Source organism: Flavobacterium bomense (genome assembly GCF_003970355.1).
The window spans coordinates 57,672-104,533 of sequence record NZ_RYDJ01000014.1; the positions used below are offsets into that span (position 1 = coordinate 57,672).

At 34.7% G+C, this 46,862-nt stretch carries 30 protein-coding genes (1 of these 30 only partly in view); 5 read left to right on the forward strand and 25 right to left on the reverse strand.

The window, feature by feature from the left end:
• The 12 genes from EKL98_RS11955 to EKL98_RS12010 all read right to left on the reverse strand — a co-directional run.
• Window positions 1-252 carry the beginning of a trehalase family glycosidase gene (locus EKL98_RS11955; protein WP_126562615.1) on the reverse strand. 1,614 nt of this gene lie to the left of the window's left edge, so 252 of the gene's 1,866 nt are visible here — the first part of the coding sequence; its start codon is at window positions 250-252; the stop codon falls past the left edge of the window.
• Window positions 249-1,463, reverse strand: a complete 1,215-nt coding sequence (locus EKL98_RS11960; protein WP_126562617.1) for an MFS transporter — start codon at window positions 1,461-1,463, stop codon at window positions 249-251. The genes EKL98_RS11955 and EKL98_RS11960 overlap by 4 nt, the downstream gene beginning before the upstream one ends.
• A gap of 39 nt (window positions 1,464-1,502) precedes the next feature.
• Complete coding sequence (locus EKL98_RS11965) at window positions 1,503-2,441, reverse strand: carbohydrate kinase family protein (RefSeq protein WP_126562619.1); 939 nt, start codon at window positions 2,439-2,441, stop codon at window positions 1,503-1,505.
• Complete coding sequence (locus tag EKL98_RS11970; protein WP_233584048.1) at window positions 2,442-3,638, reverse strand: glucosidase family protein; 1,197 nt, start codon at window positions 3,636-3,638, stop codon at window positions 2,442-2,444.
• Window positions 3,622-4,923 (reverse strand): MFS transporter, encoded by a 1,302-nt coding sequence (locus EKL98_RS11975; protein WP_126458464.1) that lies wholly within the window; start codon window positions 4,921-4,923, stop codon window positions 3,622-3,624. The genes EKL98_RS11970 and EKL98_RS11975 overlap by 17 nt, the downstream gene beginning before the upstream one ends.
• Before the next feature lie 133 nt (window positions 4,924-5,056).
• On the reverse strand, window positions 5,057-5,971 hold the full coding sequence (locus EKL98_RS11980) for a hypothetical protein (RefSeq protein ID WP_126562620.1): 915 nt from the start codon (window positions 5,969-5,971) through the stop codon (window positions 5,057-5,059).
• Window positions 5,972-5,985: 14 nt separating this feature from the next.
• Window positions 5,986-7,344, reverse strand: a complete 1,359-nt coding sequence (locus tag EKL98_RS11985; protein WP_126562622.1) for a vanadium-dependent haloperoxidase — start codon at window positions 7,342-7,344, stop codon at window positions 5,986-5,988.
• A gap of 33 nt (window positions 7,345-7,377) precedes the next feature.
• Window positions 7,378-10,635 carry a VCBS repeat-containing protein gene (locus EKL98_RS11990; RefSeq protein ID WP_126562624.1) on the reverse strand — a complete coding sequence of 1,086 codons (3,258 nt, stop codon included), beginning with the start codon at window positions 10,633-10,635 and terminating at the stop codon, window positions 7,378-7,380.
• The gene (locus EKL98_RS11995; protein WP_126562626.1) at window positions 10,628-13,930 is read right to left on the reverse strand and encodes a VCBS repeat-containing protein; all 3,303 of its coding nucleotides are present in this window, start codon (window positions 13,928-13,930) and stop codon (window positions 10,628-10,630) included. Before EKL98_RS11995 ends, EKL98_RS11990 begins: the two co-directional genes overlap by 8 nt.
• A 206-nt stretch (window positions 13,931-14,136) precedes the next feature.
• Window positions 14,137-15,684 (reverse strand): RagB/SusD family nutrient uptake outer membrane protein, encoded by a 1,548-nt coding sequence (locus EKL98_RS12000; protein WP_126458449.1) that lies wholly within the window; start codon window positions 15,682-15,684, stop codon window positions 14,137-14,139.
• A gap of 11 nt (window positions 15,685-15,695) precedes the next feature.
• A complete protein-coding gene (locus EKL98_RS12005) occupies window positions 15,696-18,662 on the reverse strand; it encodes a SusC/RagA family TonB-linked outer membrane protein (protein ID WP_126562628.1) in 2,967 nt (988 codons plus the stop codon).
• Between the two features lie 724 nt (window positions 18,663-19,386).
• Window positions 19,387-21,396, reverse strand: a complete 2,010-nt coding sequence (locus tag EKL98_RS12010; protein ID WP_233589430.1) for a glycosyl hydrolase family 95 catalytic domain-containing protein — start codon at window positions 21,394-21,396, stop codon at window positions 19,387-19,389.
• A gap of 320 nt (window positions 21,397-21,716) precedes the next feature.
• On the opposite strand from EKL98_RS12010, the gene EKL98_RS12015 reads away from it, so the two are divergent.
• The 4 genes from EKL98_RS12015 (at window position 21,717) to EKL98_RS12030 (ending at window position 27,153) form a co-directional block, all read left to right on the forward strand.
• The gene (locus tag EKL98_RS12015) at window positions 21,717-23,306 is read left to right on the forward strand and encodes a glycoside hydrolase family 32 protein (RefSeq protein ID WP_126562630.1); all 1,590 of its coding nucleotides are present in this window, start codon (window positions 21,717-21,719) and stop codon (window positions 23,304-23,306) included.
• 49 nt (window positions 23,307-23,355) lie between these two features.
• The gene (locus tag EKL98_RS12020) at window positions 23,356-24,684 is read left to right on the forward strand and encodes a sugar porter family MFS transporter (protein ID WP_126454209.1); all 1,329 of its coding nucleotides are present in this window, start codon (window positions 23,356-23,358) and stop codon (window positions 24,682-24,684) included.
• Window positions 24,685-24,686: 2 nt separating this feature from the next.
• On the forward strand, window positions 24,687-25,574 hold the full coding sequence (locus EKL98_RS12025) for a carbohydrate kinase family protein (RefSeq protein ID WP_126562632.1): 888 nt from the start codon (window positions 24,687-24,689) through the stop codon (window positions 25,572-25,574).
• 550 nt (window positions 25,575-26,124) lie between these two features.
• A complete protein-coding gene (locus tag EKL98_RS12030) occupies window positions 26,125-27,153 on the forward strand; it encodes a LacI family DNA-binding transcriptional regulator (RefSeq protein ID WP_126458431.1) in 1,029 nt (342 codons plus the stop codon).
• A 19-nt stretch (window positions 27,154-27,172) separates the two neighbouring features.
• Here EKL98_RS12030 and queG read toward each other — a convergent pair whose 3' ends face one another.
• The 10 genes from queG to EKL98_RS12080 all read right to left on the reverse strand — a co-directional run bounded on the left by queG (window position 27,173) and on the right by EKL98_RS12080 (window position 40,941).
• Window positions 27,173-28,093, reverse strand: a complete 921-nt coding sequence (gene queG / locus EKL98_RS12035) for a tRNA epoxyqueuosine(34) reductase QueG (protein ID WP_126562634.1) — start codon at window positions 28,091-28,093, stop codon at window positions 27,173-27,175.
• A gap of 141 nt (window positions 28,094-28,234) precedes the next feature.
• The gene (gene ruvB, locus EKL98_RS12040; protein WP_126454217.1) at window positions 28,235-29,257 is read right to left on the reverse strand and encodes a Holliday junction branch migration DNA helicase RuvB; all 1,023 of its coding nucleotides are present in this window, start codon (window positions 29,255-29,257) and stop codon (window positions 28,235-28,237) included.
• Window positions 29,258-29,523: 266 nt separating this feature from the next.
• Window positions 29,524-31,320: a cytochrome c oxidase subunit I gene (locus tag EKL98_RS12045; RefSeq protein WP_126562636.1), complete on the reverse strand. Its 1,797-nt coding sequence runs from the start codon at window positions 31,318-31,320 to the stop codon at window positions 29,524-29,526.
• A gap of 30 nt (window positions 31,321-31,350) precedes the next feature.
• Window positions 31,351-32,487: a cytochrome c oxidase subunit II gene (locus EKL98_RS12050; RefSeq protein ID WP_126562638.1), complete on the reverse strand. Its 1,137-nt coding sequence runs from the start codon at window positions 32,485-32,487 to the stop codon at window positions 31,351-31,353.
• 19 nt (window positions 32,488-32,506) lie between these two features.
• Entirely contained in the window at window positions 32,507-33,979 is a 1,473-nt protein-coding gene (locus tag EKL98_RS12055) for a quinol:cytochrome C oxidoreductase (RefSeq protein WP_126562640.1), read from the reverse strand.
• Window positions 33,980-34,006: 27 nt separating this feature from the next.
• Window positions 34,007-34,552 carry a c-type cytochrome gene (locus tag EKL98_RS12060; RefSeq protein WP_126458417.1) on the reverse strand — a complete coding sequence of 182 codons (546 nt, stop codon included), beginning with the start codon at window positions 34,550-34,552 and terminating at the stop codon, window positions 34,007-34,009.
• A gap of 8 nt (window positions 34,553-34,560) precedes the next feature.
• Window positions 34,561-35,085 carry a DUF3341 domain-containing protein gene (locus EKL98_RS12065; RefSeq protein WP_126458413.1) on the reverse strand — a complete coding sequence of 175 codons (525 nt, stop codon included), beginning with the start codon at window positions 35,083-35,085 and terminating at the stop codon, window positions 34,561-34,563.
• The gene (gene nrfD, locus EKL98_RS12070) at window positions 35,078-36,481 is read right to left on the reverse strand and encodes an NrfD/PsrC family molybdoenzyme membrane anchor subunit (RefSeq protein ID WP_126458410.1); all 1,404 of its coding nucleotides are present in this window, start codon (window positions 36,479-36,481) and stop codon (window positions 35,078-35,080) included. The genes EKL98_RS12065 and nrfD overlap by 8 nt, the downstream gene beginning before the upstream one ends.
• 39 nt (window positions 36,482-36,520) lie before the next feature.
• Complete coding sequence (locus EKL98_RS12075; RefSeq protein WP_126562642.1) at window positions 36,521-39,577, reverse strand: TAT-variant-translocated molybdopterin oxidoreductase; 3,057 nt, start codon at window positions 39,575-39,577, stop codon at window positions 36,521-36,523.
• A 29-nt stretch (window positions 39,578-39,606) separates the two neighbouring features.
• Window positions 39,607-40,941: a c-type cytochrome gene (locus EKL98_RS12080; protein WP_126553150.1), complete on the reverse strand. Its 1,335-nt coding sequence runs from the start codon at window positions 40,939-40,941 to the stop codon at window positions 39,607-39,609.
• Between the two features lie 215 nt (window positions 40,942-41,156).
• Between EKL98_RS12080 and EKL98_RS12085 the strand changes: the two genes are divergently transcribed.
• Window positions 41,157-41,546: an SPOR domain-containing protein gene (locus EKL98_RS12085; protein WP_126562644.1), complete on the forward strand. Its 390-nt coding sequence runs from the start codon at window positions 41,157-41,159 to the stop codon at window positions 41,544-41,546.
• 364 nt (window positions 41,547-41,910) lie between these two features.
• On the opposite strand, the gene infB is transcribed toward EKL98_RS12085, so the two are convergent.
• The 3 genes from infB to rimP all read right to left on the reverse strand — a co-directional run bounded on the left by infB (window position 41,911) and on the right by rimP (window position 46,652).
• On the reverse strand, window positions 41,911-44,808 hold the full coding sequence (gene infB, locus EKL98_RS12090) for a translation initiation factor IF-2 (RefSeq protein ID WP_126562646.1): 2,898 nt from the start codon (window positions 44,806-44,808) through the stop codon (window positions 41,911-41,913).
• 112 nt (window positions 44,809-44,920) lie between these two features.
• Window positions 44,921-46,174 carry a transcription termination factor NusA gene (gene nusA, locus EKL98_RS12095; protein ID WP_126453830.1) on the reverse strand — a complete coding sequence of 418 codons (1,254 nt, stop codon included), beginning with the start codon at window positions 46,172-46,174 and terminating at the stop codon, window positions 44,921-44,923.
• Between the two features lie 13 nt (window positions 46,175-46,187).
• The gene (gene rimP / locus EKL98_RS12100; RefSeq protein ID WP_126459084.1) at window positions 46,188-46,652 is read right to left on the reverse strand and encodes a ribosome assembly cofactor RimP; all 465 of its coding nucleotides are present in this window, start codon (window positions 46,650-46,652) and stop codon (window positions 46,188-46,190) included.
• Between the last annotated feature and the right edge of the window lie 210 nt (window positions 46,653-46,862).

Sequence of the window (46,862 nt, forward strand, 5' to 3'; positions counted from 1 at the left end):
TGGATTCTCTTGAATGCGACTCAAATCGACTTCACCCAATACTGAATTCGCTTCCTTAAGCTGCGCTAATTCCTGTAATAAATTGGACAAATGATACGTACCTATAATAGCCACTTCCTGTTTGGTGTTTTCGTCTACCAAAACAAATTTTTTAGGCCCATTGTCGTCTTTCGTGATTTTTTTATCCTGATCTGTATCCTCTTGAAGCAATAGTTCTTGGAATACTTTGTCTATATTGAGTATGAATTTCATTGTTTAGCGGTAAGTTTTTTTAAAATAAAGAAAGAAACAAGCAGTAATGACATTGGAATTAAAGTGTAATAAAAGGCGTTTTCAGGCCCTTCATTTTTAAATAAGTAACCAATAACTCTAGAGCCCAAAGTGCCACCAAGTGCAGAGAAAACCACAATTAAACCAGTCATAGAACTGTGTAATTTTTTTGGCAAGGCACTTAAAACTACTGAATTTAAAAGCGGATAAATCGGTGCAATAAAAAGTCCTACTAACGGAAATGCAAATCCTATCAAAGGAATATCGCTTAATGAATTGATTTCTTTGACATTCAATCCAACTGTTTTAGGAAGTACAAAAATCACAATGAGCATAGCTGCTATAATACAAAAACTGAGTACCCAAATCCAATTGACTCTTTTAGTAATCACCCCAGCAACAAGTCGGCCTACAGCCAATGAAATAGCCAAAATACTCGCCATCATGATACTGATATTCTCCGGAAGATGCAACACCTTATTATTGAAAGTAGGCAACCAAGACATAATTCCCTGCTCAATCATTACAAATAGGAATGCGCTGATTACAAAAACGATGGTTAACAGTTTCGCAAATAATTTGAACATTTGTTTGAAGTCATCAGCTAGATCAACGCCCGGAATTTCAATTTTATTTTCGAATTTAGTAAAAAATAAAAAACCAAAAGACAATAACGAAATACCGGCCAATAACCAATACACGTTCAACCAAGCATCTGGATTCGCATCTGAATTAAAAGCCGGAAACAAGAAATACGCTAATGCAATTCCTATCATAAACACGCCTTCAATGCTACTCATCAAACTATTGTGTTCGTGTTGATTGGTTGTTATGGTTCCAATAAGTGAATACACCGATACTTTTATCAATGCAAAAGAAACGCCCACGGTAGCAAAAAGCAATTTGGCCGTTCCAAAAGAATTTCCATAATACATACTGACGCAAGCTGCTGAAACCAAAGCCAAACCAATAAGCATAGCTTTCTTATATCCAATTCTGGGTAAAAACGAAGCGATTAAAAACGAAACTATAGCAATGGGCAAATCCTTGTATGCTTCCAAAACACTGGCTTGAAATTCATCTACACCATAATTTTTTTGCGCCTTTAATATCACAATTCCCACGCTGTTCAGCAGAATTGCAAATACAAAGTAGTTGAGATACATGGCTAATTTTATAGTGCTTTTTTTCATGTTTTACCTATTATAACAATTAATTTTTATTCGAAGACATTACAAATCGGAAATTAAATATTCCTGAATATCTATTCCTTCTGGCAATCTGCCTACATTCTGAAGTTTCAATACTGCCAGTTTCTGTGCAATAGTTATTGTTTCTTCAAAGTTTTTATTCAACAATTGTGCATATAAAAAACCCGTCCAGAAAGCGTCTCCTGCTCCTGTGGTGTCTTTAATATCTTCTACCGGCAATGCTTTTTGATGAAACCTTCCATAGTCAACATTAGACAATACTACGCCATCTTTCCCTTTTGTCAAACAAATCGTTGAAGCGCCCAAGCTATGAAAATAATCAAAAATAAAATTTTCGGTTTTTTCTTCCGTAAAAAGACGGTAACAGTCATCTTCGCTTAATTTTACCAAAGGATTTGTTGACAAATAATCCTTTAAAACCTCACTTGCCTCTTCCCGATCAGGCCAAATTCTCTCCGAAAAATTAATATCAATACTCGTTTGTAATCCTAATGCTTTCGCTCGTTTGGCACTTTCCACAATAGTGGTCCGAGCTGGATTTTTGCTTAAAGCAAAACAAGTCGTATGGAAAATTTTAGCACTTTCCAGTAAATCATTCGGTATTTGACTTTGCTCAATCTGACAATCTGCTTCTCTGTACGGAATAAAATCCGGCGTACTTGTCGATTTTGAAACAAATATTACAGACGTCGGATGACTTTCTGATATTCTAATTTGTGACGTAATGACATGATTTGCTTTTAACTTTCGAACAATATATTCGCCTAAACCATCTTCTCCACAGGTGGCCACTAATACTGATTTCAGACCCAAACGCGCAGCATTTACGGCCAAATTTGTTGGCGAACCGCCCAGAAAACGATGGTAATCTTTGGTTCTATTTATAGACGTATTCATTTCATGACCAATAAAATCAATCAAAACTTCGCCTGCACATAATATGTCTATTGACTTTTTCACTTAAACTAAAAATTTAAAATTTGTATGTACACTTTGGTGCAACAGCACCGTTGCTGCGCCACTCCAAGCGCAAAAAGGAACGCCGTTTGGCTCTTTGGTTTCGCTATTAAAATTTTCGTAGAAACTAAAATTTTCAATAGCGTTGGCTTCATTTATAGCCGTTAAAAGCGCCTCTGCTTCCTTATTATTTCCTTTCGAAAGCAAAGCCAGACCATAAAAGCCATTGACCATGGACCAACTTCCACCGTTATGAAACTCATTAGGGTAATTTCTGAACTCGTATTTGCAATTGTTTTTAAGCAAATTCCAGTCTAAATCAGTTTCTTGTATTGGTGGCCAAAAAGCAGGTAACAACTGCAATTTCATTTCGTTTTTGAGTGCAATTGAATATTCTAAAATTGAATTTTGAAAATCTTCGGAACCAATGTTTAAGTACAAAGCCAGCGAATTTGCAAAAGCATCAAACTGTGTTTTGTAACCAGCCGGTGAAAAAGAACACGGCATGTATTTTTGGAAGTTCAATTCATTATATGCACGTTCGTGGTATTTTTCACCAACTGAATTTGGAGTGAAATTAATTTCTAGTTGCGCTGTTATTGTTTCAATCTTTACGGTAATATCCTCGTCATGTGCAAAATGATTGTAACTTTTTAAGGCCCAAATTCGGAGTAATTGATCGTACAAAACATAGCCGTCCGTAATATATTCATCCGCCCAATTTCCTGATAATGGCACATACAAAAGGCCTTTATTGTTAAATTCCCAGGATTCCAGGAGCGCAAAACACTTTTCAATTTCAGTATCGTATTTTGCTACAAAAGTAATGTCCTTTGTATAATACGCATATTGGCAGATCCCAATTACAAACCAAGTCACGGCGTCGACTCTTCCTGCCAATCCGCCATAACTAACCTCAGCTTGCTCGCCAATTGTCATCACGTTAGACGGAATAGTGCCATTTTGATGTTGATTACTAGCTAATGTTTCTAATGTGTTACGGAATGTTTCGATCAATTTTTTATCTCCCGAGGCCAAAGCCGCCAATCCACAAATCACTCCATCTCGGGCCCAGACCCTTTTATAGTTGGAAATATTTTGAGCACTGGCTAGAAATCCTTCAGAAGAAGACACTTTCTCAAGCAACTCCATTGCTTTTGTATAATTCAAATCACTGTTCATATTATTGTCTTGAAACATTTTTACTTTTAATCAAAAGAGTACAAAAAGCACCGATTAGCATCAGAACACCAGCAAAAGTAATGGCTTGGCGAGCATCATTATCTAAGAAATTCTTTAAAATATAACCAAAAGAGAGATTTTGGATAATCATTGGAATAACAATCATCATATTAATAATACCCATGTACACTCCATAGCGCTCTTTTGGAATAACAGCAACGACCATCAAATATGGTATTCCCATCATACTGGCCCAAGCAATTCCGTAACCAATAATTACTGCAAAAAATATGTATTGATTTTGCACCATTGGAAACCATAAAAAAGAAACGGCTCCAAATAAAAGACAGACAAAATGAATCATTTTTGCACCGTATTTTTTAGCTAATATTGCCAAATAAAAGGCAATTGAAAAAGTAACTATAAATCCAAAAGCACCAATTAATCCGTTCCATTCTACCGCTTTTTCATAGCCCATTGCATTCCTCGGTGTTACATTCCATACGGACAAAGCAATACTTTTCGAATTATTTTGCCAATAGCACATCATGGCATACCATTGAAACAAATACACCAGAAACAGTTGCCACATGACCGTTGGCATTTCTAAAACTGCTTTATAAATATCGATAAAAGGCGAAAAAATATTTAGAGGTTCTGCTTTTAAGATAGCTAATTCTTCTGCTGTTGGCGGGATTTCTGTAGTTTTACCCATACTCCACCAAATGGAAGTTACTGAAAGAATTGCTCCTAAAAAAAAGGAGGCATAAATCCACGTTGGTAGCGATCCTGTATATCCTACAAAAATAATTGGAAACAGAAAAAGTGAAATATAAGCCAGAAACTGTCCGAAACCAGTAAAAAAACTTTGCGCCTGGAAACCTGTTGGTTGTTGTTCTTCATCCAGCGTATCCGCAATAAAAGCCCGATACGGTTCCATAGCAGTATTGTTACCAACATCCAGAATCCAAAGCAAACCTGCAGCCATCCATAAGGAACTGCTAAATGGGAATAGAAATAAGGCGATACTACAAATTATGGCTCCGATAAAAAAGTACGGTTTGCGCCTTCCCCACCTTGGATGCCACGTTTTATCACTCATTGCGCCAATAATGGGTTGAATCAATAAGCCCGTTAAGGGTCCGGCAAGATTTAAAATAGGAATTTGATCCGGACTTGCATGTAAAAAATCATAAATAGGATTTACGGCACTTTGTTGCAAGCCGAAACTGTATTGTATGCCGAAAAAACCAACATTCATATTGATTATCTGCCAAAATTTTAATTTTACTTTAAAGCTCATTTTGGTTGGTTGATTTATTAATTTTATCTAAAAATAATTTTAATATTGCCAATTAAAAACAGATTAAAAACAAAAACGTTTTCGGAAGACCCGAAAACGTTTTCGATTATTTTAAATCAACGACAATCAACCTTTATTTTGAAGCAAAAGGAATGATGATTTTTGTTTCCCATTCTGATTCTACACCCCCATTAAAAGGATTTGAAAGAAAATGCTCTAATGGTTTATTCTCTAATTTATAGCCATGTAGTTTCGCATAATCCAACAACGTAAACCAAGATCTGTCTGAAGTTCTGAAATTACCAAAATATGTTACCTGAAGACCCTTTAACGCCGGTATAATTTTAAATTTGACATCACTATCCGGAACATATTTTGTATTTTTGGAAATCGGAAAACAATAATTAAAACTAATAATTTCTTTATCTTGATTCCAATCAGTAACTTCCAAATAAGGACGATAACCGATTATTTTTATTTTATTTCTATCTAAATAACCTACAATTTTAGCATCAAATTCAATCATAGTCTGTGCTTTTTCTTGCAAAATACTTTTTAAAGAAATGTAAGCTACATATATTTCTTCAGATGATCTTTTACCGTCTATTCTTATTTTAAAATCGTCAATATGATCTTCAAGTCCCATTTTAAAAGATTTTATTTTCTCTATTTGTTCCGTCCTAAACTTGGTTGAAACAAAGGGAGCTGTTAATCTATTGTAAAAGGAATGATTTAAATCTTTTATTCCAACAGTAATACTGGTCATAGAATCGTTTACTGATTTCATATTCCAAGTGTATTCCATTTCTTTATTTCCTTTTTTCATCTGATGTTTGATGAAATCAAAATTTCTTTTTTCTAAAACAGTATAAAATTCATTTTGATTTTTAGTCTGTGTTGTTGTCCACTCTATAATTCCTTGAGAAATAGTTCCTGTTGCAGCATTAACTTTAAAAGTAATAGTATAATCCGATTGCTTTAATAAAAAATACCATCCTAAAAAAGAAAATAAAACGACAGCCGATAACCACTTTAACTTATTATTCATTGTATGAATTTGATTTATTTAGATTTGAAAAATTTGATTTTACTATTAATATATGTCCCTAGGTTTGTACCTTGAACTACCCCATTTTCAATTGCGGCTCTATAATGAATGCCTCCATACAACCTACTAATAGAAGCTTCTGCTGCAGCTTGCTTAAACGATTTAAAAGGTCTTTTAGGCAACCCAAAAGAAACTTCTGAGTCATCGATATAACTAAAATTATCTCCAAAAATAGAGGTTAGAATAATTGCCGAACACGACGAAACTACAGAGTGTCCACTTACATATTCCGGAAAAGGAGGTGTTTGTAATTGTGGTCTCCAGTTTTCATCAATGTTTTGATTGATATACGTTTCAGGACGCACAACATTACTCCTATACTTTTCATCCCAACAACTAATGAAGCTCTCAAAAATTCCGATAGATGTTATAGTGTAAGCAAAAACAGTAGTTTCAAAATCTGATTTCGATTTTTTTAAGGCTATTTTAGTGATATTAATCCAATGTGCATCCGGTGTATTTTTCTTCTTTGCAAACATCATGTGTCCCTGTATGACTGTAGCATAGGGATTACAATCCCAAAAGGAAGCTATAGCCGATTCCTCAGGAATTGGTTTGCTTGGATTTTTTTCGACTTCAATTAATTTTTCAGAAATTAAATTTCCGACATCATAGGTTTCTTTTGCCTCTTTATAAAAAGCAGAATTTTTATCCGTAGAATAAGGATGAGGTGGGATGGCTTTAAATTGAGAGGCTGAATCCATAACCAAAGTTCTTATTTCGCCCCAATGAGGCTCCACACCATCCATATAAGAGGGCGGCGTTGGTTGCCATCGGCCGGGTTGATCTGCATACACTGAAAACTTAGGAAAAGTACGCGTTTGTTTATAATTATCTTTCCCCATCCACATTTTTATTCTGTCTACCACTCTTAAAGCGTACGCTTTGGAAACATCAAATTCTTTTTGATTTTCAGCGCTCCATTTTTCATACAAACTGTCTCTATATTTTTCTATAGCTTCCTCAGAAAAAATCAATTCTTTACTCACTTCAATATGGGCAATAAGCGCTGCCAAATTTTTATTCACTCCACTTTTCGGATCTAGTTTAGGAATAGAATCCAGTCCTTTTAACTGCCCTTGTAAACTTTCGTATTTCGTGCTATTTTGTGCCATAATCTCGTAAGCTGCAACATTGGGATAAACATAAATTCTACTCGCTACTGGAGGAGAAAATATGTCATGAACCATAATTCCTGTTACTGTATCTACTGCAGCACAAAAATCAGCTGATGACACTTTAATTCGCATCTCTTTGCCACAAGAAGTCAAAAAGAGCATTATAAGTCCTAGAAGATAAATTTTAGAGTTCATTTTATAGGGTTTAAGTGAGTTGTTTTCATTAAATTAGTTCTTAGCTGAAGTCATTTCGTACAGCTCTGCCTTTTTATTATTGATGGTAATTAGTAGGTATTTTTTGCCTTTAAAATTGATAATCCCCAGATGCTTAACTGCTTTTTGAGTCAGATCAATTCCAATTTGATGCCCTAACAAGATGGTTTTTTCATTCTTGATTAAAGCACCGGAAAACCCATCAAATCTACTGTGATATGGAGTCACTCCAAAGTAATTTCCCGCAGCAAAAACTTCTTCCCTAGCATCTGAATCAAAATTAGATTTCACAAAACTGGTGATAGGCGCTACTTGCATTTTATTGGAAAATGGAACAAAAATAAATTTACCCTTGTCATTTCTTAAATACCCCGATTTTAAATTATGAACTTCATACAATTTTGCTTTGTCTAACATTTTGGGATCAAAAACTTCCTCTAGTGTTTTTCCAGCAAAGGATTTATAGCTATTGAATTTCTTTTTCAACATTCCACTGAATTCTTCAGCTAATTCATCTAAACCTATTGTAGTATAGTATTTTCCGTTTTTTTCGATCGCAACAATTGTTTCAAAAGTGTCATTCGTATCAAAATCATCGTAATACATTTTCATAGGGAATTCCGGAGAGGCTTTGAATTTTGAATTCATTCCCCAGTTTCCAACCAAATAGTCTTGATCACCATCATGGTCAATATCAAATGCACAAATAGACTGCCATAACCCATTCTGATTTCCTGGTAAAAGACTTTCTGTAACCTCTTTAAAACTTCCTTTTATATTGGCAAAAAATTTAGGTTTCATCCATTCCCCTACTACAATCAAATCTAAGTTTCCATCATTATTAAAATCAGTAACCAACGCATCAGTAACCATTCCAATTCCTGCGAAAATTTTACTTTGAACTATCGAAAACACACCTTTATTATTATTTAACAAGTAACAATCTGGCATTCGCCCGAAACTATTATATTTAGAATTATTTCCGACAAACAAATCTAAATCGCCATCTTTATCATAATCAATTGTTTTAATAACAGAAGCATTCATTGCCTTTGTATCTGGAAAAGCACTTTTAATTAGCGTATTTCCTAAATACAATCTATGAATTAGATCAGCAGCATATTGTCCACTTCCAGAAGCAACTATTAAATCATTTTGCTTATCCCCATTGAAATCAGCAATCACCGCCGAGGCATCTTCATAAATGGAATCTAAGTAAATTGAATTGAATACTTTTTTTGAAAATCCTTTTCCATTTTGAAGGTAAATTTCGGCTAACTTCCCTTGTGATCCTCCAAAGAAAACATCTTCTTTACCATCATTATTCAAATCTCCAACAACAGTTGCCGGTCCACGATCAGAACGTTGATATGGTATTAATTTTTGAGCTGTAAAATCAACAAAGTCATTTTCTAGATGTGTAAAATCGATTCCTAAATTGATTTCTGATTTTTTAAAAATAGGCAAAATAGCTGGATGTAATTTTGCATAATTAAATACTTTACGCCCCGAATTAGCTTGGATTGTAAGCGTCTGATTCGTTTTTACATTTTTCAGGGTTTGGATCGTTTTATCCGGCCAAATTACCTGAATAGAATCTACTTGCTTTATTTTTCCGTAACCAAAATGAATTATGGGTTCTGAACTCGATTGAAAACCACGTGTAGTCTGAATTTCTTTAAATTGTTTTTTGCCTTTTACATACGAAATCACTTTACTTCCTATTCCGAAAGTATTCTTTCCTCCAAAACGCAATTTTAATTTTAAATAATTGGCTTTATTATTAGTCCTGTTAATATAAATGGAAGCCACACTATTCAAATTATTGGTTACAACATCCAAATCACCATCATTATCTAAATCGGCATAAGCACCACCATTTGAAATAATGGAATCGTTTTCTATCCATTCATTAGATTTGTTTTTAAATTGCAAATCTTTAGCTCCTTGAAACACATAATTGGTTACATTGCCTTTAGGCATTTTCTTTAGCGCTTGTTTATCCAATAACTTAGTTGTATTAAGTTTGGTTTTTACATAATCATTTGAAAAATACTTTATGTAATCCAAATCATTTGGCCGTTTCGGAATTCCATTACAAATAAAAATATCTTGTTCCCCATCTTGATCATAATCAGCAAATAAGGAGCTCCAACTCCAATCTGTTGCCGCTACCCCACTCAACAAAGCTGTTTCTGTAAAATGTTTCCCTCCCTGATTAATTTGCAGCATATTTCTGGTATATTGATAATGATACCCTAATTTTTCTGTTCTAACCTTCAACATTTGAGGATTATCGTCACCCGATGATGATTTTAAGACTTTTTCATCCTCAGGCAACATATCCAATGTAATTATGTCCGGAAAACCATCGTGATTGATATCAGCGACATCTATTCCCATCGAAAATCGACTAATATGACCAAAATAATTCTTCATACTTTCTGTAAATGTCCCATCTCCATTATTTAAGTAATAATAATCATCTTCATGAAAATCGTTACAAACATAAATGTCTGGATTGCCATCCAAATTAAAATCAGAAATCGCTATTCCTAAACCATAGCCATTAGCACCTCCAAAAATACCCGCTTGTGCGCTTACATCAACAAATTCGCCATCATCATTTCTAAATAGTTTATCTCCACTTTCATAATTTCTTTTATTTCGAATATCAGCTTTGCCATAAGAAGCTTCCGAATGAATCGCATGATTTAACAAATACATGTCTAAATCACCATCGCCGTCGTAATCAAAAAACGCTGCCGAAGAACTGTAATTATCAAGATCTAATCCGTATTCTGAAGCACTTTCAGTGAAGGTATTATTTTTATTATTAATAAATAATTCATTATGACCTTCAAATCCATTGATTCCTACAACTGCACAAACATAGATATCTAAATACCCATCGCCATTGACATCGGCCATAATAGAACCTGTTTTCCAATCACTTCCCCCCTCTATGCCAGCTTTCACAGAAATATCCTCGAATTTATTGTCGCCCTTATTGAGATACAACTTGTTTTTCCCTTGATTAGACGTAAAATAAATATCTACTAAACCATCATTATTAATATCACCCAGAGCGACCCCGCCACCATTATAATAATAGAGATAATCTAAAATCGAAATATTCTTTGATTGATCTAATTGATTATTAAACTTTACATTACTTTCTTCGGGCGATAGTTTTTCAAATAATAGATTTTCATTCTTTGAACAACTAATAAATAGCAATGACGCTAGACCTATTTTAAAAAAATTATTCATTACTTATAAATAGTTTTGGAGTATTATTATTGAGTACTGCTAAAATAGCTATCGTATTATTTTTGTTTTTAACTATTTTAATCTTTTGCACTTCTCCAGTTAAAAAGAAACCAGAATTAGCATAAGGAAGCCAAGTAAAATCACCTTTTTTACTCCCTAACAAAACACTTCCATGATTGGCATCTAATCGCCCAAATTGCGGTTTAAATTCATATTGATTTCCCCCAAGTATGATATCTAAAATTCCGTCCTTATTAACATCCACGACACAAGTAGTATTTACAGATGAAAATTGCACTTCTTTTGGTAATATTTTTATTTCAAACTGACCATTACCCTTATTAATAGCAACAACACTTTCCTGAATCACAGCCGTTTTTTGTAAAGAATTGCCGACTACATCTTGAGCAAATATTTCTTGAACTGATTTGTTCGCATAATCAGCATAACTTAAATTTTTCTTTTTAATAGATGGAATCTGTTTTGCCAATTCTTGTTTTAAATGAATTGGCATATCTTTTCCTTCAATAGTACGAGTAGTAATTTGTTCAATAGTTCCATTATTGTCAAAATCATTGACAAATAATTTCATAGGATTTTTAGCAGACGCTTTATAAGTTGTATTAGTTCCTTTATTCCCAAAAATAAAATCTTTTTTACCGTCATTATTCAAATCCACACAATTTATTGAATTCCAAAAACCTGAATAACCAGTCAAATTTGATTTAAAAATAGCCAAACGTCTTCCTGTATTTTTAAAGATTTGTGGAGCCATCCAATCGCCTACTACAATCAAATCTTTCTTAGAATCATTATCAATGTCTTCCCAAACCGCATCAGTAATCATTCCAGTCGAGTTGAGTTTGAAGGCTTTTTTATCGATAATATTTGTAAAATTTCCTTTGCCATCATTTTCTAATAATAAATGTTTTGGGTCAATACCATAGACTCCTGGAACACTTCTACTCCCCACAAAAACATCTACATCCCCATCACTATCAAAATCACAAGGTGCAATAACTGATACATTATTAGTTGTTGGAATGGTAGTTTTACTTTTTATGAAAATCCCTTTGCCATTATTCAAATACAAACGGTTTTTATAATTGGCTTGATCCGATTTCTCATTTCCGCCTGAACCTACAAATAAATCTAGGTCTCCATCATTATCAGCATCAAAGAAGCTAGCCGCTGTATCTTCAAAATCAGCATCTACATCCAAATCTTTTTGAACTGTGACGCCAAAACTATTGTCTCCTTTGTTCAAATAAATTTTTCCTGATTGTCCTTTAGCACCTCCAATAAACACATCATCATTCCCATCACCATTAATATCTCCTACGGCAAGTGAAGGTCCCTCTTGTGATAGCATTCTAGAGATTAATCCTTCATAATCAAAATCGATGTAATCATTTTCCTTATGAGTAATAAAGTTTGACTTCACCTCTTTAAATAAGGCTTTTGACTGTGTTTTTTTAAAGATATACTCTTTTTTAGCATTACCAATTGATAAATTGATAGTTGAATTGAGAATTACTTTTTTTATCGTTTGCGATTTTCCATTTGGCCAAATTACCTGTAATGAATCTATTTTTTTAGTTCCAATACCAAACGTCATTACATAATCAATAGAAGATTGAAATCCTCTTGAAGGAATTAACTCTTGTCTTATAATTTCCTTACCTGAATATAATTCAACTACACTACCGATAGCAAATTTATTTTGATTATCTCCTTTCAATTTTACCTTAACAAAATGATTTGCTTTGTTTTTCTCTGAATTATTTCTGTAAACAAAGGATTCCATATTTACATTATTCACTACTAAATCTAAGTCACCATCATTATCTAAATCACCATAAGCCGCACCATTAGAGAAACTTGGCGTATCCAAACCCCAATTTATCGCATTATTTGTAAACGTCATATTATGATTGTTTTTATAAGCGTAATTTGAGATAGGCGTGCTTGGCATCTTGGCTATAATGGTTTCAATATCTTCTTTTTTACCTGTAACTACCATTTTCTGCAAAAATTCATTTGCAAAAAAGTCCATAAAATCTTGATTTGTCAAGTCATGATAAATCCCATTACAAACATAAATATCTTTATACCCATCATTATCCATGTCAAACAACAAGGCTCCCCAACTCCAATCCGTTTTAGCCACGCCTGCATAATTAGCTATTTCAATAAATTTATTATTGTCATCATTAATCTGTAAAGTATTGGACATATATTGATTAAAAAAATCTAAATTCAATTTTCTAGTCAATAAATCATAGTTATCAAAACTAGTTGTTGTTTTTAAACGGGCATCCCCTTCTGGCAACATATCAGTTGTAAAAACATCAGATTTACCATCATTATTAACATCCGCTAAATCTGCCCCCATAGAAGATTGACTTATATGGGTTGCCCAACCTTGAATTTGTTCGGTAAACGTTCCGTTTTTATTATTGATGTATAAATAATCTCTTTCATAAAAATCATTTGAGATATAAATGTCTGGATATAAATCGCCGTTAACATCCCCCACAGTCACTCCTAAACCAAAACCAATCAAACTACTAAAAATACCCGCTGATTCACTAACATCAACAAATTTCCCATTGTCATTCCGCATCAATTTATCACCACCTCCTTTAAGGATTTCAGCAACATCCCAGTCTTTATCTCGTAATTCTCTTTTATTAGAATAATTTAAGGTCCCAACCGGAATAAAGCTGTTATTCAAAATATAACAATCTAAATCCCCATCCTTGTCATAGTCAAAAAAGGCCGCATGGGTTGTAATTCCAGTATCCGCAAGATTGTATTCTGCCGCTTTTTCTGTGAAAGTAGTATTCCCGTTATTTATATACAACTGACTTTTTCTTATAGCATCAATATTACTTCCTGCATCACAAACATAAATATCTAGCAAACCATCACCATTGACATCCACCATTACTACACCCGTTGACCACGCTTTTTCACCTTCAATCCCTGATTTTGTTGAAATGTCTTCAAATTTAAAATTGCCTTTATTCAAATACAACTTATTTGTGCCTTGATTAGAAGTAAAAAAGACATCCGCCAAACCATCATTATTGATATCACCAATTGCTACACCGCCACCGTTATAGAAATTACGATATTTAAAGATATTCATATTCTTACCATTTTTCACCTCATTCTGAAAACTAATACCCGTTTCAGAAGCGTCTAATTTAGTAAACAAGGAATCCGAATTTCCTTTAGAACAACTTATAAAAATTATAAATAGAAAAAAACTCGCAATACACTTCAACATCTTAAAAATGAATTAATTTAAATAAATATAAGCACGCAATTTATGTTTTTTTCAGTTTATAAAAAAATTAAAAAGAGCCAAAAAAAGTGTGAAATAAAACAAAAAAAGAGCTTCATAAGAAGCTCTCAATTATAAAAAAATTAAGAGGGCAATAAATCGCCCTCTTAATAACTAACTCCAAATATAATTAACAGTAAACAATACTTTTAATATCCAGGATTTTGTTTAATATTAGGATTCAACAAAGCTGTTGTTGGTACGGGTAACAATACTCTATACGCATCAGTATTCTTCATTGTAGCTCTAGCAGTAGTATAAGTTCCAAAACGAATCATATCATTTCTTCTCCAACCTTCTTCCCACAATTCTGTAGCTCTAGCTTTATCAATGTTAGCCAAAGTCGACAAATTAATTACAGTGGTAATTCCTTGACGAGCTTGTAATTGAGCAGCAATAGAAACAACAGTACTTGTGCTTGAACCACCTCTTGTTATAGCCTCCGCTTTCATCAATAAAGCATCCGCGTAACGGAATAACACATAGTCATTTTCCGGTTTATCCATATTAGACACATCTGGAATGTATTTTTGTGGACGAATACCCCATCTTTCTAACCAGCTTTGAGAAATGATTCTACCATCTGCTGGCAAATTTGCCAAATCACTTTGAAAATTTAAAGGTAATGAACCATTTTGAGCTCTTGTTGTTAGAGGAGTAACTCCTCCTTTATCATATTGCAGTCCTTTACGCAGTCCTAGAGGGCTCCCGAAAGCGGCAATAATAGCCGGATCATTATTATTAATACGTCTATCTGACGGATCAAATTTATCGTAATACTCCTGCAATACAGAAAATCCGTTCCAACCACTTGGAACTTGATTGTAATGGTTTCCCATATACCACCTTGTTCTAATAGCGCCCATATCAACACCATTAATATTTTTGGCTGTAAAAATTAACTCCGGACTAGTATGATTTGCTGGTTTAAAGTTATCCCAGTAATCCGAAGCTAAAGTAGTAGCGCTAGAAATAGCATCAACGTATTGAATTACTTTATTCATATTAGCCACATTGTTCGCATTAAATCCTGTATGACTTGGCGAATCAAATACCGCTTTATTCAAATAAATTTTAGCTAACAAAAAGTTTGCTGCATCTTTACTTGCAATTGAAGGATCAGAAGTGTTTTTTGCAGGAAGATTAGGCAACGCTTCTACAAGCAATGCAATAATTTTAGCTGTCGCTTCAGGAGAAGTCCAAACCTTAGGAAAATCATCTGGAGAACTACCTGCTTCTCTGTATGGAACTTGACCAAACATATCAATAGCATTGTAATAATAATAAGCTTTCAAAAATTGAGCTTGCGCTTTCTTGTCAGCCGGAATTCCCTGTATAGCTAATGCTAAGTCACAATTATAAACACTTGATAGCATCTGTCTCCAAGAAGTATTTATTTCTCTACTATTTGCGTCCCATGTATGAAAATGATCTTGCAACCACGCTCCACCGTCACCCCAGTCACCTGCACGTGTTGGCACAATAACAAAATCTGTAGAAACCTCTTGTATTGCAAATACTCCGTCTTGTCCCTCAAATTGTCGCAATCCATTATAAGCTGAAGTCAAAACTGCATCAGGATCCGCTTTTGAAATTTCAGTTGCATCAGGGATTTGTTCATCTAAATTAGTACAACTAACGCCAAGAACTAATGCTCCAGCAAAAATACCGTACTTTATAAAATTATTTTTTTTCATTTTTATTCTAATTAAAATGTTACGTTAAGACCTACTGACAAAGTTCTAGCTCTCGGATAAGATAAATAATCTATACCTGCAGAAGGGACACCATTTAAAGATTTGTTAGTATCAACTTCCGGATCAAAACCTGAATATTTAGTAATTATAAATAAGTTAGAACCGTTTACATATAAACGAGCAGACTTCACTTTAAAACGCTCTAAAACATCTCCTTTAACAGTATAACCTAGTGTTAAATTACCCATTCTAATAAAGTCCCCTTTTTCAAGGTATTTAGTAGATGGTGTATTAGCATCAGATCTTGATTGAACTGAATTTGCAACTTCTGGAGTTACGTTTTTACCTCCCAATTGATTTTGATAGAAAAGGGCTACATTAGTGTTGTTGAATAAATAATTACCGAAATTTCCATATAATGATGTTGAGAAATCAAAACCTTTGTAGGCCAAACTTGATGAAAAGCCTGCAGTCATTTTAGGTAAAGGCTGCTTATCTAACAATTTTACAGCGCCTCCATCTGCATATTGAGAAATTCCATTTGCATCATATCCTGTGAATGTTGGAAGATAATAGGTATACAATGGATGTCCATCTTGAATTCTTTGAACATATGCATCACTCAGACCTTGCCCGTGAATGGCCCCAACGTTGTACACGTTTGCGGCACCCAGATTTTCAATAGTATTTGACAAGAATGCCACGTTACCAGAAATATCCCAAGTTAAATCATCTGTATCAATTACCTTGTATGACAACGAAACCTCGACTCCTTTGTTTATTAAGTTAGCTGGTAAATTAGTATATTTGATACCTTGAGGTGAAGGCTGCCCTGAAGTTGAAGGGATACCAACAATTAAATCAGTAGTATTTTTGTTGAAATAATCAACAGATCCTGTTAACTTATTATTAAGCAAAGCAAAGTCTGTCCCTACTCCGTAAGAAGTTGTAGTCTCCCAAGTTAATTGAGAATTCGCATTGTTTACAACATTAAATTGATTTGGACCATTGTATTCAATTATACCTACAGAAGAGTTTCTTGGAAATTCAGTATTACCTGTTTTACCAATATTTCCTCTTAATTTAAAATCATTAACTAACCCGTCTTTTCCATCAACTAGTTTGTAAGCCAAACCTAAAGAAGGGAAATTTCCGTATTTTTTACCCGCTGCTGTTTTAGAAGAACCATCACGTCTTACCGTTAAATCTAAATTCAATTTATTATAGAATGCTAATGATGCTCTGGCAAAAACAGATTGCATATCAACTAATCCTTTATAAGAACCAACTCTTGTTTCTGTTGGGATTCCACCTTCCATATTTTCTAATAAATTAGTTTGTGTAGCAGCAAAACCTTTTGCAGATACATAAGTACCATTAGATGCATAGTTATAGTACGAATATCCAACAATTGCATTCAAGTTAATATTTTTTGTAATATCTTTTGTGAATGTTAAATTGTGTTCAATAGTTTTGTTTACTCTTTGATCATTAGAAACTGTCGCTTGTCCTCTGTACGTTTTCAAATCCGCAGGATTAGTAGCCGTTGCAAAATCTTGAATATTTAAATCCGGAGTAGCTTGTTGCTTTACAGAAGAATTAGATGTCTCAATACCAACAACCATGTTGTATTTCAAACTATTAGTTAATTTCACAGTAGTGGTTAGACTACCTAATAATTTAGACAAATCACCATTATTAGAGAACGAATTCATCAAATGAACAGGATTAAGATAATCACCACTCACTCTTGTGTAACCGCCTGGCTGTGCTGGGTCATAAACTGAACGCGTTGGGTTCCAATACAATGCAGCACTTAATAAGTTACCAATATATCCTGTATCGTTAGTAATCAAACCTCTACGATCTTTGATATTAGAATAAGCGATACGAGTTTCTAATATCACTTTACCATCAAAGAAATCATTTGAGTTGTAAAAACTTGCAGAAATTTTATCTAAACCAGTATTTCTTACGATACCGTCAGTATTAGCCATACCTAGAGAAACTCTAGTACTAGAATTGTCTGTTCCACTTGAGAAAGACAGGTCATGATTTACAGTATTACCTGTTTGCAATACTTGTTTTTTCCAATCGAATGCTCCGCCAAAATGATTTGCTGTCTGACCTGGAGTTGCCGCAATAAATTCATCAGTAGATAAAACATCGAATTTTGAAGCATAAGAAGAAGTAGTGTAAGAAGTAGAATAAGTTAATTCTGGCACTTTAGACTTTCCTTTCTTAGTTGTAATAATAATTACCCCATTAGCCCCTCTAGCTCCATAAATCGCTGTTGAAGAGGCATCTTTCAAAATTGACATACTTTCGATATCATTTTGATTAATGAAACTCAATGGATCTTTGGCGCTCATAGAGCCTAAATTCATATTAGCACCACCTGCTGATACGTCACCTCCGGCTAAAGGCACCCCATCTACAACAATAAGCGGTCCGTTACCCCCGCGTAAAGTACCATTACCACGAATTCTTATTGAATTTGCAGCACCTGGCTCTCCACTTGAAGAAGTAATTTGAACACCTGCAACTTTACCTCTCAAAAGTTCAGCTGGATTGATAGCAGCAACATTATCAAATTTTTTAGAGCTAATTTGATCTACAGCACCCGTTGCATCTTTCTTTTTAACCGTACCGTAGCCAATAACTACTACTTCTTTCAGTTCTGCAGAATCTTCTTTTAAGACTACACTAATAGTACTCTTACCTGCTACATTTACCTCTTGAGATTTAAGACCAATGTAACTAAAAACTAAAACTGCATTTGAGCCTACATTTTTGATCGTAAATTTTCCATCGAAATCAGTTTGTGCTCCATTTGTTGTTCCTTTAACTAAGACAGAAGCCCCTGGAAGCGGACCGCTGCCATCAGATACTGTACCAGACACATCTTGCGAATATGTCAAGCTTGTACACAGCATCGTTAGAAACACCATCAAGCCTTTAATTAGACTATTTTTCATACGTAATAAATAAGTTGGTTAATAATTTTTTTTAATGGTTTGTTTAAATATTAACACCAAACATAATTATAAATTTATGATAATATTAAGATATTACTAAACTATAACGTTTTCGTTATGCCGAAAACGTTTTCGATTTTAAAATTAATACTTTAAAAAATTAATACTAAAATTATACTAAACACAAAAAAAAGATACTAAAAAACATATTATTATAATTTAGTGGCTTTTCCACTTCAAATCAATTGTATATTACTCAATAGAAAAGCTTTTTACAAACTAAGATTACGAATTACTCATCATAATGAAGTTTTTTATACCAAATCGATAATCCAAAATAAGCCGCGTCAAATGTCTAAAAATAGTACGCCATACCTATCAATACTTCGTTTTTTACTCCGTGTTTCAACGGCTAAAAAAATCACATTTACTAAACGTATGAAAATGTAATTGCCTTTAAAATATAAATTCGGAATAAATTACATAATTAAACCATTTATCACTTCATCCTATTTATTTTATCTAAATAATCAGTCCTAAAATAGTAAAAGCAATCATGCAGCTTTTTCTGTCGAAAATTTAAATTGAATAAAACCCAATGGCTTCTAAAAACAAAAAAACCACGAATACTATAACAATCTTCAAAATAGATTGCTTGTATATTCGCGGCAAAAATTATTTAAAGTAACCCGTTGGGTGTAATTACACCCAACGGGTTACTGTATTATTTGATAACAATTGTTTTATTATCCACTCCCAGTCCAATAATCTTAAGTGATTTCCATTGTTTTGGCAGCAGTCCCTTGTTGTATTTCAATCCCATATCCGTTTGTTCCACTCCGCCAAAACCATAAATAACGGCTTGAAGCATTGCTCCGGCTCCAGTAGCAAAATAAGGGTTATTACTATTGGCTGATTCCGAAAATACGCCAAAAGGAGGCCGACTGTTAGGTAAATACGATTTCACAAAATAACTATAGGCTTTATCTCTATCTCCCAATCGAGCATATAGAACCGATAAAACTCCGGAAGCCATAGCTGGACCATCTTTTTTATCAATTTTTTCGGCGTAATATTCCAAATCTCTTTTTATTTGTTCTTTGTCAGTGATTGTATGCAAAGGATATGCTAATAAGTTGACATCTGCCTGTTTGATCATTTGTCCTTGATATCCTTTATAATTTTGAGTAATCCCATCCTTTTTATGAATCACTAATTTCTCTGATACTGCTATCCATTCTGGATTGATCGGCTCATTTAAAAGTGTCGCTGCTTTAATCGTATTTTTCAAAGACTCGATCGCTGATGCATTGGTAAAAGCATTGTCATCTACATGTTGCGCATACTCATCGGCACCAACTACATTCAAAATAGAAAAACTTGCGTCTTGATTTTTAACTACTCTGCTTACCCAGAAATCGGCTGTTTCTTTAAGAACCGCCCATTCTTTTTTCAACCAAGAAGTGTCTTGTGTATAGGCGTAATAATTCCAAAAAGCTATCGAAACATCTGCTGTGATGTGCTGTTCAAAAATACCTGTCAAGGCCCAAGTTGGTGTTGCTTCTTCTCCTGTATCATCAGATTCCCAAGGATACATTGCTCCTTTGTACCCATAAATAAAGGCTTTTTGTTTTGCTTTTTGCAAACGATCTGAGCGATAATCCAAACATGATTTTGCCATATCAGGTTGCAGTGCCAAGAGCGTTGGATACATCCAAAGTTCCGTATCCCAAAAAATATGTCCGTTATAGCCTTGAGACGACAACCCCATAGGCGCAATACTTTGTCTGGTTCCTGGACGTATATAAGAATACAAGTTATACAACGCGAAACGCACCCGTTGTTGCGCATCCAGATCGCCTTCAATTTGTATGTCACCCGTTTTCCATAATTCAGCCCAAGCTTGTTTGTGACGGTTCAATAATTCATCAATTCCTTCCTGCAGCGCATAAATAGGTTGTCTTTCGGATTCGTTCAAAGGATCCGTAACATCCTTGGAAGTGCAAATTCCTCCTGCAACCGCAAAACGGTATTTTTGGCCTTTGATCAATTTTTTAATAAACCCAACTTCATTTCCGGTTTGTTTTAAGGTTTCGCTTTCATCATCAAAAAGAAAAGTTGTTGAAGCGGCCACTGTATATTTACCGGTTAGCGTTTTAGCTGTAGTACCAAAAACCGGCATTAAATACTGATTGTCCTTTAAGACCCGAAACTGACTTTTTGCCTCTTTCAGTTCATCAGGAACAACCATGTAATTGTTAGCGGTAATTTCTATATCCTTAATAGGAGTAATTTCGACAATTGCCATCGCTGAAAAAGGAACAGCTCTATTAGCCAAAATCGTGTAATTAATTGTGGCTAAATCTTTAAACGAAAAGGAAGTGGTACTCATTCCTTCTTTCATTGAAACCACTTGACTCCAATTATCGATATTGTCTGATTTGATTTCTTGCCTATTGATATTCAAATGCAGATTCAAAAACTCTATTCCGCGTACTATTCTGCTGATCCCATTTTCAGGACTTCCGTCATACACGCCATTCAGGATAATTTCTTTTGTTTTGAGAGGTGTGTCGTCAGTAACGATTCCTATTTGACCATTGGCCATGGCAACTCCAAAATAATTCTCTCTGGAATTAGCATATAAGTGCCATTCGTCTGATTGGGCTTGACCACAAACCCCAGTACTAACTAAAATCATGAAAACCAATATTTTAACTGTTGAATTCATCATATAATATTTTAATAATATTTTCAAACATATATAAATTATTCGTTAAAAATGTACATCGATCCAGATAGTAGGTGAAATACAAATCGAAAACGTTTTCGACTCATCAAAAACGTTTTTGGTCGATTCCAAATCAACAATTACAAATTATAATTCTATTTTTATGAAGATAAGTAATAACCATGGTATAATATCGTATTTTAAAATCAGGATAAAATTATGTAACAATATGATTTAAAGCTGTTTTACTTAAAGTTAATTCTTTTGACTTTACGACTTTTAAACTTTCGACTTACTTACTATACTAATTAATCCTTTTTTTAATGAAGTTCACAAATAAAATCACCTATTTTTTTATACTATTGGGAGTCTCTTTATCCTTGTTTTCCTGTAAAAAAGAAACTAAAAATGATGTTATCACCATTGATGCTTCTGGAAAATTAGCAGTAGATTCCTCTAAAAAATACAAAGAACCTTTTAGACCGCAATTTCATTTTTCTCCGGAAAAAAAATGGATGAATGATCCTAACGGAATGGTTTTCTATAAAGGGATTTATCATTTATTTTACCAATATTACCCAGATGATATCGTTTGGGGACCAATGCATTGGGGACACGCCACAAGTACAGATTTAATCCATTGGACACACCAAAAAATCGCTTTGTTTCCTGACAAATTAGGAATGATATTTTCAGGAAGTGCCGTTGTAGATTTAAAAAATACTTCTGGTTTGGGAACAAAAGAAAATCCACCAATGATTGCCATTTTTACCTATCACGACATGGCAGGCGAAAAAGCGGGCAAAAGAAATTATCAAACGCAAGGATTGGCATATAGCTTAGACGAAGGCGAAACTTGGCTCAAATACAATGGAAATCCAATCATAGGAAATGTTGATCAGAAAGATTTTAGAGATCCTAAAATGTTCTGGAATACCGAAACTAATCTTTGGAATATGGTATTAGTAGCAGGAGATCATGCACAATTTTATACTTCCAAAAATTTAATTAATTGGAAATTTGAAAGTGAATTTGGTAAAAATATAGGAGCTCATGGCGGTGTTTGGGAATGTCCTGATCTTTTCAAATTAAAAATTGCCGGTTCCAATGAAGAAAAATGGGTTCTACTCATTAGCATCAATCCCGGTGCACCACTTGGTGGTTCAGGAACACAATATTTCATTGGTGATTTTGATGGAAAAAGTTTTAAAACCACCCAAAAAAACATCAAATGGATTGACAATGGTACTGATAACTATGCCGGAGTCACGTACAATAATACGCCAGAAAACAAACGGATATTCATAGGCTGGATGAGCAATTGGCTGTATGCCAGAAATACGCCTACCAAAAACTGGAGAAGCGCCATGACGTTGCCAAGAGAACTTTCGCTTGCAAAAATCAATGGCGATTATGTCCTAAAAAACGTTCCTGTGGAACAATTCAAAAAACAAGAGACCATAGCCTTTTCTAAAGATGAAATTATCCTAAAAGCGAATCAAAAAACTACATTTAATTACCAATATTTAAATCAATCAGCAGTACAATTTAATGCTAAAAATAAAAATTTAAAATTGGTTTTTTCCAATGATGTAAAGGATTCTTTGGTCATGAATTACGATGCGAAACGAAAGACTTTTTCTGTTGACAGAAGACATTCCGGCGTAGTCAATTTTGAAAAAAGTTTTGGAGAAGAAATACACAACACCAAAATTCCAAATATAATTTCTGAGGCTATTGATTATCAAATCATAGTAGATTGGTCCTCAATAGAAATTTTCCTCAACGGTGGCGTTTACAGTTTCACAGAACAAATTTTCCCTAACAAACCATATACCAAACTAACCATTCAATCCGATGAAAATCAAGAAATTAAAAATTTTAGTATTGCTGAAATAAAAGGAATCTGGTAATAAAATTCATTTATAATAACCAAAACCACTAACTAAAAAAAACAGAATAATGAATAACAAAAAAATACTCTATTGGTCCATTATCGTTGCCTTTGCAGGATTTCTATTTGGATTTGACACCGTCGTAATTTCAGGAGCAGATAAACAATTGCAACAACTATGGGGTTCTTCTGATTTGTTTCATGGATTAGTAGTGATGTCATCCGCATTATGGGGAACGGTTATTGGCGCTATTTTTGGTGCGTTTCCAACGAATATTTTAGGTCGGAAAAAGACTCTAATAATTATAGGATTACTGTTTTTGGTTTCTTCCATTGGAACTGCATTCGCAAATGATCCCATTTTCTTTTCCGTTTTTAGATTTCTTGGCGGAATTGGTATTGGCGCTTCAACCATTGCTGCTCCAACCTATGTTTCTGAAATTGCTCCTGCAAAAGACCGTGGAAAACTGGTTGCTTTGTACCAATTCAATATTGTTTTTGGGATTTTAATCGCCTTTACATCCAACTACTATTTGCAAGATATAGGAGAAAATGCCTGGCGATGGATGTTAGGAATACAAGCGTTTCCATCTTTCATTTACACACTTCTGGTATTTGGAATCCCGGAAAGTCCGCGTTGGATTTTAGAATACAAAAAAGACAGACAAAAAGCAGTCGCTATTTTGAAACAAATCAATAGTGACGCAGCAGTAGAAGCGGAAATTGCTGCTATAGAAAAAGAAACTGTTCAGGAGGGGAAAAACGAATCTATTTTCATGGCTAAATATAGAAAACCATTGCTCTTAGCGTTTTTTATTGCCTTTTTCAATCAGCTCTCCGGAATTAATGCTTTTTTATATTATGCGCCTCGAATTTTTGAATTGGCAGGATTAGAAAAATCTGCCTCTTTTTTGAGTAGTATCGGAATTGGGATAATCAATTTAATATTTACCATGATTGGAATCTCGCTAATAGATAAATATGGTCGAAAAACGCTCATGTATTTGGGTTCGGTAGGATACATTATTTCTCTAGGATTAGTGACAACCGCCTTTTATTTTGAATGGAAAGGAATGGCTGTTCCGTTATTTTTCTTTTTGTTTATAGCCTCACACGCCATAGGTCAAGGAGCCGTCATTTGGGTATTTATCTCTGAATTGTTCCCGAATAAACTTCGAGCTGCCGGAACCTCTTTTGGCACTTCTGTACATTGGATTTTAGCAGCATTAATCCCATCATTCATTCCGTTTTTGTTTAAAGAGATTGGAACAACAACCGTTTTTGCCGTCTTCTGCATAATGATGGTTTTCCAATTGCTTTGGGTATTTACAAAAATGCCGGAAACCAAAGGGAGAACATTAGAAGAACTATCTGAAAGTTTGTCAAAAAAAGAATAATTATGACCAAAAAAATAATCTGTTTCGGGGAAGTTTTATTTGACGTTTTCCCAACGCACCAAAAAATCGGAGGAGCGCCATTGAACGTGGCGCTGCGTTTAGCATCACTTGGTATTGATGCTCAAATAATAAGCCGGGTAGGAAATGATGAAATCGGAAAAAAACTCCTTGCCTTTGTTAAAAAAAATGGAGTTGTTACCGATACGATTCAAGTTGATAAAAACGCTTCTACCGGACAAGTTATTGTTCAATTAAATGAGAAAGGAGCTGCTTCATACACAATCAATTATCCGGTTGCTTGGGACAAAATTATATGTATTCCGGAAGACGAAATAATGGTCAAGAAAGCAGATGCACTAGTTTTTGGGAGTCTTGCATGTAGAGATTCTGTTTCGCACGATTCCCTATTAGAAATAATTAACTATGCAAAATATGCCGTTTTCGATGTTAATTTACGTGCTCCTTTTTACACTAAGGAACTACTGATTAATTTGATGATGCAGTCAGATTTTATAAAATTTAATGATGAGGAATTGTATGAAATAAGTGCTTTTATGAATTCACCATACCATTCATTAGAGCAAAATATTCTATTTATTGCTACACAAACGAATACAAAACACATTTGCGTTACAAAAGGAAATCATGGTGCGGTGTTGTATTACAATGAAAAAATGTACTACAATAGTGGCTATAAAATAGATGTTGTAGATACCGTGGGTTCCGGAGATTCTTTTTTAGCCGGATTGCTTTCTAAACTATTAAAGGATGCCGATCCCCAAGAAGCAATTGATTTCGCTTGTGCAATAGGAGCCATTGTAGCCAAAAATGAAGGAGCCAATCCCAAAATTTCAAATAATGAAATTAGTGCCTTTATGAATCCATGCTAGTTTAGCGAAACTGATTTTTAACAATTACAACAACCCAAAAAAAACCCATGCATCTGTAAATCAATCATGAAAAGATTGATTTACAGAAATTTTTTAGGATAACAAAAAAGTTATTGTTCTTTTTTTTAGGGTTTTAAACAAAAGTATTGAACTTTGAAAAATCCCATTATCAACGAAATAGCCACTCAATTACGGATTTCTAAAACCCACGTTTCAGAGTCATTGAAGGAATGCCGAAATCTATTAAAGAAAACAATTCCCTTCTGGTTTTAAGTACATTAAGATCGGAACACGTATAAATGAAAGAACGTCAACCTAGGATGTTCCCGCCTTTACTAAAAATGGCAGATCCAATTAGTTTATGTAACGAATGTGTAATAATTTGTTTTATTATTAAAAAATTACAGAAATAAGATAAAAATCAATACCTTGGTAAGGAATATTTGAACTTATAGTCTTTTTTATACCTATGTCAAAGACTGAAAAAGGACGCACAGCAAAGTTACTATAAACACCTTTTCTTAAAATTAAATACGTAGAAATTCGATTCATGAAAGACATTACTCTTAAGGAAATTGCAACAAAACTGGGAATTTCAATAACGACTGTTTCAAAAGCGCTTAAAAATTACCCTGATGTTAGTGAAAAAACTAAAAAAGCAGTAATTGAACTTGCCCAGCAATTACACTACACTCCTAATAGTTTTGCTGTAAATTTAAGAACAAAAGAATCAAAAACCATTGGTCTAATTATTCCTGAAGTTGTACATCATTTCTTTTCGAATGTGGTCAATGCTATCATCAACGAAGCTGAAAAAAACGGCTATTTAGTAATCATTTTACAATCAAATGAGACACTGGCTTTAGAAAAAAAACAAGTAGAACTGCTTATAAACAAAAGAGTTGACGGAATCATCATGTCCTTATCAAATGAGTCCAATAATGATGATCATATAAAAGAAATAATGAATAGAAATATTCCTTTTGTTATGTTTGACAAAATAGCAAAGCTTTCTAAATGCTCGAAAGTAATAATTGATGACCAAAAAGCGGCCTTTAATGCAGTGCAACACTTAATCGACACTGGTTGTAGAAAAATAGCACACATTAGAGGGCCATTGAATCCACAAAATTCAATAGATCGGTATATTGGATATAAAAAAGCATTAGAGAAAAATAACATTCCTTTTGACACAAAATTAGTTTTTGCATGTGAAAATGTGACTTTTGAAGAAGGAAGATATTTTGCTAAACAGATTATTCAAGAGCATGCTGATATAGACGGCATTTTTGCTATAACAGATCTGGTAGCAGTGGGAGTATTAGACTATTTTAATGAAAACAAAATCAATGTCCCGGAACAAGTAGCGGTAATTGGTTTTAGCAATTGGTTTATATCGCAAGTACTGACTCCAAAACTTAGTACTGTAGATCAGCCAAGCCATGAAATGGGAATTGAATCTTTTAACTTATTGTTAGAAGAAATGAATTGTCATAAAGAAGGAATTCCTTTTACTCCAAGAACTGTTGAATTAGAAACAAGCATTATTGTTAGAGAATCTTCTACAAAATTCAAATAAATTAAGTTTCAAAATTTCGTTACTGTAAAAAATCAATATTCCTTTTTAATCCTTGAAACTTGGCTCTTTTAATTGGTGAGTTTTTAAAAACAGCTTTAAATGTTTCTTCAGTAATTTCTATCCAATCTTTTTTGGACAAGGACAGTAATTCTGGATTTGGGTTAAATAAAGGTTCATTATGTGCTTTTGAAAACTTGTTCCAAGGACAAACATCCTGACACACATCGCATCCAAAAGCCCATTCATCAAATTTACCTTTCATCTCCTGAGGGATATTTTCTTTTAATTCAATTGTAAAATAGGAAATGCATTTGCTGCCATCTACTACATAAGGCGCAACTATTGCCGCTGTAGGGCACGCATCTATACAAGCTGTACACGTACCACAATGATCGGTTGTAGGATTGTCATAGTCTAAATCTAAATCGATAATGAGTTCCGCGATAAAGTAAAAAGAACCTACTTTTTGTGTCAATAAATTACTGTTTTTGCCTATCCAACCCAAACCACTTTTGGCAGCCCAAGCTTTGTCAAGGACTGGAGCAGAATCTACAAAGGCCCGACCAGAAACATCTCCGATTGTAGATTGAATAGAAAATAAAAATTCTTTGAGTTTTTCCTTGATCACAAAATGATAATCCTGACCGTACGCATATTTTGAAATCTTATAAGAATCTGTATTTTGCAGGTCTTCTGGATAATAATTTAACAACAGTGAAACTACACTTTTAGCATCCTCAACGAGTAAAGTTGGATTTAAACGCTTGTCAAAATGGTTTTCCATATAGTACATTTGGCCATTTCTATTGTTCTCCAACCAGTTTTCTAACCGCGGTGCTTCTTGTTCCAAGAAACCAGCTTTAGCTATTCCACAGGATAAAAATCCGAGACGTTTCGCTTCAGATTTGATAAATTGCGTGTATGTCGCTTTTGTATTAATATAGTTAAAAAATAGAAGTTAATAAACGGGATTCCAAGACCTGATAGCATCGGCGTCTCCCGATTAACAAAAACTACGGCTGAAAAAGCCTTGTTTTCTATATCGGAAATACAGCGGAAAGCGGGAAACAGCTCCTAAAAATCAGAATAAACCGCCTTGATTGTTTGTTTTTAATTTCCCTAAATGTTGATATGCTTTATCGGTAACTTCTCTACCTCTTGGCGTACGCATAATAAAACCTTCCTGAATCAAAAATGGTTCATAGACTTCCTCGATTGTTTCACTGCTTTCAGATACGGCTGTCGCCAAAGTAGATAAACCTACAGGTCCGCCTTTGAATTTATCGATAATTGTATTTAGTATTTTATTATCCATCTCGTCCAGGCCATGAGCATCTACATTAAGTGCTTTTAAGGCGTAACGGGCAATTTCTATATCGATAGTGCCATTCCCTTTTATCTGGGCAAAATCACGCACACGCCGTAACAATGCGTTCGCGATGCGAGGAGTTCCACGACTACGACCAGCTATTTCTATAGCTGCCTCCATGGATATAGGCATTTTAAATATAGTAGCACTTCTTTCTACGATTGTGGTGAGTAACTCAGTGGTATAATATTGTAAGCGGGAAGAAATTCCAAAACGCGCTCTCATAGGAGCGGTTAATAAACCAGAACGCGTGGTGGCTCCAATTAAGGTAAATGGATTTAGATTGATTTGGACGGTTCTTGCATTAGGTCCAGATTCAATCATGATATCAATCTTAAAATCCTCCATAGCAGAATACAAATATTCTTCTACTATTGGACTCAAACGATGAATTTCATCAATAAATAAAACGTCTCTTTCTTCTAGATTAGTCAGTAAACCGGCTAAATCTCCAGGTTTGTCTAAAACCGGACCGGAAGTAATTTTGATTCCCACTTGCAATTCATTGGCAAGAATATTGGCTAATGTTGTTTTTCCTAAGCCAGGTGGACCATGAAACAGCGTGTGATCAAGTGCTTCATTTCGTTGATTTGCAGCCTGAACAAAAACTTTCAGATTTTCTAATATTTGGTCTTGTCCTGCAAAATCATCAAAAGAAAGTGGTCTCAATTTTTTTTCAAGATCTAGCTCTTCTGAATTGTAACCATTTGCTGTTGGGTCTAAATTTTCATTCATATAACAAAGATAGCAAAGCAATATTGAATTATAAATTTAAATTTCAAATGCTATAAATAAAAAAGCAATACTATCAAGCAATCTATTTCAGTATGTTATTTTTTTATTCATTCAAACAAAATCCAGACACCACAATGGTTATAGAATGCACTGCATTGACAATTGAACTCTTCTATAAATACAGTGATTACACACTTACAAAAGGGATGAAAATTGAGTAATGTCCTAAAAAAAAGCCTCAACTTTCGCGAGGCTTTTTTTATATTTTAGTGATGTAAAACTTCTTCACCTTCTTTCATTGGAACATTTTGAGGTACAAAATCTACATCATGAGCTGGATTACTGTAGTCATAAGGCCAACGATGAACCTCAGGAATTTCTCCTGGCCAGTTCCCATGAATATGTTCCACAGGTGCAGTCCACTCTAATGTATTTGATTTCCAAGGATTCATTACTGATTTTTTACCGTAGAAGATACTACTGAAAAAATTGTACAAGAAAACCAATTGAAAGGCACCACCAATTAAAGCAAATATTGTGATCAAAACGTTAACATTTTGTAAATCATCAAATAACGGAAAGTTGGTGTTAGTATAGTAACGTCTTGGCAGACCCGCTAGTCCAATAAAGTGCATCGGAAAGAAAACTCCATAGGCACAAATTGCAGTTACCCAAAAGTGTACATATCCAAGATTCTTGTTTAACATTCTTCCAAATAATCTTGGAAACCAGTGATAAATACCTGCAAACATTCCATAAAGTGCAGAAATTCCCATTACCAAGTGAAAGTGAGCTACAACAAAATAAGTATCGTGTACATTAATATCAAGTGTACTATCCCCAAGAATAATCCCTGTTAAACCACCTGTAATAAATGTAGAAACCAATCCAATAGAAAACAGCATAGCCGGATTCAATTGTAAATTTCCTTTCCACAATGTTGTAATATAATTAAACGCTTTTACCGCTGAAGGTATCGCAATTAACAATGTTGTAAATGTAAATACAGATCCTAAAAACGGATTCATACCGGAGACAAACATATGATGCCCCCACACTATCGTCGATAAGAATGCAATTGCAATAATTGACATAATCATTGCTCTGTAACCAAAAATTGGTTTACGAGAATTTGTAGCAATCACTTCAGAAGTAATACCCAAAGCAGGTAATAAAACTATATAAACTTCAGGGTGACCTAAAAACCAGAATAAATGCTCAAACAATACTGGAGAACCTCCTTGATAATGCAACACTTCCCCTGCAATATAAATATCAGATAAGAAAAATGAAGTACCAAAGCTTCTATCAAAAATCAATAATAAAGCAGCTGATAAAAGAACAGGAAAAGATACTATACCAATAATAGCAGTCACAAAGAAAGCCCATATAGTAAGTGGTAATCGAGTCATAGACATTCCCTTAGTCCTTAAGTTAATTACCGTAACAACATAGTTCAAAGATCCCATTAAAGAAGATGCAATAAAAATAGCCATTGAAATTAACCATAATGTCATACCCATACCTGAACCAGGAATAGCTTGTGGTAAAGCACTTAAGGGAGGATATATCGTCCATCCTGAAGAAGCAGGACCAGCCTCAACAAAAAGGGAACTAATCATGATTACACTAGATAAGAAAAACAACCAATACGAAATCATATTCATAAAACCGGATGCCATATCTCGCGCTCCAATTTGAAGTGGAATCAATAAGTTACTAAAAGTACCACTCAGGGCAGCTGTTAAAACAAAGAAAACCATTATTGTTCCATGAATAGTAACCAATGCTAAGTAAATATCATTAGCCATGACTCCATTAGGAGCAAATTTATCCCCTAGTAAAATATTAAATATTCGGAAAGATTCTTCCGGCCATGCTAATTGCATTCTAAAAAGCATAGACATCCCAACACCAATAATCCCCATAATGATACCCGTAATTAGGTATTGTTTGGCAATCATCTTATGATCAATACTAAAAATATATTTAGTAATAAAAGTGTCTTTATGGTGATGTTCGTGTTCGTGATCTATTGCGTGATCGTGACCTTCTGCTGACATATATGTTTACTTTAAATTTTTTTTATAATATTATTTCATTGCCGTTACAGCAGCAGCAGTATCAGTACTTGCTCCAGTATCTACAGGAGCTGGCGTAGCTAAAGCTGCTTTAACTTCATTAACGATAGTAGCCTTCTCTTTCAACCAAGCTTTATAGTCTTCAGGAGTATCTACAATGATCTTCATTTGCATGTTGTAATGAGATGTACCACAAATTTTATTACAAAGTAACAGATAATCAAAAGTATAAGGATCTAAAGCTGCCTCTCCTTTTGCCACCAAACCAACACTTTTCTTAGCCCTTAAAGCATTAATATTTGCAACTTTTTCAACCATATAAGGCAATTCTCTGTATTCTACAGTGGTATAAACAGGCTCAAAAGCGAACTCAGTTACCATACCAGGAACACAATTCATTTGCGCTCTAAAGTGAGGCATGTAAGCAGAATGTAAAACGTCTTGAGAACGCATTTTGAAATGAATTTTCTTCCCTTTTGGAATATGCAATTCTGTTACCAATATATCATCTTGAGAATATGGATCCGATAAATCAACTCCTACAGCATTTGCACCTTCGATAAACCTTACATTTGCTTTTCCAAGTACGTTATCCTCTCCTGAATATCTGGCTTTCCAGTTAAACTGTTGCGCATATAATTCGATTACGATTGTATCTTCATCTTCATCAACAAACATAATATTATTCCAAGCATACAATCCATAAAGTATTAATCCTGCCAAAACTACTGCAGGAATAACGCTCCAAATAGCTTCTAATTTATTATTATCAGCAAAATAAAGCGCCTTTTGATCTTGTCTTCCTCTGTATTTGAAAGCAAAATAATGCAATAATACTTGAGTAATAGCCTGTACAATAAATATAAGGACCCAAGTTATGTTCATCAAATAATCTACTTGCGCACCATGTGCAGAAGCCGGAGTGTGAAGAACCAATGGCCCCCAAGTAAACAATCCATAAATTGAAAAAATATAAATGAAGGCTAAAAAACCAAACATTAAATAACCTTGAACGTTATTATCATTATCTGTAGCTACTTCAGAGCTATCGGGATTGGAACCAACTTGCGTCAGGTCGAATATTTTAGTCAATTGCCATAAAGCAACAGCTAATAAAACTAAAACTATAATTACCAACAAACTTGTCATCTGTTTTTTTCTTTAAATATTAATAATGAAAATGTTTACTTTCTTCGATAAATGGATTTCTTTTTGGCAATAAAGGAACTTTAGTCAATGCTGTAAAAACAACATAAATAAACAATCCAAGGAAGAAAAGAACAGAAGCTATCTCTGACACCCCAATGAACCATCTGTCCCCAACAGTTCCTGGCATAATCATGTTAAAAAAGTCTATATAATGTCCAACCAAAATAACAGCACCTGCCATGACTAAAACCCATGTAATTCTTTTAAAATCAGTATTAACTAAGATTAACAAAGGAAATACAAAATTCATAACTACAGCACCAAAGAACGGAAGATTATATAACTCGATTCTTGTTATGTAATAAGTTACCTCTTCTGGGATATTAGCATACCAAATAAGCATATATTGTGAAAACCATAAATAAGTCCAAAATATACTAAAACCGAACATGAACTTTGCTAAATCATGAATATGACTCGTATTAACGTGCTCTAAAAAACCTCTAGATTTCAAATACAAAGTAACTAATGCTATCGTGGTGATTCCACTAACAAAGAAGCTTGAGAAAACATACCACCCAAATAAGGTACTAAACCAATGTGGATCGATAGACATAATCCAGTCCCATGACATTATCGATTCAGTAACAATAAAGAAAACTAAAAACATCGCCGATAACTTAAAGTTTTTCTTATAAAATAAATCATCACTAGCTTCATCTTGTGCTAAACAATTTTTTCTTGAATAATAGTGATATAAACTCCAACCTGTTAAAAATATAGCCGCTCTAACAATCCAAAAGGGAAAATTCAGATACCCCGCTTTATTCGCAATTAATTTATCTGTAGCAACAACTTCAGGATCTAACCAAATAAAAAGATGATTAAGATGAAGACCACATAACAATAATACTATAAAAAAGACAACAGACCCTACTGGTAAATAAGACGTTATACCCTGCATAACTCTAAACAAAACAGGCGACCAACCAGCCTGAGCTACTTGTTGAATAGCATAAAAAGCTAAAACACCCAAAGATACCAACATAAAGAATATACAGGCAACATAAAAAGCAGCCCATGGCTTATTTTGCAACTGATGCAAAACATGATTCAAATGTTCCGCATGTTCCGCATGTTTCACTTCTTCACTAATTTCATGTTCACCCTTTTTTACAGCTACTTCGGTGTGTAACGAATTCTCATGAACTTCATTAATAACTTCTGAAGTGCTGTCCGTAGGCGATACTATTGCATTGCCCTCTTTTGTACTTTGAGCTTCCTCGTGCCCGTTAGAAACAACATGCTCTTCAACAGGTTTTGAAGTTTCATGTTTAACTTCTCCATGACTACCATGGCTTTCAGCAGCAAGAAGAGTTTCAACTTCTTGAATATCCTTTGGTGCACTCCAAAAACCATATCCAATCCCTAATACGCCTATGGCCATTAAGAGGAAAGAAAAAGTTTTTAATTTACTTGAAAATGTATACATATCTATTACGATCAGTTTGTTCAACAATTATAATTCGCTTTTTAGTTTTAGAACATAGTCAGTAACCAACCAACGTTCATGGGCACTCAACTGGTTTGCATGCGAGCCCATAGAATTCAAACCATACGTTATTACATGATAAATACTTCCCTCAGTAATAACTCTATCTTTATAACTAGGAACACCCAGAAATTTTTCTCTTTCTACCAGTTTACCTTTACCGTTTCCAGAAGCACCGTGGCAACTGATACAATAAATTTCAAAAAGTTCTTTTGCCTTTTCAGGTTCTCTACTTAAGGAGTCTAAAGGAGATTTAAGATTCACTTTAGCTAACTCATATCCAGCCGTAGAGTTTTCGTATTCAAAAGGCTCAAACCCTCGGTTTATGGATCCTTGAGCAGGAAGTTGTCCTTCTTTACCATTTTTAAATGCATTTGATTCAGAATAAGTTTCATACCCTACTGACTCATACATATTTGGAAAATACTGATAGTTTGGTGCCGCATTATTATGGCAGGAGGAAACTAAAATAGTTATACCAAATAAAAGTGTTATTTTATATACGCTTTTCATATCTATAATTAATGCTTTTCTATTACTTTAACTTCTACAGCTCCCGTGCTTTGGAAAAAAGAAACTAATTCCTCTTCATTATTGTTTACAGCAACTTCCATTAAAAAATGGTCATCTGTGGTTCTTACATCAGGATTTTCCGCTTCTTTGAAAGGCCATAATTTACTTCTCATATAAAAAGTAATAACCATTAAGTGAGCAGAAAAGAACACTGTAAGTTCAAACATAATTGGAACAAAAGCTGGCATATTTTCAATATAACTGAAACTTGGCTTTCCACCAATATCCTGAGGCCAATCTTGAATCATTATATAATTCATCATGGCTGTTGCTACCGAAATACCTACGCAACCATACAGGAAAGCACAAATCGCTAATCTCGTTGGTGCAATTCCCATAGCTTTATCCAAACCGTGTACAGGGAATGGAGTAAAAACTTCTTCAATATGATGATGGGCTGCTCGGGTTTTTTTAACCGCATCCATCAAAATATCATCGTCATTATAAATGGCGTATATTACTTTATTACTCATGGTGTGAATCTTTATTTGCTTCTCTTTCTCTTTTGTAATTATCTCCGGTTCCTTTTAAAATTGTTTTCACCTCTGCCTGAGCTATCACAGGAAATGTTCTGGAATAGAGTAAAAACAGTACGAAGAAGAATCCTATAGTTCCAATAAAAATTCCAATATCAACAAATGTAGGAGAGAACATTGTCCATGAAGATGGCAAATAATCCCTGTGCAATGAAGTTACAATGATTACAAATCTTTCAAACCACATTCCAATATTCACTACAATTGAAATTATAAAGGAAAACATAATACTTGTTCTTAATTTTTTAAACCACATGAATTGTGGAGAAAAAACATTGCAAGTCATCATAGACCAATAAGCCCACCAGTACGGTCCAGTAGCTCTGTTTAAAAAGGCATATTGTTCATACTCTACACCGGAATACCATGCAACAAATAATTCCGTAATATAAGCAACACCTACAATTGAACCTGTAATCATGATTACGATATTCATCAATTCAATGTGTTGAACTGTGATATAAGCTTCTAAATTTGAAACTTTTCTCATAATAATCAGCAACGTATTTACCATTGCAAACCCTGAGAAAACTGCTCCAGCAACAAAGTAAGGCGGAAAAATTGTAGTATGCCAGCCAGGAATAACTGACGTGGCAAAATCCATTGATACAATTGTGTGCACCGAAAGCACAAGCGGAGTTGCTAAACCTGCAAGAACTAAAGAAACTTCTTCAAATCGTTGCCAGTCTTTTGCTCTACCGCTCCAACCAAAACTCAATATAGAATATACTCTTTTATTAAAAGGAGTTATTGCTCTGTCACGCAACATGGCAAAATCAGGTAATAAACCAGTCCACCAAAATACTAATGAAACAGAAAGATAGGTAGAAATTGCAAATACATCCCAAAGTAATGGTGAGTTAAAATTCACCCAAAGAGAACCAAATTGATTCGGAATTGGTAAAACCCAATAGGCTAACCATGGACGACCCATGTGAATAATTGGAAATAAACCTGCCTGGATAACAGAGAAAATTGTCATTGCTTCAGCAGAACGGTTAATAGCCATTCTCCAACGCTGACGGAAAAGCAATAATACTGCCGAAATTAAAGTTCCAGCATGACCAATACCAACCCACCAAACAAAGTTCGTGATATCCCAAGCCCATCCAACAGTTTTATTTAACCCCCATGTTCCAATACCTGTAGAAACAGTGTAAATTATACAGCCTAAACCCCAAAGGAAGGCTATTAATGCAATTGAAAATACAATCCACCAATGTTTATTTGCTTTACCTTCAACAGGTGCTGCTACATCTACAGTTACATCATGATAAGTTTTATCACCTATAACTAAGGGTTTTCTAATGGTTGCTTCGTAGTGAGACGACATAATCCTTTATATTGATTCTTAATTAATTCTTTTTTTGTACTAAGTATTTCTAACTTTAACGTGATAAATCACATTAGGTTTTGTTCCAACATGCTCCAACAAATGATACATCCTTTCGTCAGCAACTAAGGCAGCCACTTCCGCATCTTTATCATTTATATCTCCAAATTTCATTGCTCCATTAGAACAAGCATTTGAACATGCCGTTTGGAATTCACCATCAATGATTACTCTTCCTTCGTTTTTAGCTTTCAAAATAGTTGCTTGTGTCATTTGAATACACATTGAACATTTTTCCATAACTCCACGAGAGCGAACATTAACATCCGGATTCAATACCATACGTCCTAAATCATCATTCATATGATAATCAAATTCACTGTTTTTGTTGTATAAAAACCAGTTAAAACGACGTACTTTATACGGACAGTTGTTAGCACAATAACGCGTACCAACGCATCTGTTATAAGCCATATGATTTTGACCTTGACGCGAGTGTGAAGTTGCCGCTACTGGACAAACTGTTTCACAGGGTGCATGGTTACAATGTTGACACATTACTGGCTGAAAGGAAACTTGAGGATTATCACCTGCCTTTTCCATTTCATTAAATGTAGATAATGAACTTGATAAACCTGCTATATTTTCTTTTCTTTCGTTATCACCTTCAAAAGTACTTTCGGAAGAATAATACCTGTCAATACGCAACCAGTGCATATCACGACTTCTTCTAATTTCAGCTTTCCCTACTACAGGAACGTTATTTTCAGCATGACATGCTATCACACAAGCACCACAACCGGTACATGAATTTAAATCTATAGAAAGATTAAAATGATGCCCGACAGAACGATCAAATGAAGACCACAAATCTACCTTAGTAGCTTCTACCTCCTTATGATCCAATGACACCATAGGTTGAGGATTCCAAATTTGAGCATCTTTTGTATTAAAAATTTCTAAAGATGTTTCTTTTATAATATCCCCTCTTCCCATCAATGTTTTCTGACCTTGAACACAAGCAAACTCATGTTCACCTTCAGCTTTTACCAAGGTTACTGATTGTACATTATTGAAACCTTTATATAAAGAATAGGCATTTAAACCCACCATCATTTCTTCCTTCAAAGCCGCTTTGCGACCGTACCCTAACGCCAAGCTAATAGTACCAACAGCCTGACCCGGTTGCACAATTACAGGAACATTTTCTAATTTAATTCCGTCTGCTGTGGTAATGCTAGCATAACTTCCGTTTAACCCCCCATTAGCAACAATTTCATTCGAAAGATCATATTTCTTAGCATCAGCATTCGAAACCGTAAGATAGTTATCCCAAGAAACTCTTGTAATTGGATCCGGAAATTCTTGTAACCAAGGGTTGTTTGCTTGTTGTCCATCCCCTAAACCAGTTTTGGTGTATAAAACAAGTTCTAGTCCTTCAGAAGCTTTTGATTGTGCCAAAGCAGTTGCAGCAGCACCATAATCAGCAGAACCTGCAGCTACAGTTGGTACAACACCCACATAAACACCATCATGCAACACTTTATTCCAAGAAGAACCTGCTATTATTGCCGAAGCATTCCCTTTAATATAATCGTAAAATGTACCAGTCATTCCATTTAAAGACAACAATACATCCTGAAATTGTTTGGTATTAAAAAGAGGACGGATCGTAGGCTGAGTAATCCCATAAGTTCCTTTGGTGAAACTTACATCATTCCATGATTCCAAATAATGAGGAACAGCTGCTGCAATTGTACTTACTAAAGCCGTTTCATCTTCTTTCAAAGAAAAAGATACTGATGTATCAACTTTCTTCAGTGCTTCAACAAAAGAAGTGCTGTCTGGTAAAGTATAGACTGGATTAACACCACTCATAATCAACGTATGAACACTTCCTGCTTTCATATCATTAATTAATTGATTCACTTTTTCATTTGAACCTTTTCTGATTTGTCTTACACCAGAGGTAGTAAAAGCCTCACTGGCCAATGCTTGATTGACAGCCAAAACTACTAACTGAGCATTTTTATCTTGAATACCAGAAACTAAAACTCCTTTTGCACCAGCAGCTTTTAACTGCTGAGCCGCTTTAGTAACTTCAGCTTTAAATTTATCTTCTAAAGTTACGCCAACAGAAGAACCTGTTACCACATTATAAATATGAACTAACGCTTGCTTTTGATTAGCCGTAGACATTGGCAAACGTTTATCAGCTGCAGCACCCGAGAGTGTCATATTAGCTTCTAACTGAAAATGACGAGACATTTTTCCTGCTTTTGGCACTCTTCCTTGCGTATAACCCGAATCATAACCCCCGCCTTGCCAGTCTCCAAGAAAATCAGCTCCAACAGAAACGATAAGAGATGCTTTTGAAAAATCATAATTAACTAAAGCTCTTTCTCCATAAACAGTTTCAAAAGCATCTAATGCTTCCGAAGAAGAAACAGCATCGTAAACAACATGTTTCGCATTTGGATTTTTGGCAATAAATTCAGCAATAAGCTTTTCTGATGATGGACTCGCCAATGTATTAGTCAAAAGCACCACTTGCCCGCCTTTTGCAGCAGCAGCAACGATACTAGACTTTATTTTAGAATCAACAGCAGACCAAGCCGCATTTTTACCTTCTATCTTTGGCTCCTTCAAACGCATACTGTCGTATAACGAAAGAATAGAAGCATGAATTCTTGCATTAGCACTAAACGCAGCACCTTGAATAGTATTATTATCTATTTTAATAGGGCGCCCTTCACGTGTTTTCACCAAAAGATTTGCAAAGTCAAAACCATCAAAAACTGACGTTGCATAATAATCGGCTACTCCGGGGATAATTTGTTCCGGCTGAAGCACGTAAGGAATAGACTTGTTAACCGGTCCTTCACAAGCCGCAAGCGTGGCTGCTGCTGTGCTAAAACCAACGTACTTTAAAAAATCACGACGTGATGTTGACGAAGATGACAAAGTACCATCATTTCCTAAAAATTCATCCGTAGGAATTTCTTCAACAAATTCGTTATTTCTAAGGGCCTCAACAACAGAACTATTTTGATCTAGCTCTTCAACACTTTTCCAGTATTTTTTGTTTGATGACATATATAAATATTAAAATCTTAATAATTTGATTAATAATGGCATTTACCACATTCTAAACCTCCCATTTGAGCCGCAGTCAACTTGTCTACACCGTATTTCTTAGAAAGCTCCTCGTGAATCTTAGTATAATATTCATTGCCTTCCATTTTTACCTCAGTTTTCCTGTGACAATCAATACACCAACCCATTGTTAAAGGAGCGAATTGTTTTTGAATCTCATATTCTTGTACTGGACCGTGACAAGTTTGACATTCAATACCAGCCACCGTTACGTGTTGCGAGTGATTAAAATAAACAAAATCCGGCAAGTTATGAATACGAACCCATTTTACAGGCTGTGTTTTACCTGTGTACGTTTGAGTTGTTTGATCCCAACCAACTGCTGTATATAATTTCTGAATTTGCTCATCATAAAACGCCTTACTGTATTCAGGAGTAGCTGTTGTTTCAGCAACTTCAGCAATATTCTTATGACAATTCATACAAACATTCAATGAAGGAATTCCAGCATTCTTACTAACTCTTGCCGAGGAGTGACAATACTTACAGTTGATCTCATTATCTCCAGCATGTATTCTATGAGAATAATGAATCGGCTGAACTGGCGCATAATCCTGGTCAACACCAATTTGCATCAGATAACCATATACAAAATACGCACTCGCCAACAACAAAAACACAGAAGTAACCAATACTAAAAACTGATTTCTAACAAACGATTTCCAAATAGGTGTTGTTGGAGTTTTTGGAGCAACTTCAATACCATTTGCTTTTGCTACTTTAGTTAACACATTATTTACAAGAAACAACATTACCACAAGAACTAACATCACCAAGGACAAAGCCCCTAAAATAATATTATTCGAAACCCCACTGTCTGCATCAGCTGTTCCCGGAACCGCCTCAGTACCTGAAGCTGCTGCAGGAGCCTCCGCTTTTGGCTCTGAAGTGTAAGCAATTATATTATCAATATCAGCATCCGATAATTGAGGAAAAGCAGACATTACGGCCTTGTTATTTTCCTCATAAACTTTTACAGCTTGAGCATCTCCTGATTTGATAAGATCTGAACTATTACGAACCCACTTATGAAGCCATGAAGCATCATATTTAGCACCCACGCCTCTAAGAGCCGGTCCTGTTGCTTTCGCATCAAGTTTGTGACATGCCGCACAGTTAGCATTAAAAAGCTCTTTACCCTTAACCGGATCAGCACTTTGTGAAGTAGCTGTAGCATCCGCAGTAACATCCGCTACTGCTGGAGTAGCTTCTTGAGCAAATGAAGTAAAGGAAACAGACAGCATTAAAGCTATGCTAAGAATTAATTTCCTTGAGATCGAATTATGGTTACCCACCTTTTTCATATAGTATAATGATTATCTACTAAAAATTGGCACAGTTTTTTCTAATTATTTTTATAAAAACTGATCCTTTATTTTAAACTTGCACAAAAATACGACTTAAGAACTACTCTCAAAACCTTAAAATAGTCTTAATTTCAATTTATATCTATTCTAAATAATATTCTGAGTTTAGTATGATTTATTAAATAGTACTTTTACACAAAAACAATCACATTATGAGAATTTTAGCCTCCAAAAAAGCTTTTTTTATCACTATTGCATTTTGTATATCTTATATACATGCAATTGCACAAGACAAAAACTTAACCGTTAATCAAGACCCTAAATTTGAACAATTACTAAATGAAAAGAGAAAAACAAATATTACTAATGCTATAAATGACCAATATAAAATTCAAATATTTAGTGGCGAAAGTGAAAAAGCAAGAAACACTCTTAATCAATTTAGACAACAATTTCGAGATATTGACGGCACCATTATTTTTTTTACTCCAAACTACAAAGTTTGGGTTGGGAATTTCAAAACACGAATTGAAGCAGAACGAAATCTAATAGAGATCAAAAAAAGCTATTCCAATGTACATTTGATAAAGCCTAACAAATAAAACAGCATCAGTAATCATGCATCTCCTATTTTAAAAAAACCACTTCAAAAGTGGTTTTTTTGTTTTTATAATTGGATTAAAAAAAACCAAAGACAATTGAAAAATAGCAAAATTATCATCTAATAAACTTAAAAAATATTCAAATTATATAAAATCAAGCTCTCTATTATTTGAAATAAGCAAACTCCTATCCCACTCTCGATTAAATAAAAAAAAGTTGTCACTTTTCCTTACCAAATAAAAATCAGTGTTAAAACAAAAAACTTTTATTCAGCCATTAAAAAAGCTTTTCAAGACTAAACCTGTCTTTGTTTAAAACAAAAAAATCCCGACTAGTCGGGATTTTAATTAAAACAATATAATTCTATTTCAATTTCTTCTTAATTGCTACCTCATGGTAAGATTCAATAACATCTCTTTCTTCAATGTCATTATATCCCTTGATCTGAATTCCACAATCATAGCCTTTAGCAACCTCTTTAACATCATCTTTGAAACGTTTCAATGCTATCAGTTCACCTGTATGCACCACCACACCATCTCTAATGATTCTCATTTTAGCGCTTCTGGAAATTTTACCGTCCATTACCATACAACCCGCAATAGAACCTACTTTAGAGATTTTGAATATCTCTCTAATCTCCGCTGTACCCAAAATTTCTTCTTTCATTTCTGGAGCTAACATCCCTTCCATGGCATCTTTCAAGTCATCAATTGCAGCATAAATAATAGAATAGTAACGGATATCAATTTCTTCTTTATCTGCTAATTGTCTTGCGTTTCCAGCAGGACGAACATTAAATCCGATGATGATTGCATCAGATGCCGAAGCCAACATTACGTCAGTTTCTGTAATTGCACCAACCCCTTTATGAATAATATTAATTTGAATTTCTTCGGTAGATAATTTAGAGAACGAATCAGACAATGCTTCAACAGAACCATCCACATCTCCCTTAAGGATAATATTTAATTCTTTAAATTGACCCAATGCTATTCTACGTCCAATTTCATCCAATGTAATATGTCGTTGTGTACGTACAGACTGCTCACGCATCAATTGAGAACGTTTTGAAGCAATTTGTTTGGCTTCTTTTTCATCTTCAAAAATATTGAACTTATCCCCTGCAGTGGCTGCTCCATCAAGACCCAGAACAGAAACCGGAGTTGAAGGTCCCGCAACTGTAACTATATTCCCTCTTTCATCATGCATGGCTTTTATCTTACCATGATGCTTCCCTGCTAACATATAATCACCAACTCGTAACGTTCCATGCTGTACTAATATGGTAGAAACATATCCTTTTCCTTTATCAAGAAATGCCTCAACCACTGTACCTTGAGCCGCTTTATTTGGATTTGATTTTAAATCTAAAAGTTCCGCTTCTAACAATACCTTCTCTAATAATTCTTTGACACCTGTACCAACTTTTGCAGAGATATCATGAGATTGAATTTTCCCACCCCAATCTTCTACTAGTAAATTCATACCCGCTAATCTTTCTTTTACTTTTTCAGGATTGGCATTAGGCTTGTCAATTTTATTAATGGCAAATATAATAGGAACGCCTGCTGCTTGAGCATGACTGATCGCTTCTTTCGTTTGTGGCATGATGTCATCATCCGCAGCAATCACAATAATTGCAATATCCGTAACTTGAGCACCACGCGCACGCATCGCTGTAAAAGCTTCGTGACCCGGTGTATCTAAGAATGCAATTTTTTGTCCGTTATCCAAAGTTACTCCGTAGGCACCAATATGTTGTGTAATTCCTCCAGACTCCCCTGCGATTACGTTTTCTTTACGAACGTAATCCAGTAACGATGTTTTACCGTGATCTACGTGACCCATTACCGTAACAATAGGCGCTCTGAACACTAAATCTTCTTCTCTATCTGCAACAACCTGAATTGCTTCTTCAATATCTACCGTGATAAATTCAACTTCATAACCAAACTCATCCGCAACGATTGTCAATGTTTCCGCATCAAGACGCTGATTCATGGTAACCATGATTCCAAGCGACATACAAGTTCCAATAACTTTTGTAATTGGCACATCCATCATGATGGCAATTTCACCAACGGTAACAAACTCAGTAACCTTAATCGTTTTGCTTCCTTCGTCTATGGCTCTTTGCTCGTCATCTGATTTTTGACGGTGCGTATCTCTTTTATCTCTTCTATATTTAGCTGCTTTAGATTTACCTCCTTTTCCTTGAAGTTTTTCTAAAGTCTCTCTAATTTGGTTTTTTACTTCTTCTTCCGTAGGCTCTACTTTAGCAACAATAGCAGGTCTGTTTCCTCTTACGAAACCAGGTCTTGCACTTCTGTTAGCATTAAATCCGCCACCACCAACATTTGGCGTAATCTTGTTAGGATTTGGCGCTCCCGGAACTCCTGGAACTGCAGGCGGCCTAGGAACTCCTGGTTTAGGAGCAATCCTTTTACGCTTGTTTTTATTTGCATTAGCCGCAGCCGATCCTGGAGCACCCGGTTTATTAGGAGTGATTTTAGGTTCTTCTTTTTTCTTTTTTGGTTTGTTGAATTGTGACAAATCAATGATCTGCCCTGTCAAAGTAGTTCCTGATAATTTTTGATATTGCGTTGTGATGGTTTCATCAACAGGCACGTCATCAGTTTTAGCAATTTCCGTTTTCACTACCTCTTTTGGTTCAGCAGGGACTGCTTTTACAGTCTCTTTTTTTACCTCTTTAATTCCAACAACCGGTTTTATCTCTTTTTTATCTGAAACAGGTTTTTCATCTAAAGGTTTTTCTGGCGACAGTTTTTCTGTTGAAGCTTCTTTTTGAATTGCTTTCACCTCAGCTACTTTAGCAACTGGAGTCTCCACTTTTTCAACCGCTTTCACAGGAGTGACGATGGAAGGTTTTTTAGGATTAAGATCAATCTTACCTACCTGAACAGGACCCGCTATAACTGCTCTCGCTTTTATAACTTCTTGCTGTTTCAGACGCTCTTCCTCAATCTTACGTTTGTCTTCGATTTCTTTCTCTCGTTCTAAACGCAAAGCCTCTTTTTCTTTTCTTTTTTCTTCCCCAACTTCTTTCGAAGCTTCTTTATTCCCTTTGTCACCTGCAAACTGACCGCACAAGACATTGTATACATCATCAGAAATTTTTGTGTTTGGGTTTGCTTCAATAGCTATCCCTTTATCTTTTAGATAATCCACAGCTCTTTCCAAAGAAATATTCAATTCCCTTAAAACTTTGTTTATTCTAATAATTCTCTCTTCAGACATAAAACCTTTTTATTATTACCTTTTTTGTTATTCCTCACTTTACTCCCGACTCGATACCTACCGAGCAAGAATTAATTGTAAAATGGCATGTTTATCGTTGAAGACTCAATGACTAACTGTCAAATTCTTCTTTCAATATTCTCATTACATCCAGAATCGTTTCCTCTTCCAGGTCTGTTCTTCGTACTAAATCTTCTACATCTTGTTTTAAGATACTTTTTGCAGTATCCAATCCAATTTTTGCAAATTCTTCAATAACCCAGTCTTCAATTTCATCTGAAAACTCTGTTAATTCAACATCATCATCATCAGCGGTAGCACCAGCAACATCACCTTCACGAATAACGTCTAATTCATAGCCCGTTAATAAGCCCGCTAATTTGATATTGTGTCCCCCACGACCAATCGCTTTTGAAACTTCTTCAAGCTTCAAGAAAACCTCTGCTCTTTTAGTCTCTTCATTGATCTTGATCGAAGATACTTTTGCAGGGCTTAATGCTCTTGTGATAAACAATTGAATGTTGCTTGTATAATTGATAACATCTATATTCTCATTACCTAATTCACGCACGATTCCATGAATACGAGACCCCTTCATACCTACACAAGCCCCCACAGGATCTATTCTGTCGTCATAAGAATCAACAGCTACTTTTGCTTTTTCGCCGGGTATCCTAACCACTTTCTTTACCATGATTAAACCATCAAATACTTCCGGAATTTCTTGCTCAAACAATTTTTCCAAGAACTTCTCCGAAGTTCTAGACATAATAATTTGAGGTTTATTTCCCTTCAACTCAACGCTTTCAATTATCCCTCGGACATTATCACCCTTGCGGAAAAAATCAGAAGGTATTTGTTTTTCTTTTGGCAAAATAATTTCATTGCCTTCATCATCAACTAAAATCACAACTCTTGGACGCACATGGTGCACTTCGGCGGTGTAAATATCTCCTATTAAATCTTTAAACTGCTTGTAAAGATTGGTGTTATCGTGTTCATGAATTTTAGAAATCAAATTCTGACGCAAAGCTAAAATTGCTCTTCTTCCTAAATCAATTAATTTAACTTCTTCAGAAACCTCTTCTCCAATTTCAAAATCAGGCTCTATTTTTCTAGCTTCAGTCAATGTAATTTCAAGGTGATCAAAATCCAAGTCTTCATCCGCAACAATTACTCTTCTTTGCCAAATCTCCATATCTCCTTTATCAGGATTTATAATGATATCGAAATTATCATCTGAACCGTATTTTTTTTTCAATGCATTTCTAAATACATCTTCTAAAATTGCCATAAGCGTTACACGATCAATAAGTTTATCATCTTTAAACTCTGAGAATGAATCGATCAATGCTAAATTTTCCATGCGAATTCTTTAATTAAAATGTTACTGTAACAATTGCTTCTTTAATGTCTCCATAAGGTAGTTTAAGTTCTTTTTGAACGGTCTCCTTCCCTTTACCAATCTTTTTTGGCTCTCTTGCTTCCCATGACAAAATTACAAAATCATCATTAGCTTCCACTAATTCCGCTTCAATTATTTCTGCTCCAGTTTTCACAATCAATGTACGCCCTATATTTTTCTTGTATTGTCTGATCAATTTCAATGGAGATCCTACTCCTACCGAAGCCACTTCTAAAGAAAAATCCTGCTCCTCACGGTCCAGGTTATTGTCTAGTGAACGGCTCACATCAATACAATCCTGAAGCGCTACTCCATTATCTCCATCCAAGGTCACAATAACCTTAAAAGCATCCGTGATAATCAGGTCTATCAAAAAAATTGACGGCTTCTCTAACAGGCCTTCTGCCAATAACGTGTTTACTTTCTCTTTAAATGTCATATGCTTATAAAAAGAGGGGACATTTAGTCCCCTCATTATCTAGATTTTAATAAATAACGGTGCAAATATAGTGTTTTTTTTTATAAACCAAAATAATCGATTGCTCTAAAATAATTTCTTATCTTTAATGAACAATGCGAATCAAGGGTTAAAATGTTAAGTTTATAAAAGCGGAAGCGATTTTTCCGAAGATATGAATCAACAGTCCTT

What these genes read in the sequence shown, in the direction of transcription:
- EKL98_RS11960 (WP_126562617.1), bottom strand. Translation starts at nt 1,463, where the DNA reads ATGAAAAAAAGCACTATAAAATTAGCCATGTATCTCAACTACTTTGTA.
- EKL98_RS11970 (WP_233584048.1), bottom strand. Translation starts at nt 3,638, where the DNA reads ATGTTTCAAGACAATAATATGAACAGTGATTTGAATTATACAAAAGCA.
- EKL98_RS11975 (WP_126458464.1), bottom strand. Translation starts at nt 4,923, where the DNA reads ATGAGCTTTAAAGTAAAATTAAAATTTTGGCAGATAATCAATATGAAT.
- EKL98_RS11980 (WP_126562620.1), bottom strand. Translation starts at nt 5,971, where the DNA reads ATGAATAATAAGTTAAAGTGGTTATCGGCTGTCGTTTTATTTTCTTTT.
- EKL98_RS11985 (WP_126562622.1), bottom strand. Translation starts at nt 7,344, where the DNA reads ATGAACTCTAAAATTTATCTTCTAGGACTTATAATGCTCTTTTTGACT.
- EKL98_RS11990 (WP_126562624.1), bottom strand. Translation starts at nt 10,635, where the DNA reads ATGAATAATTTTTTTAAAATAGGTCTAGCGTCATTGCTATTTATTAGT.
- EKL98_RS11995 (WP_126562626.1), bottom strand. Translation starts at nt 13,930, where the DNA reads ATGTTGAAGTGTATTGCGAGTTTTTTTCTATTTATAATTTTTATAAGT.
- EKL98_RS12000 (WP_126458449.1), bottom strand. Translation starts at nt 15,684, where the DNA reads ATGAAAAAAAATAATTTTATAAAGTACGGTATTTTTGCTGGAGCATTA.
- EKL98_RS12005 (WP_126562628.1), bottom strand. Translation starts at nt 18,662, where the DNA reads ATGAAAAATAGTCTAATTAAAGGCTTGATGGTGTTTCTAACGATGCTG.
- EKL98_RS12010 (WP_233589430.1), bottom strand. Translation starts at nt 21,396, where the DNA reads ATGATGAATTCAACAGTTAAAATATTGGTTTTCATGATTTTAGTTAGT.
- EKL98_RS12015 (WP_126562630.1), top strand. Translation starts at nt 21,717, where the DNA reads ATGAAGTTCACAAATAAAATCACCTATTTTTTTATACTATTGGGAGTC.
- EKL98_RS12020 (WP_126454209.1), top strand. Translation starts at nt 23,356, where the DNA reads ATGAATAACAAAAAAATACTCTATTGGTCCATTATCGTTGCCTTTGCA.
- EKL98_RS12025 (WP_126562632.1), top strand. Translation starts at nt 24,687, where the DNA reads ATGACCAAAAAAATAATCTGTTTCGGGGAAGTTTTATTTGACGTTTTC.
- EKL98_RS12030 (WP_126458431.1), top strand. Translation starts at nt 26,125, where the DNA reads ATGAAAGACATTACTCTTAAGGAAATTGCAACAAAACTGGGAATTTCA.
- ruvB (WP_126454217.1), bottom strand. Translation starts at nt 29,257, where the DNA reads ATGAATGAAAATTTAGACCCAACAGCAAATGGTTACAATTCAGAAGAG.
- EKL98_RS12045 (WP_126562636.1), bottom strand. Translation starts at nt 31,320, where the DNA reads ATGTCAGCAGAAGGTCACGATCACGCAATAGATCACGAACACGAACAT.
- EKL98_RS12050 (WP_126562638.1), bottom strand. Translation starts at nt 32,487, where the DNA reads ATGACAAGTTTGTTGGTAATTATAGTTTTAGTTTTATTAGCTGTTGCT.
- EKL98_RS12055 (WP_126562640.1), bottom strand. Translation starts at nt 33,979, where the DNA reads ATGTATACATTTTCAAGTAAATTAAAAACTTTTTCTTTCCTCTTAATG.
- EKL98_RS12060 (WP_126458417.1), bottom strand. Translation starts at nt 34,552, where the DNA reads ATGAAAAGCGTATATAAAATAACACTTTTATTTGGTATAACTATTTTA.
- EKL98_RS12065 (WP_126458413.1), bottom strand. Translation starts at nt 35,085, where the DNA reads ATGAGTAATAAAGTAATATACGCCATTTATAATGACGATGATATTTTG.
- nrfD (WP_126458410.1), bottom strand. Translation starts at nt 36,481, where the DNA reads ATGTCGTCTCACTACGAAGCAACCATTAGAAAACCCTTAGTTATAGGT.
- EKL98_RS12075 (WP_126562642.1), bottom strand. Translation starts at nt 39,577, where the DNA reads ATGTCATCAAACAAAAAATACTGGAAAAGTGTTGAAGAGCTAGATCAA.
- EKL98_RS12080 (WP_126553150.1), bottom strand. Translation starts at nt 40,941, where the DNA reads ATGAAAAAGGTGGGTAACCATAATTCGATCTCAAGGAAATTAATTCTT.
- EKL98_RS12085 (WP_126562644.1), top strand. Translation starts at nt 41,157, where the DNA reads ATGAGAATTTTAGCCTCCAAAAAAGCTTTTTTTATCACTATTGCATTT.
- infB (WP_126562646.1), bottom strand. Translation starts at nt 44,808, where the DNA reads ATGTCTGAAGAGAGAATTATTAGAATAAACAAAGTTTTAAGGGAATTG.
- nusA (WP_126453830.1), bottom strand. Translation starts at nt 46,174, where the DNA reads ATGGAAAATTTAGCATTGATCGATTCATTCTCAGAGTTTAAAGATGAT.
- rimP (WP_126459084.1), bottom strand. Translation starts at nt 46,652, where the DNA reads ATGACATTTAAAGAGAAAGTAAACACGTTATTGGCAGAAGGCCTGTTA.